This window comes from Amniculibacterium aquaticum (genome assembly GCF_003852705.1).
Lineage (GTDB): Bacteria > Bacteroidota > Bacteroidia > Flavobacteriales > Weeksellaceae > Amniculibacterium > Amniculibacterium aquaticum.
Genome location: NZ_REFA01000015.1, coordinates 1 through 57,671 on the forward strand (window position 1 = coordinate 1; position 57,671 = coordinate 57,671).

Sequence of the window (57,671 nt, forward strand, 5' to 3'; positions counted from 1 at the left end):
ATTGAAAGGGTAATAAATATTTTAAACAACAGACCACGAAAAAGATTTGGTTTTAAAACGCCCAATGAAATTTTCGCTCAAAAATTGAATGAAAACTGTGATGTTGCATTTATAACTTGAATCCACCATATTTTGTTCTTTAAGAAGTTTTAGATACTGTGATTTAGAAATCATTCGTGCGCCAAGACTTTCCAAATGGTCGGTATGAGTCTGACAATCGATCAAGCTGAAACGATTTCTGTTTTCCTGAACAAATTGTATAAAACCGGCCTTAGAAGCATTGCTAACCTTTGCAAACATGCTTTCCCCACAAAAGACATTTCCCATAACAACACCATAAAATCCACCAACCAATTCGTTGTTTTTCCAAACTTCAATACTTTCTGCCCAACCCAATTGGTGAAGTTTCTCAAAACTGTCGATCAATTCTGTGGAAATCCATGTCCCGTCTTGATCTCTTCTGTTGATGGACATACAGGCTTCCATAACTTGTCTGAAACATCGATTGTTTGTAAAAGAAAATTCTTGATTTTTAAGAATTTTCTTCATGGATTTTGAAATTTTCAAGTCATCAGGAAAAAGCACAAATCGAGGATCTGGAGACCACCAAAGGATCTCTTCACCGGGATTGTACCATGGAAAGATACCATTTTCATAGGCCAAAAGTAGCCTTTCCACAGAAAGATCCCCTCCACAAGCGATAATTCCACTGGGCGGGTGATAAAATTCCGGGTCCGGAAAGCTAATTTCGTTGAGATCCAATTCTACCATAATTAAAAAATCCTACTCACAAAGAAGTAGGACTGTATTTTGATTGATGTTCTTAATTAGAAAGGCAAATCATCATCTTCATCCTCTGTAAAAGGATTCCCCTGACTTGCTGGACTTGCAGCTTGTGCAGTATTAGGCGCAGCCTGGGTTGGTTGAGCAGCGGCATTGTCAAATACTTTTTCCAATCTCCATCCTGTGATGCTGTTGAAATATTTAACTTCTCCTTGTGGCGAAGTCCATTCTCTACCTCTAATATTGATTCCGATTTTTACATTTTCACCTTCAACAACATTATCAAGAAGATTAATTTTATCTTGTAAAAATTCAATACTAATCGGTTGTGGGTATTGCTCTTGTGTAAGCAAGATCAATTCTCTCTTTTGAAATCCGCTTGCAAATGTTTGAATTTCAGTTAATTTCTTTACCGTTCCTTGTAGTTCCATATTCTTAATAATTGAGAGTGTAAAAGTAGTAAATAGAATTTTAAAAGCGAAGACAAAAAGGGAATAATGAAAAAAAATATTTTTTTTTGAAAAAAGTTTGCAGTTATCAAATATTGCCCTATATTTGCACTCACAAAAACAGAACAAAAGATCTTTAAATACTAGCGGATGTGGTGTAATTGGTAGCCACGCCAGACTTAGGATCTGGTGCCGTGAGGCGTGGGGGTTCGAGTCCCTTCATCCGCACAATGAGAGATTTCTAATTTATTTAGAAATCTTTTTTGCGAAAATAGCTCAGCTGGTAGAGCACAACCTTGCCAAGGTTGGGGTCGCGGGTTCGAATCCCGTTTTTCGCTCTATTTCTACTCGCCCTGGTGGTGGAATTGGTAGACACGCAGGACTTAAAATCCTGTGTCCGCAAGGACGTACGGGTTCAAGTCCCGTCTGGGGTACTTAAAAGACTGTTAATCATTTGATTTTCAGTCTTTTTTTTATTTTTTCTCGCAAACTCTTTTTGTCAACAATTTACCGGTATAGAATGCATCTTTGAAATGGAGTAGGAGAGGTGAGGATTTTTTAAATTTGCTTTGATCTCATCAAAGTAAAGGCGAGGCACTTTATTTTTTCAAATTTTATAATTTCGAAATAAGAAACCGGATATTCAGGAAGTAAAAACTTCAATAATTCGTGATCATTAGACATAATGCAAAAATAGAGTTTTTATAATTCTCCCCAGGTTTTGTTACTGATCCCTTTTGTTGCTGATTTGGATGATGAAAGTTTTAGAAACAATAAAAAATCTCCCAATTTCTTGAGAGATTTTTGTGGGTCCTGAGGGATTGACTTCGTCGAATCTTCGATTTCGAACCCCCGACCCTCCCGATGTTTAATCGGGATGTTCTGAACCAACTGAGCTAAGAACTGATTAAATTTAAAATCATTTTCTTGCTTTTCCAATTTTTTATTTGAGCTTCTCTTTTCAAAGCGGAAGATTTATCATCAAATTCTTGGGTAAAAACTATTTTCCAATCCTTGGCTTTGCTAGTAAAACCGTCGTGATTTTCCAAATGCTTTTGCATTCGTTTTTCTATATCCGAAGTCATTCCGATATAAAACTTGCCTAAAGTTTGAGAAAATAAAATGTATACCAAAAACATATACAAAATTAAACAAAAAAAATCTCCCAATTTCTTGAGAGATTTTTGTGGGTCCTGAGGGATTCGAACCTTATCTCTTTACCTGTTGATATTTAATATTTTACAGTTTTTTCTGAATTAGGGTATGCCTAAAAGTATGCCTTTTAGTCTGAAATTTCTTCTAGAACATTAGATTTTATTTCTTCTAAAGAAGTTGAGTTGCCATAGATTATGAGAAGTGTGTTAGGCTTCTTTAAAATTAGAAATACTTGTAGTTTTACTGCATGATACTCACATACCACATAATTGGCATGTAGTTCATTGATGAGATAGTGATACTTGTACTTTAGAATATTCTTAATCTCCTCAATGGTTTTCATTTCTATATGAAAGAAAGTTAAGATTACAGCTTCTAGTCTATCCCAATAAAAAATCAGTTCAGTTTTATCTGAATGATAATTAAGAAATTTCTTTACTTCTCCTAAGTACATATAGCTGTCATAATTGGTTATTCTTTCTACATCCATAACTTCTAAATCAAACTCCCAAACTTCATAATACTGCCCTATCTCAAAAGGTAATTTGAAATTTTCCATAATCTTTGGGTATAAAAAAACCACTCATTTCGAGTGGCTTTGAAGTATAATATTTCATTAGTTATTGCTTCTTTTTAGAAACTAAAAACCAACCTAATGCTATAATTGCTAAAGAAAGAATTACATTAAATGTGTTTGCATTTTCTCCTCCTTTACTTATATACAGTAATCTTCCTATGAAGATAAATATTCCAAAAATTAAAAATATGTAACCAAGTATTTTCATTTTATATGTTATTGTATTTATTTTAAATATTTTATGATTCTAACCTTATCAGAATAGTAAGATTTTATAATTTCAACAACACCTACAATTCCATCTTTAGTCATATATATTTGGTAGCCTCTAAAGCCATATGTTTGGAAAATTGGGCTATTGTAATTATTAGGTGTTACATCTGCTTCTAATATTATTATTGCAGGTGTCTCTTGGTCTTTTACATCAGATAATTTCAATGGATAATTTTTTATATTCAATCCATTTGTATGATGAATACTATTATTACCAAAATCAAAGTAAATTGTATTTGAAGTATTATAAGGCTCATCATTTACTTTATAGTGAGTTGAATTAAACACATACTGTGCATTAATTTGCATAAATCCTAAAAGCAGGAATATTGTATAAATATGTTTCATCATTAAAAAATTTGAGGGTTTCTATTAATTCTTTTGTTTAACCTAATGAGGTTAGGTGTTTGTTCTTGTGTCATTCTCTCTAAATCATAATAGAGTTCTAGAAATACACAATCTTGTTCTTTTACAGAGCAACAGCAAGGCAATGGCTTTTCATCTTTGTAAAAATATTTATACCATTTTTTGCAGTTAGTTATGGGTAAGGTTTTATAAAATTCATCTTCATAATTCATCAGCCACCAAATAATATGATTGAGTTCTAGTGGATTTGAAAGGTTTTGAAGTTCTTCTATGTAGGATTGGTATTTCATTTTTTCCTATACCATCTATTGTATGAGTAAATTGCAAAAGCAACTAGAAACAAACCAAAAGTGAATCTTAAATAGTCAATATCCTTTTCACCATCTGTTTCCATTTCGTAAATATTCTCTCCCATAATCAGTGCAAAAATCAGTTTAATTGCAACTAACCCAAATGGTATAAAAGCAAATATTAAGCATCCCTTTGTATCACTATCATTTTCCTCATCTTTTGGAATGCTATTATTTTTAATTTCCTTATCTTCTTCAATTTGAGAATACTTATCATCATTATTTGAAATTTCATTTTCAGGTGATATAGATTTGTGAAAGTACTTATAATAAACTATCTTAAAATCAGAAGTATCTCTACCTATATTACTCCAAGCATATTTTAATCCTTCAAACATTTCATCTACTTTATCATATCCAAACTGTTCAATTTGAGATTTAATAAAGTCTCCAAAGTTTGCTTCTCTACCTAATTTATTATCAAGTCTGTTGGCTGTATTGTAATAAATACTTTTTAACTTTTCTTTATGTTCATCTGTAATATAATAGGCTTTAAACTCTCTACTTGAAAAAATAAAATCATTTTCCATATCAAAATAAACTTGCCATATATGGCATTTAATTAAACAAATATAAGGAGCAACTTTGACTTGTCAAATAAGTCAAGTTGGAAAAATCTGAAATTCTTAAAAAAGTAGGTAAAAGAATTAAAGAAGTGAGAGAATCTAAGGGTTTATCTCAGGTAGAACTTGTTGGCAAAATGCAAGGAGAAATAGACCCCACTAATATTTCTAGAATAGAATCTGGCAGAACCAATCCTACTATCTATACACTCTATAGAATTGCTGAGGCTTTGGAAGTGAAAGTTATTGAACTAATAGATATTGAAAATTAACATTTCGCTATTAGGTAGTTAGCCCTGTAAAATCCTTTGTTCCTTCTAGAACTACAGAATATTATCCTATAAAGTTTCAAAGTAGCTTCCCAAAAATAATTTTCTTCACAATTTGGCTATAATACTATATCTTGAATTTTTATTTCTAATGGAATTTAGGCTATTTTAAGTGGTATAATGGCACTTTCACGCACGCATTACATTTCTTGAAATTTATCCAACTCAACCTCTAAAATGACTACTTCAGTTTTGTGAGTGTAGCAATTATTCTCCTTAGCATATAGATTGGCTAATTCAAAACTACTAAATACCCCTAGAAATACTCTGCTGAACTTGGATTTATACAAATCTGTTTCAAATAAGACATATACATTTTTCATTATTTCAAAGTATTAAAAACTACTACCATAATAGAGTGAAAAAATAAAATCCTTCCAGTCTTGTCTCTACCCTATATAAGAGTAAGTACAAAACTGGAAGGATTGTTAATTTTAGGTAAATGCTTCTTCTAAATCATACTTTCCATTTCTAGAGAAAGTATTTACATCTGCCTCAAAATTCTTTTCTACAGCAGGCTTAGTTGGTGCTTCTGGAACATACATATACCTGTGAGTAAGCAAAATAACCTCTCCTGTATCTTTTACAGTATATTCATATGGTGGGCATTCTACCTTCTTTACACTACCTGCAATTTCACTACCTATTAAGGCTTTGCAGGTTTCTTCATCAAAAGTGGAGGTAATGTAGGCTTTCTTGGCTGTAGCATAGAAACTGCCTGTACTTTGAGATTGTACCATTTCAATACCTCCTGAAATTTCTAGGGCAAAAAATTCTCTTCCATCTTCTGCCATTCTTTTTTTGTAACTGATTATTCGTACCATTGTTTTTGATTTTTTGAGTTAAACTTTTATTATTTGAGATTTACACATACTTACAGCCTATTTCTACAACTATCACCTAGAGAAATAAGGCTATGAACTATCTACAAAGCCCAACACACAGGTGTCTGCGTGCAGTAATAAGTGGGGGTATTTCGTGGGAGTGTGGGGTTAATAAATTACTAAACTTATTAGTGCAATAGAACTAAAACACTAGAAGTTTCCTAAAGTTTCCTTTGAAAGTCTATGAGTTAAAACCTATGCCAAGAAGTAGCAGAACTTTCATAACATTCTGTACCCTTTGTTTAGTTATCATTCCTATAAGGCTAGAAGATAAACCATATCAAACCTAACTCTTCATTTTTATCTGCCTGAAAATAAAAAGTTTTTTCTTCAGTTGGGTGGGGAGTTTGGGATTTCTATATAAAGGTGGGGGTATAATTGAAGGAAGCTCATAAATGCATGATTTAGAGTTGTCTGAAATTTTTTCAAAAATATTTTTCTTAATAAATTTTGTTTTATAAATTTGACAAAATTTGACAAGAAAATTAAATTCTAAAATGGAGTTGAAAGATATTTTAAAAAATGCTAGAGAAAAAAAATCAATGCTTATGAGAGAAGTTGCTGCTTTAATTGAAGTTGATACAGCAATGATAAGCAAATTTGAAAAAGGAGACAGAAACCCTACTAGAAATCAAGTTGAAAAATTAGCAGATATTTTAGAACTAGATAATAATATATTGATGAAAATATGGCTTAGAGATAAGTTGGTGAATGAACTAGAAAATGAAGAATTAGCCCTAGAAGCACTAAAAATGGCAGAGAAAAAAATTAAAGCATTAAATAAGAAACAACAAGGCTAGTATATGACTAATGAAAAACTAAAAAATTGGCTACAATATTATAGAGCATCTTTGATAGATGCATCTAGAGGAAATAAGTATTCATATTTAGGAGACCCTATTGTTAGAGATAATTTTAGTATTGAAGAACTATCTCAAGAAGAAACTAAATTAATATGGGATGAAAAAAATATGTATTCCTTCAAATTTGAGGAATATGTAACTGATATAGACCAATTAGAAACTTTATATGATGAGGAAGAAGAAGGTTTTGAAGTTGTCAATCTAGGTAAAGGAGGTAATGATGTAAATTCTGTTAAATTCAATAAAATAGAAATAGCCCCCATTTTTATTCAAAATTCAAAAGAACATACAGAATTTGAGGGTAATGATGAAATTCATTATCCCTATTGGATTCCAGCATATTTAAGACAAGATGGCAAACTATTTCCCCCAAAACAAGATGAGATACCTGCATTTCTAAGGGAGTATTTAAGCCCCAATCCTAAAGACAGCCCTACTATAGCTGAAATGAGTAAGCTAGATTCTGAATTATCAAATTTTGAATTTAACAAGAATACTTGGAAACAATATTGGAAGGATTGCGAGATTTATTTTACCAAAGTAACAGATAAAAAATACGCTGACTACCAGCAACACATTGTAAAATTAAGAATATGTAAGTACGAAGATATTAATACAACAAAGCATATCCTTAATCTCTACAATGACCTTGTTTTTAAGAATAAGGACTCTAACGCAAGCTACAATGTTCTAGAAAAGCTACTGAATACAAATGCTCCTCAAAAAATAAATGGAAGTAAAGAAATTGAAGATATCCTTATTCCCAATCATTATGGGCATATGGGAGAAGAATTTCCATTGTCTAAATCACAAAGAGAAGCATTTGCTAAATCACAATACAAAAATCACTCTGATATTTTTGCAATAAATGGTCCTCCTGGTACTGGTAAAACAACTATTCTACAAAGTTTTATAGCAAATAGTTTAGTTAATGCTGTACTGAATAATACAACACCTCCATTAATTGTGGGTTGTTCTACCAATAATCAAGCTATTACTAATATTTTGGATAGTATGAAATTAGAAAATAAAACTAATGACATACTACAAGAAAGATGGTTACCTGATGTATCTTCATTTGGATTGTACCTGACAGGAACTTCTAAAAGTGCAGAAGAATTAAAAAATTACCAATATACTACGAGTCCATTTTTTAGTGATGGTTTTGTTTATCAGCTTGATAAAAATTTAGATATTGTAAAATATGAAAACTACATTATTAGTAAATTTTTGGAATATGCAAAAGAACAAAAACTTAACTATGATTTCTCAAAAGAAACCACTATTGATAAAGTAAAATCCTATTTAAAGTACCTTATAGATAATTGTAAAAAAGATATAGACAATTATGTAGATGTAGCACTTTTGGAATATACCATTCCAAGTTTTTTAAAATCACATCATTTTGAAAATGAAAATGATGTAATACAATCGATTGAAAATACAAAGCAGAATATTGAAAAAACAAAACAACTTATTAGTTCTCTAGAAAGGTATAAAGTGCTTTTGGAAGAAAAGCATAAGAGCTTCCCTTTTTATATAAAATACTTCCCTTTTTCTAGCTTCAAAAAGATTAAAGAAAATGCTTTTAAATTAGTGCTTCAAGAGCATTTGGATTTATATACTACACAAACAAAATTTTATCATTATTTTGAAATTCAATCTACCACAGATGAATTGATTTTAAATACTCAAAAACACCTTAATCAACTAAAAAATAAACTTTCGCAATTAGAAAAAATAATAGAAGAGTGTAGGATAAGACATCAAAAATATGCTCATAAATTACAATCATGGCAAAAGGACTATCAATATAAATGGAATAGTTTAATAGAAAAAACTCAAGAAGAGTATCAAAACCTAAATGTAATTGAAGATATTGCTGTAAAACTGGATATTTCTTTAAGACATAAATTATTTTGGCTTTGTGTTCATTATAGAGAAGCTGAGTTTATAAAAGAGCAGTTTGATAAAGAAACTACCAGCAAATATGAAAGAAGTGCAGAAGAATATAGAATAAGACTTGAAAGATTAGCCAAAATAACACCTCTTTTTATTTCCACCTTTCACACTTTACCAAAGTATTGTTCCTACTATTCTTATTCAGAAGGAAATGTATTTTACAGCAACCTTTTTGATTTTATGATTGTGGATGAGGCAGGGCAAGTTTCCCCAGAAGTAGCAGTTCCTTCCTTTGTGTTTACAAAAAAACTCCTTACAGTAGGAGATATACACCAAATAGAACCTATTTGGGGGATTTCAGAATCTGTAGATTATAAAAATGCTGAAAAATACAGTATAATAGATACAGAAGAACATTTTAAATTTCTTAGAGATTGTGGTTACTTAGCTTCTAGTGGGAGTGTAATGAAACTATCTTTATACAAATCTTATTTCACCTATCAATCTAACAATGGAGAGATAAAAGATGGGGTATTGCTTAGAGAACACAGAAGATGTTTAGACCCCATCATTCACTATTCTAACAAGTATGTATATCAAAATAGTTTAATTCTTAAAGGAGGAAAAAAGCATACAAAATCCCATAATCTTCCTAGTGTAGGCTATTTACATATTAATGGATTTTGTGAAAAATACCATTCAAGCAATAGAAATATTGCAGAAGCTAACACTATTATTCAGTGGCTAAAAGACCAAAAGGAAATCTTAGAAAAAGCCTATGATAAGTCTTTGCACGATATAGTGGCTATAGTTACACCCTATTCAGCACAAAAAGATTACTTGAAAAATTTGGTTAAAATCAATTTTTCTCAAGAAATTTCAGATTCTATGACTGTAGGTACTGTACATGCTTTGCAAGGTGCAGAAAGACCAATTATCTTATTTTCTCCAACCAATTCAGACCCTAAAAAGCCTTTGTTTATGAATTATGGGGGTAAAAGCAATATGCTAAATGTAGCAGTTACTAGAGCCAAACATTCCTTTTTAGTATTTGGCAATATGGTTGTTTTTAAACAAGGTCAAAATAATCCATCATCTAATCTAGCAGAACTTTTATATACCTATCCAGATAATACTTTGGATGACACTTTTATTTATTCAAAAAACACTTTGTTTACAGATGATAAAGACAAAGTAAATCATTTAACCACATTAGATGAACATAGAAGTGCCTTAAAGAAATGCTTCAAAATTGCAACCTCTGAAGTAATTATTAGCTCTCCTTTTATTTCTATAAATGCTATTAATGATGATGGTATTTCAGAACTAATTAAAGATGCAATTAATAGAGAAATTAAAGTGACCATACTCACAGATGAAAATCTGGACATGAAAGATGGCGAGCTAAAACCACATTCACTAAAGGGCAGAAAATTATTAGAAGAATCTGGAGCAAAATTGATTACATACAAAGGAATACATAATAAGACTATTTGTGTAGATGACAAATTACTTATTGAAGGTTCTTTTAATTGGCTTTCTGCTTCTAGGAATGAAGAGAGTGAGTTTGCAAGAAAAGAAATATCACTAGTTCTACAAGGAGCTAATGTGCCTTATAAAGTAGATAGAATAAAAGAAATGTTTAATTTGTAAAATTATTTTTATGTGGAAAGATAGTGAAACAGATATTGATTTATTGGATTTTGATTATTTAATTGAAATCACAAAAGATATTGTTGAAAATGACGAATTATCTCCTTGTACGATTGGGGTTTATGGTGATTGGGGAAGTGGAAAATCTAGTCTAGTTGAGATGATATTGAAAGATTATGAGAAAAAGGAAAACTACTTATGTTTAAAATTTAATGGTTGGCTGTTTGAGGATTATGAAGATGCTAAAAATGCTTTGTTAGGAAGTATTCTTGATGAAATAAATAAGAAAAAAGGAATAACTACAAAAGCAAAAAATACAATCAAAAAACTATTTAAGAATATTGACTACATTGATTTGGCAAGTAAAGGGTTAAAGTATGGAACTGATTTTTTATTGACTGGAGGCATAGGGACAATTGCAGATATAACTATTCAAAATGTTTTAAATAAAACAAAATCATTGGGGGATGGAGTAACTTCAGAAGAAATAAAAAAAGTACTTGAGGGAACATTTAAAAAAGAAGAGGTAAGAAAGAATTTAAGAGAATTTCAATCTGATTTTGAAAAATTACTTAAGGAAACTAAAATTGAAAAATTGGTTGTTTTTATTGATGAACTGGATAGGTGTAATCATGATACTATCTTGGAAACATTAGAAGCAATAAGATTATTTCTTTTTACAAAAGGAACGTCATTTATTATTGGTGCTGACGAAAGGCAAGTTATGTATGCTGTTAGAAAAAAATTCCCAGAGGTAAAGGGTAATCAAATGGATATTGGGAAAGAATATTTAGAAAAAATGATACAATATCCTATAAAAATCCCTCAATTAGGAGTTAATGAAGTTGAGTTTTATATTACATGCTTATTCTTTCAAAATGAGTTTAAAGAGAATTATTCTGAAATAATAAAATTTATTAAAACTAAAAGAAAAGAAGATTTTCTAAATTTTGAAATTACTTATGATTTGATTAAAAATGAGTTTGATTATTTAGATGAAAGTAAAATTAGAGAAGTCATATCAATTAGTAAACAAATATCGTCTGTTTTATCCAATAGCTTAAATGGCAATCCCAGACATTGTAAAAGATTTTTAAATTCTTTATCAATGCGTATAAAAATGGCTAGCTTCAAAAATATAATTCTGGATAAAAAAGTATTAGCAAAACTTATGCTGATTGAATATTTTAAAGATGAGGTATTTAAAAAGATAGGTCAATTACAATCAAATGAAAAAGGCAAACCAAATGAGCTTAAATTAATTGAAGATGATGAATGGGAAAATGTCAAAGATTTGAAATTATGGGAAAATGATGAATGGTTTTTAAAATGGGCTAAAACAGAACCTAAACTTTCAGAATATGATTTACAGAAGTATTATTACTTTACAAGAGAAAGTTTAAAAAGTAATTCTTTTAAAACTATTTTGTCTTTAAGTCCAGAAGCTGAAGCTGTTCTAAATAATCTACTATCAAATTCTGATAGTTTTAGAAAAGAAGCAGTAAAAAAAGCTTCAATCATTAATGATTATGAATCACTTGAAATCCTTAAGTCAATTTTTTATTCTATAGAATCTTCATCAGATATTGAAACTAATATGTTTAAATCATTCATGGAATGGGCTTCCACAAAAGAAGTGTTATACACTGATGCAATTTCAAAGTTATCAAGTTTACCAGCAGAAAGTATAAAAATTTCATTTATACCTAATATATTTGAATTTGGCAAAATATCCAATAAAGAAGCAGAAATTAAAGCACTTACAGACAAGTGGAAAGTTGAAAATCCTAAATTAATAACAGCAATTAAAAATAAATAAAATGGGGACATCTAGTATGTATAGTGGTTATTCTAATGGGAGTTCACAAAAAAATCCATTACTACCAAGTGATTTTGATGATGATGTAGGTGCTGGGAATGACAATGATAATAGTGAGGGAAATGAGCAAAATGAAAACCAAAATGCAGATAATCAACAACAGCCCCCTCCATCTATCTCAAACTGGCAGTCTGCTAAGAATTTAATGTCAAAACTAGCATCAGGGACCTCAAAATCAACAAATGCAAGGGGAAGAGCTGTTTCAAAATATATAAAAGCCTATGGAGGTTCAAAATCTGCAACTAAAAATGCAGTATCAGGTATTAATACCACTTATGGATTAGGAAGTTTTATAAATAGTGCTTCAACACAAGGCATAAAAGAAACCCTTGATATTTATAAGATTGAATACCAAAATAAATCTACAAGTGAGGTGCTTTTTGATTTGATTAATTTTTTAGCACCTAATCCTATAACAAAAGAAGATTCTATTGCTAGAAAAGCATTGATTCTTACTATGGAAAAATTATACGAACTTATAGAAAATGAAGGATTAGAAATTGAGTCCATAGAAAAGCTAGATATTAATACTATTAATGTAATTATCCCTCTAAATATAGAAAATTACATTTATGAAAGATTATTAAATGACTTAGGAAGTAGAATTGAAAACAATTCTATTAATTCAACAAGTGCTGTAAAATTGGAAAAAGAATTAAAAGATTATATAAATTCTAAAGTTGAAATAGCCTTTAAAGGCAAGGACCTTTCTGGTGCTAACTTATCTAAACCTGAAATTGAGAGTTTATATAATCAGTGTTACACTGTAATGGAAAATATGATATGAAAAATATAGTTTTTAAATTAAATAAAGGTGATAGTTTTCAAGTTGATAATTCTGACTATGAAATTGATTTTACTAAAAAGAATGATTTTCATTCGACATTTTATAAATTCAAAAGAAGAATTTATAAAATGCCTAATTTTTTTCAGAAAGAGGCTCTGGATTTATATTATATTTCTTTAATGATATATTATGCTGATAGAAAGATTTTAAGAACAGGTACATATGACAACTGGACAAGACAATTTAAGCTATACATTCCTGTTTTAGAATTAGATAAATGGAATAACAACAAATTGCTCTTTACTGACATGATGAATTATTTAAGTGGTGATTTGTGGGAGTTTGAATTTAGACAAAGAGAATTAAACTTAACAGAAGAAAAGTATTTATCAAGCATTAAAAATCATTATGTTAATAAAAAATTAAGTATTGATTATATCTGTATGCTTTCAGGAGGCTTGGATTCTTTTATAGGTGCAATAGACATTCTTTCAAATAATAAAGATGTTGCTTTTGTTGGACATTATGGAGGGGGCAAAGGGGTAAAGCCTTTTCAAGATAAAGTAAGAGAACTTTTAAAAAATAAATTTTCTATTAATGATGAACAATTTTTTAATTTTAATGCAACAGCAATAGGAGGAATTGAAGATAGTACTAGGACTCGTTCATTCTTGTTTTTCTCTCTTGCAATAATTTTAGCATCTTCCTTTGATAAAGAAATACGATTATATATTCCGGAAAATGGGCTTATTTCATTAAATATCCCTTTAACAAATACTAGATTAGGTAGTAGTAGTACAAGAACTACCCACCCTTATTATTTAAGTTTGTTTCAAAAATTACTAGATAATTTAGGGGTTAAGGTAAAATTGTATAATCCATATCAATTTTTTACAAAAGGAGAAATGCTCAAAAACTGTATTGATAATGAATTTATTAAAGAAAATTACATAAGCACAATGTCTTGCTCTCATTCAGACCAAGTTAGATACTCAAAAGGAAAAAAACCAAAACATTGTGGCACTTGTTTACCTTGTACAATTAGAAGAGCATCAATTGTTGAAGCTTTTAATATTGATAATACAGAATATGAAGACCCTAATTATAAGAAACCTAAAGCTAAAAATGAATTAAAATCATTCAAAATAGGAGTTCTTGATTACAAAGCAAATCCAAATAATCAATTTACGATTCAAATTGCAGGAAATTTGAAAACCAATTTTGGAGAGTTTAAAGATTTATACAAAAGAGGGATGAAAGAACTATCAAATTTTTTAGATTCTATAAATGAATAATTTTCTTTATGATACACATTCGCATTTAGATTTAGTTAAAGATTTAGACTCACTAGTTTCAGAAATAGAAAAGAGAAAAATATATACTATTGGAGTAACAAATTTACCTCCTTTATATAAAAAACTAAATGATAGGCTTAAATCAAAGTATATCAAACCTGCTTTAGGTTTTCATCCAGAACTTATAAAGCAGTATCAAAAATATATTCCTGAAATGTGGGAATTATTAACTGATGCAAAATATATAGGAGAAGTTGGGCTAGATTTTAAAGTATCGTTGGAATCTAAATTAATTCAGATTAATTTCTTTGAAGAATTAATAAAAAGATGTAATGAACTAGGGGGTAAAATTCTTACTATACACTCTAGAGGAAGTGCTGAAGATATTGTATCAATTATTGGTGAAAATTTTAATAGTAAATATATTTTACACTGGTATTCTGGAAATTTGAAAACTTTGAATAATGCCTTAAATAATGGAGCATACTTTTCAATTAATTACTCTATGACTAATACTATTTCAGGACAAAAAATAATTGCTAATATTCCCAATGAAAAATTATTATTGGAATCTGATGCCCCTTTTGTTAAGTATAATGGAAATAGAAATTTTAGTACTTTAGATATAGATATTATTGTTAAGAAATTATCAGAAATTAAAAAAATTGAATATCAAGATATGAGAAGTATTCTGTGTAATAATTTTAAAAATCTTTTAGTTGATGTATAATAAAACCACCCCAAATTAATGGGGCAGTTCCTTTTAACTCAAAAACCAATGATAATCTGAATTACCATTGAGAGTTTTTTGAATGCCCTTTGAGAATTCAAAGGCATTCAAATTCCTATCTAGGAAAGTATCTATATACGAAGATTTATTAGCCTGTGTAAAGAGATTGTACACATCCCACAAGTTTATCCTGCCATCTTCTTGCCTACAGAAATTATTGTCCTCGTAATAATCTTTTGCCATAGTGTTGATGTGGCTGTCATTAAAATTAAGTAGAGGAATTTTCTGTTTTTCTGCTTTAGGCAGGTGTTGGTATAATCTTGATTTCCCAATGAGCTGAGCAAATTGATGTTCAGAAAGATAATCTTGGGTAAGTTCCTTCATTTCCATGAGGTGCAGTTCTGCATTATAGTTTTGCATCACTTCTAGGGCTTTAGATTGTAATTCTAGAGCATTAGAAACTCGCATATCTTCTACAAAACCATCACTCCAAACACAGAGATTCATGCATACTTGATTTTGAAAGCCTATAAAGAATTTGAATTTCTCTAAGGTTTTTTTGTTGTATAAATTCTCTTGATTATATGCCCTTACTCCTCCTATGCACAAGGCTAATTCATTTCCATTCACCACTTCTGTAATGCTAGGGATTTTCACTATAAAAGCCATTCTTTCGTAGTAAATGGTTTTCTCATGGTCTAATAGGTCTTTTGCATTTTTGTAAATGGAATCTGGAGTTCTGCCTTTCACAATATGGCTTACTCGTATCTCTGGCTCTGTAATGCTATGATGTGGAAATACCTTTTGGGTAGCATTGAGTACCACTTCTATAAACTCCTGATGTGCTACAGTTCTCTCATTATCTTTGCTAAAGACTGGCACTATGCAATCTTGTTTTAGATGGTGTAAAGGCACTTCTGTAGTATTAGCTATAATAAAAGGATTGGGTTCACTTTCTTTTGGTGCTTTTACAGCAGAAGTAACTACAGAATTAGGCATTAAAAAAGCCTGAACTTCATTTTTAGGTTCAGGCTTGGGTTCTTCATTCATTTTACTAGGATAGAAAATTTCAGCATCTTCTATGCTATCAGAATTATCTAGAAATATATCCCTTATAGGTTTCTTAGCTACATTCCTTAATTCCATTGTACTAGTTTCTTTCCCTATTATGGTAGTAGAATTTGGAATTTCAAAGGCTTGTTCTAAAGTGGCAGGTTTAATGATGTTTTGCGTGTCCATTTTGACTGAAATTTTGAGGGTTGGTTAATTGCATTAAAAGAGATTTCTTAGCTTCAAAGTCAGGTTTTAAATTCTCTTGATAGTGTGGATATTGTTTGTACAATGCCAATAGTTCTGCAATAGAATTACACATTTGTATTTCTTGATATACTTCTTGTTCAGATAATTCTTTAGGACTAGAAGGAACTTCTTGCTTTCCAGAATTACACCAGTCTAGAATTTTCTTACCTGTTTCTGTAGTTATTACAAATTCTGGTTTGTTCATAAATAAGCCAGTCCTATCTTTTGAGGCTTTACAGAGATGATTTTCATTTACTAACTCAAAATTTACTGTAAGCTCATATTCAAATCCTTCTCTGGTAATTTCTTTAGTACCATGCTTAACTACTTGGGTTTTGCCATTGCTTCCAATATCTAAAGAATAATCAATCTTTCTTCTTGTAGTGGTAATGATATGGCAAGGAGATTGAAGGATTTTATTAATAAAGGCTTGATGTCTTGGAGTTACATTTGCCCAATCTTGAAATCTCCCACCTAATTTCTCGTGGATTTCTAAGCATCCACCTATACCATTCCATTCATGACTTGCAGAATCAATGATAATAACTGAAATGTTAGATTCCTCACACAGCTCAATTGCCTGTATGTATCTTTCAGGGCTATAAGGAGCTTGTAAGTCCAATACATTATAGTTCCCTAAATCTGAATACAGGGAAGCAGAGGAGTTTTCTGTATCTATTACAGCAATTTTACTCCAATCATTAGTCATTCCATAGGCTAATAAAAGGGCTGATTTGGTCTTTCCAAATCCACTAGCTCCAGATAATCCTAATCTGAGCTTTACTTGTTTTCTTTCACTTTGTCTTAGTTGCATAATTTTATAAAATTTTTTGGGGTTCAAAAATGATTTCTTTTGTTGAATAAACATAATTTGGCTATTAGCTCTATTGTTGATGAATAGGGCTAAAACACTGGATTTTGTCATTTATTTTTTGTAACTTTGTGTACCAAAAGTTGTTGGAACAAAAACTTACAACAGAGTTGTCCTCCTCTAAATTCGTGCGTTGTTAAATCTTAGATTTTTAAGGATGGGGAGATTTCTAAAGAACCCCTATGAATTGTAAAGTAGCTTACGAAATTTCAGCTAGGTTACCTATGTGTATGGTAGATTGTTAATTGAGGCTAGAAAAATAATAACTTGTAAAAAGTGTGCATTCTTCGTTTTGATAGTATATACCCCTACGAGAAATGCACACTTTCCACAATTTTATAGATTGATATAATCTTGATTTTCCACTAGATTCATTGAGTTGGTAGAAGTAGGAATAATTTTGATAGAATTTATAACCTTACAATATCTTCTGCTAGAGTACAATGTGATATATGGGTCTCTTTCTCTATTTTCAACATCTAGAAAATCTTCTACTAGAATAGAGTAAAATGTTTTTAATTTGGCTTCTAATGTCCTATTGTCCTGAAACCTTCTCTTGAACTCAAATACATTTTCAGAAAGAATAGTGTCTGATTCTAAAAGCACAATAATATCTTGTATTCTAGAAATATCTTCATCATCAAAAAAATCTCTCCAAAGGTTAGTTGGGGTACAAAAATAATGTTCACCCCTCCTATTATACTCATGTAAAGAGTTGATGAGTTTCTCTCTAAAATAATTAATGAGTTGGAAAAGCCTAATCCTATCCTTGTATTTACCATTCTCAATTTCTGACACATCTATGTTCCTAGAATGAGCAATGCATTCTAAAAAATAATCACTTCTCGTGTATTCAATATCTGTATTGCTAGGAATAATTCCCTTGCTCCAAAGGGTATAGACAAAATGGAGCAATTGGATTTCAAATTTTTTAGCAGTTGGGGTGTTGGGTTTAATGTTTTCCCATTTGTTATTGTCTGCTCTTTTCAGTTTTAAAGAATAGTCATTGTACAGGCTATCTCTAATATCTGTGTAAAACAATTTGAAATTACTATACCTCCCTAGAGACTCATAGTGGTCTAGCCCAAAAAAATTCTCATACACAAAGGATAAAACACTTTGGATTTCTCCTTCTGGAAATACAAAGACTGGTTTAAATCTCATTTCTTGTAAAGAGCAATTTATAAACTGGTTGGTTAGGGCTGCATAAGTGAGGTAAGCACTTATATCTTCTCCAAATATGGGGTATTCATTGGCTAAAAATTCTTCTCCATTTTCTAGTTTAAACTCATCATAGGTTGGATAGCTTAATTTAGCTAGATTGAACCTAGATAAATTATTCTCAATAACTTCAATTTCATTCTGAACATTTTTTCTTAGTTTGTTTTCATAAAACTCTCTTAGGAAAAAATCTTGCCTGTTGAGCTTGATATACTTTACTAGTTTTTCAGGGTCTTTATGATAGGTAATGATATTGTAATAATTCTCAAACTCTTCTTTTTGTAGAGAGTTCATCTCTGTGTATTCTAGGGAAGAAAAATCAAACTTATCTGGTTTAGGTAAAACAAGGTGTATTTCTCCTTTATTTCTTTGCCTTGCTAATGCTTGAATAACAGAGTTAATACCTCCTGAAAAAATACCATATTTATTTCTGAACCACATTCTTGTGCTTCTAGGTGGAAGAATAATGATAAATGCATGGTTTTCTTTCTTAATACTTACTCCTGTCTTAAAGTTAGTGCCTATATTGCATTTAGTATTATCAAACTGGTTTTTAGGCTCTTCATTTTCAGGTCTTTGATTGGTTATGAGTTCAGAGGTACAGTCTTTTATTTCTCCATAAGTTTCTATAAGAAGTTTCCCTATTTCATCTTTAGGACTAAGCAGACTTTTTGCTAAGGTTTTAGAATAGCATAAGATGTCTAGTTTCTTTTCCTTAAAGATAAGTTCAGTTATTAGATTTTTAATTTCTAGAGTGCTAGAAGTAAAATTATATGCAGAAGAATAGTGTAGGTGTAAAGAACTTTGTTTTTGAGGAAACCTAATTCTTTCAGATTCAATAATTTGAATTTTAAACTCTGTGAGTTCAGCTAGATATTCTATAACTATCTTAGAAGCCTCATTGTAGGTGGCACTTAGCACAAAATTTTTGTGTATTACATTCCTCCATTTCCAAAGATTAAAAATGTACTCTTGTTTGAAATTATGGAATGAATCATGCAACTCATCATAAATAAAAACTACTTTGATGTTGTTTCTCTCGCAGTATGCAGTTAGGTGATTGAGATATTCTCTTTTGATATCAGAGTTTTTAAAGCCATCTTCCCCAGGGTTTCCAAGTAGTGTATTGGCTGTAATGACTTGTATAGCCCTGCCAACATAGTTTATTTCAGTATTTCTCCCAAGATTGTCATAGTTGTAAATTTGGTTTTCAGGGATTCCTGCTTCTGCTATATCATTGCAATATTGCTTTACTAAACTCACAAATGGACTAGCTACAAAAATGAGATATTGTTGCCCTCCATTTTGCATAGCATCATAATACCTTTTTATGGTCTGTATAATTGCATAAGACTTACCTTGCCCTACTGCTGCATTGATTACTACAGTATTTTTGTGTTCTAGTTCAATGTAGCTTTGCAATTCTTCATTAATATAGCCTTCTTCATTAGGAGAAATAATGATTTTCTCTCCCCCATTTTCTATCTCAAAACTGTTCCTTTCTTCTCTGGTTCCATTAGGATTAAAAATATACTGAAAATCTTCTGGGTTGATTTCTTTGAACTCTATTGGGTAGTTTTTGAAATTAGAATTGTTTATTTCTAGTTGCATAAAGGAGATTTTAACTGCCTTGTAAATTTACTACAAAGCAGTTAAATAGGGAAATTACTTCAGCTTATTATTAAGTCTTTCCATCTGTTCTCCTACTTTCTTCTTCACTACTTTTGCATAGTGATTTTGGGTAATACTCATCTCTGAATGCCCTAACAGTTCTGATACTATTTCCATAGGCACATCATTATACAAAAGTATGGAAGATGCAAAGGTCTTCCTTGCTAGATGGTGTGTTAGATTCTTTTCTATGCCTACAATCTCTGCTATTTCTTTAAGATAAGCATTAAACCTCTGATTAGATATTATAGGTAATTCTCCCTTGTATTTATCCAAGATTTCTTCTGCTTTAGTAAGCAATGGGATTTCATATTTCTTATTGGTCTTTTGTCTAAATACAGTAATCCACTTTTTGCCATCAAACCCTAAGACTAAATCTTTAGGTTTTAAATTCGCCATCTCTTTATAAGCTAATCCAGTGTAACAACAAAACACAAACATATCTGCTACTTGTTGTAACCTTAAAGAAGCATATTTGTGTTTCTCAATCTCTAAAAGTTCTTCTTTGGTAAGGAAGATAACCTGCTTTTTAGGTCTTTTATTCTTGTGGAGTAGAAAAGGGTCTTTAGCAATAAAATCTAATCCTACTGCTAATTTAACCATCTGCTTAAACCTCTGTAAAGTCTTGTGAATTGTATTTTGTTCAAACTTCTTTTCTGCTTTTAGATAATACTCAAATTCTGTTATAAAGGACATTTTCATATCATTAAGCAGATAGTCTGACTTATTAAATTTCCATTTAATGAAATTCTTTACATGGGTTTTAGTTTGGTAGAACTTTCTTACAGATACTCTTGTGGTGGATATACCAATCAATTTCTCTTGCTTGGCTATATGCAGGTTAAATATCTCCATAATGGACTTATCTTCCTTAATGTTTTCCCCTTTGTACTGCCTGTAAATATCATCTACATCAAAGTTCTTTTCCTGAACTTGTAGGAATAAAAAAGCCTGATTAATATTTTGCTTAATCAGGCTGAGTTGGGTATTGATTTGTTGATTTTTGGAATTTGTTGGAAATGCTTTTTGTTTTTCAGAACTCCAATTTTTTGGGTTAATAAATATTCCTGTTGAGAATGGTTTTCTTTCCTTGTCTAGAGTAATTCTGCACTCAATAGGACACTCATTTTTAACATTTATTTTATTCCTCCTTAAAAGAAACAGTATTGACAACTTCATAGAATTAATGGGGGTTTAAATGGGTAACCTAAAATTAGATTGGGTAACCTAATGGGTAACCTAGTTTAACATTTAAAAATTAAAATTTTGAGGATTTTTGAGCAATATTTTCCAATGATTTTGGATTGTTATTAAAAGTGGGTAACCTAGAAAAAAAATGGGTAACCTAAAAATCACCCTTTTTTTATTAATTTTTTACAAATCAACTCTTCCTATTTTTGGCACTGAAAAGCCCTGAAAAACCTCTATAAATAGAGGGGTTGGTATAAACAAAAATCTCACATTGCTGTGAGATTTTCTTTTTAAGTGGGTCCTGAGGGATTCGAACCCCCGACCCTCTGGGTGTAAACCAGATGCTCTGAACCAACTGAGCTAAGAACCCGAATTTTTTTTTAAAGGTTTCGTTTCCTTTCTGTGGGTCCTGAGGGATTCGAACCCCCGACCCTCTGGGTGTAAACCAGATGCTCTGAACCAACTGAGCTAAGAACCCTAAATTCCGAGAATGTCTCTCGTTTTTAGTGGTGCAAATATACAACTTATTTTTTACGCTCCAAATTTTTTTCTAAAAATTCTCCCACAACAAAATTACTTCCTCCTATAAAAATAAGTTCATTGTTTTTAACCGTTTGTTTTGCAGCAATATAACCTTCTTGTACGGATTCGAAAATTTTATACTTAATTCCGGATTCTATCAATAAATTTTCATACTCTTTCGGGGGTCGCCCTCTGTTGATTGCTGGTTTCACAAAGAAAAACTCGGAGTTTCTTGGTAAAATGGTCAGGACTTCATCTATTTTTTTGTCGTTTACAAAACCCAGAACTATTTTTTTATGACAGTCCATGCTGTTAAGTTGTTCAAAAACAAGCTCCAATCCGGCTTGGTTGTGTGCAGTGTCACAGATGATAAGCGGCTTTTCTGAAAACAGATACCAACGGCCGATAAAGCCTGTATTTTTTTGTACATTCTTTAATCCGTTTTCAATGTCTTTTTCGGAAATGGAATACTTGTTTTCAATCAACTCATCAACAATTCCTAAAACAACTTTTATGTTTTTTTGCTGATATTTACCTTTCAGGTCGGTTTCTAAACTGTTTGAAATTGCAGTAGCATCAACAAATTCGGATTGGCACTCTTTAGCTTTTTTCTTGATGACATTTCTAACTTCATCGCGATCGTCGCCACAAATTATTTTTATCCCAGGCTTGATGATTCCTGCTTTTTCCACAGCAATTTTTTCAAGGCTGTCGCCCAAGATGTCCTGATGATCCAGATCGACATTGGTAATTGCCGTCACCAAAGGTTGGATGATGTTGGTAGAATCCAATCGACCGCCCAATCCCACTTCGATAATGGCAAAATCTACCTTTTGTTGGTAGAAATATTCAAACGCCATGATGGTGGTAAATTCAAAAAAAGAGGGTTTTATTTCTGCTGGCAGATTCTTCAGTTTCTGTATGAATTCATAGACGAAATTTTTATCGCAGTTTTTACCGTTAATTTTAATTCTTTCTGTAAAATCGATTAAATGTGGCGAATTGTAGAGGCCAACTTTATAGCCGGCTTCTTGCAACACCGATGCGAGCATGTTGCTGGTTGAGCCTTTGCCATTGGTGCCGCCTACATGTATGGTTTTGAGTTTTTCTTGTGGATTACCGAAAAAATTGCACAATGCTCTAATGTTGTCAAGGCCCGGTTTGTAGGCCTTTTTACCATCAAGTTGATAATTGGGCATTTGTACAAACAGCCAATCCAAAGCTTCAGCGTATTCAGAATTTGTCATGATGCAAAAATATTTCTATTATTTTCAATTTTGTGTTGTTTGGACAAAAAAGTTTAAATTCGCTTATTATGTCATTGAATTTATTAGAAGAGTTTTTCCCGAAAGAAGGCGTTCCGTTTTTTAGAAAATGGATAGAGCACCATGCCATTCATTTTGTAGTTACTCGAGATCGAGCATCAAAATTGGGCGATTATAGAAAATTACCCAACGGTGGTCATAAAATTACGATAAATGCTACACTTTCACCGGACTTGTTTTTCTTCGTGCTCACCCACGAGTTGGCGCATCTTATTGCAAGAGAAACTTATGGAAGGGAGATACTGCCTCACGGCTCCGAATGGAAACATACCTACAGAAATCTTTTGTTGGAAAGCATTTCCGTATATCCAAAAGATTTACAACCTCTAATAGTTCAATTTTCAAAAGCGCCAAAAGCCAACTTTATGGCAAGTACCGATCTGGTTCGGTATTTTTTTAAAGACAAATTGGAAAAAAACGAAGTTTTTTTGTGTGATTTAGATATTGGGCACAGTTTTGTTTATAGAAAACAAGAATTTAAGATTTTTGGTAGAAACAAAAAAACTTATCTTTGTAAAAATCTTGTTAATGAAAGAGTGTATCACTTTCAGCCGTTAGCAAGTGTTCAGAAAATTTGATAAGAATGACGGATTCTAATAGATATTGCGTAATCATGGCAGGAGGTGTCGGAAGTAGATTTTGGCCCATGAGTACGAAGAAATTTCCAAAGCAATTTCAAGACATTTTGGGTGTGGGCAGAACCATGATCCAACAAACTTATGATCGTATTTCACAGATTGTGAGCAAGGAAAATATTTTTGTCATTACCAATTCCGAGTATATTGATCTTACTTGCGAACAATTGCCGGAAGTGCCAACAGATAACATTGTAGGCGAACCCATGGTGAAAAATACTTCGGCATGTAATCTTTACATGGTCAAAAAAATTAGCCAAAAAAATCCAAATGCCAAGATCGTGGTGCTCCCATCGGATCATTTGATTATGAAAGAGCAAGTTTTTTTGGACAAACTGAATATTGCCTTTGATTTGGTTGACAAAAACGACTATCTTGTTACTTTAGGGATCACACCTACCCGTCCGGATACCGGTTACGGATATATTCAATTTGTGGATAAGAAAAATGAAGAATATTTCAAGGTGAAAACCTTTACCGAAAAACCAAATTTGGAATTTGCCAAAACTTTTATTGAAAGTGGAGATTTTCTTTGGAATGCAGGGATCTTTATCTGGAGTGCAACCTCTATTCTTCAGTCGTTTGAAGAGTTTTTGCCCGAAATGATGCAAGAGTTTAACCATTGCGAATACAACAGCGATGGCGAGAAAAAATGCATAGAAACCATCTACCCCAAAGTAGAAAAAATCTCGATCGACAACGGGATTTTGGAAAAAGCAAAAAATGTTTTTGTAATACCGGCCGATTTGGGTTGGAGCGACTTGGGGACTTGGACTTCGGTGTTTGAAAATGCCAAGAAAGATAAGGAAAACAACACCATGAACTCCAAATACATACAAACCTATCATTCCAAAGGAAATATTGTTCGGATTAAAAATAAAAATAAAGCCGTAATTCTTGATGGGTTGAAAAATTATATTGTGGTCGATACGGATAAAGCACTTTTGATTTGTCCAAAAGACAACGACCAGATTATCAAAGATTATGTTAACGATCTTCGTACTTTGAAAAAAGGCGAAAAATTCATGTAATGTTTTTGAAATGAAGAAGTTAAGTCAGTTGTTTTTTATGCTTTCGTTTACGCTTTTTTTTAGTCAAGAAAAAAAGATGATCGATCACACCTACACGGTATTTAAGAATCTTCAACCCAATGAGAAGTTTGATTGTTGGGCAGTTTATTTTTTTGATGGTGACAATTTGCATCAATTAAAACAATACGGCGGGAAAAAGAAGAATGAAGTCTCGGATAAAGGGTTTCTACAATCGCCAATCGACCATTCCTACTATTACATCGTTACCGAAAAAGGAAATACCAAAAATGTAATTACCGATAACGAAGGTTTGAAAAAATTCATTGGGAAAATCGATAATGCCTACGAAGCTGCTGCCATGATGCTGCTAAAAGGTTATTTTATAGATGAAGAATACCAAAGTGTTGCAGGATCCTTTGTGGAGGGCAAAGAGAATTATCAATTAGAAATGGGCTTGGTTTCTTCTGAAAATTGCCCATTTGCCAAGAAAAGCTATACTCTTTTTGTGGACAAAACAACGGGCTTGCTGTTGGATCTCAAGGAAGGGACGGTCTATTTCGAAAAGTACCGAAAAGAATGCAAGAACAACCCGCATCAACAATACAAACTCAACATAAAAAAGCCTTAGCGATAAGGCTTTTTTTCATGATTTTATTTTAAAATTTGCTTGCTGTGGTTTTTGGTATTTACCTTTTCTATAACTTCGGTGCAGATGCCGTTTTCGTCAAATAAAAAAGTGGTTCTAACGATGCCCATAAACTCCCGACCCATAAATTTTTTAAGTTGCCAAACCCCGAAAAGAGTGCATATTTCTCGATTTTCATCGGCAATTAAATCGTAGGGGAAAGAAAATTTATCATGAAATTTTTTCTGATTTTTAATTGGATCTGCGGAGACTCCTAAGATTTCAAATCCTTTGTTTTTTAAAGATAAATAATTTTCGCTCAGATTGCAGGCTTCTGCAGTGCAACCGGGTGTGTTGGCTTTTGGGTAGAAAAAAATCACCAATTTTTTGCCTAAAAATTGCACAGATTTTATTTCAATTCCGTCTTGGTTCAGTCCAGAAAATTCGGGTAATGCATCGTTTACTTTCAACATAATTTTTTGATTTTATTCAAAGTTAGTCCTTTTTCTGTCGAATATAAAATGAGGATTAATAAAGATTGAATATTTTTGTAAAAAGTAGAAATTATGACCAAAAAAGAAAGAGCAAAAATTGTAATGGAAGAATTGGAAAAATGTTTTCCTGTAGTAGGCATACCGTTGGATCATACAAATCCCTATGAATTATTGGTAGCCGTTGCTCTATCTGCGCAAACCACCGATAAAAAGGTTAATGAAGTTACGCCTGAACTTTTTCGCATAGCCGGAACGCCCGAAAAAATGGCGGCTTTAGAAGTCTTTGAAATTAAAGAACTAATCAAAGAAATCGGCTTGTCCAATACCAAAGCCAAAAACCTAAAACTGATGGCCGAACAATTGGTAGAAAGGCACGGTTCCGAAGTTCCACAAAATTTTGAAGACTTAGAAAATCTTGCAGGTGTAGGCCATAAAACAGCGTCTGTTGTCATGAGCCAGGCCTTTGGTATTCCTGCTTTTCCTGTGGACACCCACATCCATCGACTGATGATACAGTGGAAACTGACTGCAGGTAAAAATGTTACTGAAACAGAAAAAGACGCCAAAAAATTGTTTCCAAAATCCTCTTGGAACAAGCTTCATATTCAAATAATACTTTATGGAAGAGAGTACTCTCCGGCTCGTGGAAAAGGAAAAGACTACATTACTCCGCTATTGTTTGGGAGCTAAATAATCTTTTTTATTCAAATGATAGATTTGAACAAAACAAATGATTAAATTCGGAATGATAACCGGCCAATACATTGCCGAAATCTGACCTTCTCCTTTCATGATGCCATAAGTAACAAAAAGTGAACAGCCAATAAAATTGATGATCCTAATTTTTTTTACATCCTTCATCATGAAACTTAGCACCACAAATAACGATGCCCCATACCCCATAAAATCTGAAATTTCTGTGCCCATAAATTGTTTTTTACCATAAATAATCTACTGTAAAATAAAATAATATATTTGAATTACAGAAAGATGCGTGTCAAAAATATGAAAAATTCACTCTGCCAAAAAGTCACCATTGTATTTTGGTAAAGAATTTGTAACTTTGAGAAAGTCGAGGAATTCCTCAACGATAAAATCAAGAGCAAAATTATGGATTATAAATTTTCTGAAGGTTTGGACCAAGTGTTCAAACAAAGTAAAAGCGAAGCAAAACGATTGAGAAGTGAGTTTCTTAATACGGAACATTTGCTGTTAGGAATCATCGAAACAGAAAATTCCGCAAAAGATATTTTGATTTCGTTACAAGCGGATCTTCCTCAGATTCGTCGAAAGATTGAAACCATGAATGCCACCAATCCCAATCCTTTTTCTGGAGCGGTTGCCAATATTTCTTTAACAAAAATGGCAGATCAAGCCGTAAAAAGAGCCGAATTGGAAAGAAGGCAATATCAAGGTGCCGAGATCAATACGGTGCATCTGTTGTTGGGCATTCTTTTTAAACAGGAAGATCCGGTTACCAATATTTTAGGTGCTTACGACATCGATTACGAAAAAGCCACTCAAGAATACAGAACCATGCTAAAAAACCTTGGACAAAGTCCTAAAATGAGCGCCTACGACGACGATGAAGAAAGGGATGAATACGGGCAAATGAGAAAACCTTTGGGCACCATTGCTGCAGGAAAAAGCAAGACCCCAACCTTAGATAATTTTGGTAGGGATCTAACTGCCTTGGCAAGAGATGGAAAATTGGATCCTGTAATTGGTAGAGAAAAAGAAATAGAACGCGTTTCTCAAATTCTTTCCAGAAGAAAGAAAAATAACCCGTTGCTTATCGGTGAACCGGGTGTAGGAAAATCGGCCATTGCTGAAGGTTTGGCTTTAAGAATCCAACAGAAAAAAGTGTCCCGTGTTTTGTACAACAAAAGGGTGATCACTTTGGATTTGGCCAGCCTTGTTGCCGGAACCAAATACCGTGGACAATTCGAGGAAAGAATGAAAGCCATCATGACCGAATTGGAGAAAAATAGAGATGTCATCTTGTTTATCGACGAGTTGCACACCATTGTTGGTGCGGGAAGTTCTACAGGAAGTTTGGATGCTTCCAACATGTTCAAACCGGCATTGGCAAGGGGAGAGGTGCAATGCATTGGAGCAACAACTTTGGACGAATACCGTCAATACATCGAGAAAGATGGCGCTTTGGAAAGACGATTCCAAAAAGTAATGGTAGAACCGACTTCCATTGCAGAAACCATCCTGATTCTAAACCAAATCAAAGACAAATACGAAGAGCATCACAATGTGATATACACACCAGAAGCGATTACGGCTTGTGTCAATCTAACCTCCAGATACATCACCGATCGTTTCCTTCCGGACAAAGCCATCGATGCTTTGGACGAAGCCGGATCCAGAGTGTACATCAAAAACATGAAAGTACCTTCCACCATCATCGAAAATGAGAAAAAAATCGAAGAGATTAAAGATCAAAAACACGATGCGGTAAAAAGACAAGATTATCTTGAGGCCAGAAAGTTGAAAGATGAAGAAGAAAGACTGCAAAGGGAACTTGCCGTAGCTCAAGAAGAATGGGACAAAGAAGTAAAAGAGAAAAAAGAAACCGTAACCGAGGAAAATGTAGCTGAAGTGGTTTCTATGATGAGTGGAGTGCCGGTAACCAAAGTGGGGAAAAACGAGTTGGACAAACTGGCTCAAATGGACAATAAACTGAACGGAAAAGTGATCGGTCAGGAAGACGCTGTGAAAAAAGTGGTGAAAGCCATTCAAAGAAATCGCGCCGGCTTGAAAGATCCCAACCATCCAATTGGTACATTTATTTTCCTAGGAACAACAGGGGTCGGAAAAACCGAATTGGCAAAAGTAATGGCAAAAGAACTGTTCGATTCCGACGATGCTTTGATCCGTATCGATATGTCCGAGTACATGGAAAAATTTGCCGTTTCCCGATTGGTTGGAGCGCCTCCAGGATATGTTGGTTATGAAGAAGGAGGGCAACTGACAGAAGCCGTAAGAAGAAAACCGTATTCTGTAGTTCTTTTGGATGAGATAGAAAAAGCACACCCGGATGTATTCAATATTTTATTGCAAATATTGGATGAAGGTCATGTAACGGACTCTTTGGGTAGAAAAATTGACTTTAGAAATACCATCATCATCCTTACCTCTAACATCGGAACCCGAGATTTAAAAGATTTTGGAGATGGGGTAGGCTTTGGCACAACAGCCAAAAAAACCACTTCGGATGCACGAGCCAGAAGTACCATAGAAAATGCTTTGAAAAAGGCTTTTGCACCGGAATTCCTCAACAGAATTGATGATATTATCATCTTCAACTCGTTGGTACAAGACGATATCAGAAAGATCATCGATTTAGAACTTTCCAAATTGTACAAACGATTAGAAGCTCTTGGGTACCAAGTAGAATTGACGGACGAAGCCAAAGATTTTATCGTAGAAAAAGGCTGGGACAAAGATTTTGGAGCACGACCTCTGAAGAGAGCCATTCAAAAATACATTGAAGATCTTTTGGCCGATTTGTTGGTCAACAAACAAATTGTTGAAGGAGAATCCTTGGTTTTGGAGCTGAATGAAGCTAAAGATGCTCTGCAAAAAAAAGAGAAAAAAAGCAAAAAAACAGAAGGATAGTTAAGATAATTTAGTCCGAAATTAATCACTATCTTTGCAACTTAAAATTGTTATACAGCAAATATTTAGTTTAATTTAATATACAAGTACACTATGTATCCACAAGAACTTGTTTTGCCTATGAAGGCAGAACTTACAGATAAAGGCTTCCAAGACCTTACAACAGCTGAAGCGGTAAATGAAGCTATGAAAAAATCAGGAACCACTTTGGTAATGATAAACTCCGTTTGCGGATGTGCAGCTGGTGCAGCTAGACCGGGAGTTGTGATGTCATTGACCGGCGAGAAAAAACCTGAAAATTTATTGACGGTTTTCGCGGGTTTTGATAACGACGCTGTTGCTGAAGCTAGAAAATTTATGGCACCATTCCCGCCAAGTTCTCCAAGTATTGCTCTTTTCAAAGACGGAGAATTGGTACACATGTTGGAAAGACACCACATCGAAGGGAATCCGGCAGAAGCGATTGCAGCCAATCTTTATGCTGCTTTCGAAGAGTATTGCTAAATCTCACACAACACGAATAAAACCGCAAAGAAATTGCGGTTTTTTTATTTTTACAATCATGGAAAACGACATCATAACCCACCTCAAAATCATTCAAAATCGCATCAATTTGGCATGCGAAAAAGCCAACAGACAACCTTCGGAAGTGCAATTGTTGCTGGCAACAAAAACCGTAAAACCAGATCGTATAAAACAGGCTGTTAATGCCGGTTATCAATTGATCGCTGAAAATAAAATTCAGGAGCTAAAAGAAAAATATGAGGCGTTACAAGAGACTCCTCATCAATCTCATTTTATTGGGCATTTGCAAACCAATAAAATCAAAGAAGTTATACGATACGGCGTAACTTGTATTCAGTCCGTGGATCGATTGGATTTGGCCGAAAAACTACAAGCACGATTGGAAATGGAAGACAAAAATGTGGACATCCTTATCCAAGTGAACACTTCCAATGAAGACAGCAAATTTGGTGCAGCTCCAGAAAATGTCTTAGATCTTACCCAAGCCATTGCCAAGCTGGATCGCATCCACATCAAAGGATTGATGACCATTGGGCTTTTTTCTGATGATGAATCTAAAGTAAGGCCGTGTTTTCAGTTGTTAAAAAAAATTCAACAAGAAATTAATGACGCCAATATCCCAAATGTAGAAATGAAAGAGCTTTCTATGGGAATGTCTGGGGATTTGGAAATCGCCATAGAAGAAGGAGCTACCATTGTTAGAGTGGGAACTGCAATTTTTGGAAAAAGAATTTATCCCGATTCTTATTATTGGAATGAAGGTCAAGGCTAATTTTTCATTTATGAGATTATGATTTTAAGTTTAAAACAAAGTGTGTCAGAGTTTTATATTGCTTTTTATGTTAAATTAAAAAAGTTTAAATTAGGGCACACGAAAGAACTATAATTATGAATTTTGAAGAAATGATGAGACCCGAGTCTCAAATGATGTCCTTAGGATATCAACCCCATTTGTCCGAGGGAGCAATTAAGTGCCCCATTTTCCAAACCTCTACTTTTGTTTTTAAAAATGCAGAAGAAGGAAAGGCTTTTTTCGAATTGGCTTATGGACTTAGAGAGTCCAATCCTAACGAAGAAATGGGATTGATCTATTCTCGATTAAACAATCCCAATTTGGAAATTTTAGAAAACCGCTTGTCTGTATGGGACAAGGCGGATGATTGTGCTACTTTTATTTCCGGAATGGCGGCCATTTCGACCGTACTTTTAGAGTTTCTAAAACCAGGAGACCTTTTGGTGTATAGCGAACCTTTGTACGGCGGGACCGAGCATTATATCACATCGTATTTACCATCAATAGGGGTCGAAGTCCTTCCTTTCCGACCGGGTGAAGAGCTTACTTCCTTGCATGAAAAAATTAAAAACACAGGAAAAGCCGATCGATTGGCCATGATCTACATAGAAACTCCTGCCAACCCAACCAATGTTTTAATCGACATTGCAGCGTGTAGAAAAGTGGCGGACGGTTTTGGAAACGAAAGAAAAGTAATCTTAGCGGTGGACAACACCTATATGGGGCCCATCTGGCAACACCCATTGCAGCACGGTGCCGACTTGTCTATTTATTCGGCAACCAAATATATCGGTGGACATTCCGACCTGATTGCAGGTGCCGTTTGTGCCAATATAGAACTGATCCAAAGGATCAAAGTACAAAGAACTTTCTTAGGAAATATGCTTTCGCCGTTTACCGCTTGGTTGATGCTGAGAAGCTTGGAAACTTTGAAAATAAGAATGGAAAAAGCAGCTGAAAATGCTGAAAAAGTCAATGCTTTTTTATCCAACCATCCCAAAGTGGAGAAAACCTATTATCTGGGAAATTTAAAAAATGGAGATGCTGAATTTGAGACCTATCAAAAGCAATATTCATCGGCTGGAGCCATGATTTCTTTTGATGTCATTGGTGGAGAAAAAGAAGCTTTCATTTTGTTGAACAATTTGAAAATGATAAAATTGGCAGTTAGTCTTGGTGGAACTGAATCTTTGATCGAGCATCCAAAAACCATGACACATTCCAGTTTGCCAAAAGACTTGGCCGATCATCTGCAAATTACCGACAAATTGGTAAGGCTTTCAGTAGGTATTGAGCATTACGAAGACATCATCGCCGATATTTCTCAGGCCTTGGATAAAATATAATTAAAAATAAAGCGGAGATTTCTAGATGAAGTCTCCGCTAATATTTTTATTGAATCGTTTTTACAAATCGAAAGAAGCACCAATGGTAAAGTTGAATTGGTTGTTCAGATTGTGGAACAATTTGTTCTTGTCGCTGTATTTGGCAAAAGGAAACTGTACTTCAGAGAATACGCCAAAACCTTTGTCAAAGAAATAACGAGCACCAATATGTCCTCCAAAATTTTTAAGTCCAAGATCCAAACCTGGGTACACATCAATATTAGAAGGCAATTTCAATACAGAACCTAAGTTGGCATTGAATCTTACTTTTGCATCAATTCGGTCTCCGAAATCAGGTTTTACACCGGCAATTTCATCAACACCAAGCAAGTAGCTCATTTGTGCTCCGATGGAGAAGCTTTCTCCCAAACCATAATCCACACCGGCCAAAACTCCAGTTCCACCTTTTTGGAAATTAGCGGCCAATTGTCCTTTTACATCTCCTTTGCCTTTGTACGCTACGGTCTGTGCATTGGATAATCCAAATATTGCCAATGCAGCTACAAAAAATACTTTTTTCATAATTTATATTAAAAATTTTACGGCACAAAGATACATATTTGAATGATGAAATAAAAAAGGTTAAAATGAAGTATCAACTTATTGCTTAATTTTGCAAAATGAAGTTCCAACTGCAATCCGAATTTTCTCCAACCGGAGATCAACCTCAAGCCATAGAAAAGTTAACTCAAGGTATTGAGCAAGGCGAAAAATTCCAAACTTTATTGGGAGTAACCGGTTCTGGAAAAACCTTTACCATAGCTAATGTCGTACAGAATATACAGAGACCAACTATTGTTTTGGCGCACAATAAAACTTTGGCGGCACAGTTGTTCATGGAGTTCAAAGAATTTTTTCCCAACAATGCTGTGGAATATTTTGTATCCTACTACGACTATTATCAACCAGAAGCGTATATAGCCAGTACGGGAACTTATATTGAAAAAGACCTGAGCATCAATGAAGAGGTGGAAAAACTAAGACTTTCGGCCACAGCGAGTTTGCTTTCCGGAAGGAGAGATGTTTTGATTGTGGCATCTGTTTCTTGCATTTACGGTATCGGAAATCCTACGGAGTTCCATAAGTCGTTGATCTCTATTGAAAAAGGAGAGAGCATGACCAGAACTCAGTTTCTTCATGCTTTGGTCAATGCGCTTTATGCCAGGACTTTGAATGAATTTCAAAGAGGGACTTTTCGTGTAAAAGGAGATGTGATCGATGTTTTCCCTGCCTATGCCGATAACGCTATTCGTGTGCAATTTTTTGGAAATGAAATTGAAAAAATTCAAACTTTTGATCCGGTTAATGGTAGTGTAGAAGAGAATTTTGAACAAATTCAAATCTATCCGGCCAATTTATTTGTGACCACCAAAGAAACCATGAACCATGCCATCAGAGACATACAAGATGATCTGGTAAAACAGGTTGATTTTTTTGCCAATACCGAAAGGCCTTTAGAAGCTAAACGATTGCAAGAAAGAACGGAGCTGGATCTGGAAATGATTAAGGAATTGGGGTATTGCAGTGGTATAGAAAATTATTCGAGATACATGGATGGGAGAGAGCCCGGAACGCGACCGTTCTGCCTGTTGGATTATTTTCCGAAAGATTACCTTATGGTGATCGACGAAAGTCATGTGACCATACCGCAAGTTCATGCCATGTACGGAGGCGACAGAAGCCGAAAGGAATCTTTGGTAGAATTTGGCTTTAGATTGCCGGCTGCGATGGACAATAGACCCTTGAAATTTCAAGAATTTGAAGCCATACAAAATCAAGTCATCTATGTTTCTGCAACACCGGCAGATTATGAACTTCAAATGACCGAAGGCGAATATATTGAGCAGATTATCCGTCCTACAGGACTTCTAGATCCCATTATCGAAGTAAGGCCAAGCGTGAACCAAATTGATGATTTGATAGAAGAAATCCAGAAAAGAGCAGAAGTGGATGAAAGGGTTTTGGTGACCACTCTCACCAAAAAAATGGCTGAAGAACTGACCAAATATTTCACGAAATTCGGAATTCGTTGCCGGTACATTCATTCTGATGTTGAAACTTTGGAAAGAATACAGATCATGCAGGATCTTCGTTTGGGCTTGTTCGATGTTTTGATAGGGGTCAATCTCCTTCGTGAAGGACTTGATTTGCCAGAAGTATCATTGGTTGCTATTTTGGATGCCGACAAAGAAGGGATGCTGAGATCCAGACGATCGATGATACAAACGGTTGGTAGGGCTGCGAGAAACATCAACGGTAAAGCAATTATGTATGCGGATAAGATGACCAAAAGCATGCAGGCTACTTTGGACGAAACCAGCTACAGAAGGGAAAAGCAGATGAGGTACAACGAAATAAATGGATTGAAACCCATGCCGCTCAATAAGAAAATTTCTGAAAATCTGGTGGGCCGATCCAAAGATTTCCCGGATACCCGATATACCCAAAAAGAAATCATACAAAAAGTTGCCGAGGTCAAAGAAAGCTATGACCAAGAAGGTTTGGCTGAACTTATTAATCAAAAACAAAAAGAAATGGAAACGGCTGCAAAAAATTTAGACTTCATTACAGCTGCCAAACTAAGGGACGAAATAGCAGCGTTGAAATCGTAAAAACGAACAAATACAGAAAATGATATCTATTGCATCCTTTCGTACTAAAAAAAGAAAAACCGCAAAGTCCTGATAGACAATGCAGTTTGAAATAAATCTAATAAAAAGTAAAAATGAAAGGCGACAAAGGTATATTTTATTTTGTTATCATCCAAAAGAAAAGATTGTTTTTTTACATTGTAGCATTCTTTAGCGAAAGAGTAGGGATCAATTTTTGGTGTTAAAATGATTTTTAGCGAATAACTTTCACGGAACTTGTTATTGTTCATTATAAAGTTTTTCCTATTTTAGCTTTATGTTTATAAAAGACTATATCTCCAAGGATTACCCCATTTTTAGTTTCAACGATACCATTGAAGAAGCCTATGAGACCGCAAAAGATTTCGGTTATACCCATGTTTTTGTAAAGAAAAAAGGAACTTATTTCGGTGCACTTTCCGTATCTTTTTTAGAAGATGCGGCAGAAGGAAATTTAGGAAGTCTTGAAATGCATTTTGAAAAATTTGCCATTTTAGCCGACGGAAATTTGTTGGATACGGTCAAGTTGTTTCATATTTTCAATTCGAATGTAGTTCCTGTCATCGGATCAACAGAAAAATATTTGGGCTATATTTCCAGTGACGATGTTTTTAGTGAGTTTTCAAAATTTCCATTGTTTTCAGAAAACGGTGCGGTGCTCACCATACAAACGGCAACAAAAAACTATTCGTTCACAGAAATTTCCAATATTGTAGAGTCCAACAATGCCAAGATTTACGGATGTTACATCAGCCAGATTAATGAAGATAATTTTTGGATTACCCTGAAATTATCCAGTGAAAATCTGAGTTCCATAGATGAAACTTTCGAGAGATACGGTTATTTGGTGGTTCACAAACATTATGACGACTCTAGGGACGCATTGATGAAAGACCGATTTGGATTTTTTCAGAAATATTTAGAATTCTAACTCATGAAGGCAGCGATTTATACTCAGAAAACCGATTTGGATACTTTTTTGTATCTCAGCAAATTTATATCAGAACTCGATAAAAGAGGAGTTGAAGTGACTCTGCATAAAGATATGGCCGAAGCCATGCAGTTTTCTAAAGATTTTGATACTTTCGATTCTAAAAAAGAACTTCAAGAAAAAGAAGTCAATTTGTTTTTTACATTTGGCGGCGATGGGACCATCGTAAGTTCTCTACTTTTTATAGAAAATTTGGAAATTCCCATCGTTGGAGTCAACACCGGAAGACTGGGTTTTCTTTCCAGTTTTACCAAAGCCGAGGTGTTCAACCGTCTGGACGACATTATTGAAGGGAACATCGCTATCAGCAAACGATCGGTAATCGAGGTCGTTTCGCCAAAAAAAGAAGGCGTTTTTCCGTATGCTTTGAACGATGTTACCATTTCCAGAACCGAGACGACTTCCATGATCACCATAGATTCTTATGTGGATGGCGAGTTTCTCAATGTTTTCTGGGGTGATGGATTGATTGTTTCTACACCAACGGGATCTACAGCATATTCACTCAGTTGCGGCGGCCCCATCATTTCGCCCAATAACAATAATTTGGCATTAACACCCATTGCTCCTCACAACCTGAATGTTCGACCGTTAATCGTAAATGACGATGTCGAAATAAAATTAAACATCGAAAGTCGCGCTGCCCAGTTTTCACTTTCTTTGGACTCCAGACTTATCCATTTTAATGTGGATGAAGAAGTTATACTTAGAAAAGCAAAGTTTCAGATCTTATTGTTGCATCCAAAAGATTTGAGTTTTTATGAAACCATCAGGCAAAAACTACTCTGGGGAAAAGACAAAAGAAATTAAAGTTAATTGTTGTAAATCAGAGATTAACAGAATCCATAGAGACCTGTTTTTTTTTCAGTATTAATTTGTATTTTTACGCGGTAAAAAAATCCCATAAAAAAACTAAAAAATTATGAGCAAAATGTTTCCGGCAGGAGTTGCCACAGGACAAACGGTTACGGATATTTTCCAATATGCAAAAGAAAATAAATTTGCACTTCCGGCAGTTAATGTGATCGGATCCAGCAATGTGAACGCAACCATGGAAGCTGCGGCAAAGTTAAATGCACCTGTTATCATCCAGTTCTCCAACGGCGGAGCAGCTTATAACGCTGGGAAATCGTTGAGTACAGAAGGTCAAAAATCGGCCATTTTGGGTGGGATTGCCGGTGCAAAACACATCCATACCTTGGCTGAAGCTTACGGAGCAACGGTAATTTTGCATACCGATCATGCTGCAAAAAAACTATTGCCTTGGATTGATGGTTTGTTGGATGCCAGCGAAGAATTTTACAAGCAAACCGGAAAATCGCTCTACTCTTCTCATATGTTGGATCTTTCTGAAGAGTCTTTGGAAGAAAACCTAGACATTTCTTGCAAATATTTTGAAAGAATGGCAAAAATGGGAATGACTTTGGAAATCGAATTGGGAATTACAGGTGGTGAAGAAGACGGCGTGGACAATACCGATGTCGACTCTTCAAAACTGTACACACAACCCGATGAAGTAGCGTATGCTTATGAAAGATTGAAAGCCATTTCTCCGAATTTTACCATTGCAGCCGCCTTCGGAAATGTACACGGAGTGTATAAGCCAGGAAATGTAAAATTAACTCCGAAAATTTTAGACAACTCACAGAAATTTGTTCAGGAAAAATTCGGAACCGGCGAAAAACCGGTGAATTTTGTATTCCACGGAGGATCGGGATCTACTTTGGCAGAAATTAGAGAAGCTATCGATTACGGTGTGATAAAAATGAACATCGATACCGATTTGCAATTCGCATACAACGAGGGAGTTAGAGATTATATCGTGAATCACATCGATTATTTGAAAACCCAAATAGGCAATCCAGAAGGAGAAGAAAAACCGAATAAAAAATACTACGACCCAAGAGCTTTCCTTAGAAAAGGAGAAGAAACTTTCGTAAAAAGGCTAATCACAGCTTTTGAAGACCTAAACAATGTTGATACATTGAGATAATAAAAAATCAAAGTTCCTTAGTCGATAAGGAACTTTTTAACCTTATACCCTAAAAGAATAGACTATGGCATTCGATTGGTTTAAAAGAAAAACGCAAAATATTACAACCTCTACAGAGGACAAAAAAGATGTTCCTAAAGGATTGTGGCACCAAACGCCTTCCGGAAAAGTGGTGGAACACGAAGAGCTAAAGAAAAATAATTTCGTATCTCCTGAAGACGGCTTCCATGTGAGAATTGGAAGTAACGAATTTTTCGACATCTTGTTCGATGCCAATTTCAAAGAATTGGACAAAGATGTGGAGAGTGTGGACATGCTGAACTTTAAAGATACCAAGGCCTACACCGATAGATTAAAAGAAGTTACCGCAAAAACCAAGTTGAAAGATTCCATCAGAAATGCGGTGGGTAAAGTAAACGGTACTGAAATGGTCATTTCTTGTATGGATTTTGCTTTTATTGGAGGATCTTTGGGTTCTGTTATGGGCGAAAAAATCCGTAGAGCAATTGATTATTGCATGGAAAACAAACTTCCTTACATGATCATTTGTCAGTCCGGTGGTGCTAGAATGCAAGAGGCCACTTATTCCCTAATGCAATTGGCAAAAGTTCAGAGTAAATTGGCTCAGCTGTCAGAAGCAGGACTGCCGTACATTGCTTATCTATGCGACCCTACTTTTGGAGGTATTACAGCATCTTTCGCCATGACTGCCGATGTAATTATGGCGGAACCAGGAGCTTTAATCGGATTTGCTGGACCAAGAGTGATCCGTGAAACGATAGGGAAAGATTTGCCTGAAGGTTTTCAAACTTCTGAATTTTTACAAGATAAAGGATTTGTCGATTTCATTGTAAAAAGAACAGATGCGAAGGAGGTTATTTCCAAAACATTATGCTTGTTAATGAACAAATAGACATTCTCATTAAAAAAAAACATTTATGAAATTAAAAAAAAACATTATCGGTACTTTTACCGTATTAATGATGTCTTTTTCTGTAGTATCTTGTGTTGGTGTAAATGCAAATACAATTACCGTGGAGTCAGGTGAAATCCCACCGGATATGGCTACCGATGCATCTACTCTTATTGCGGTGATAAAAGATAGATCGAGTTATGATAAATATGTAAAATCTGCTTTTGAAAATTATTCAGGAAAATACATTCTTGCCACAGAACAAGAGGTTAAAACTAAATATAGTGATGTTAATGTGTATCGTTATGTTATGGATTATGAACGAGAGTCCGGTTCGGTAAGCGAAATAGGGACTGGAAAATCATATAGTGTACCTGGGAAAAGATTTTTTATTATTGATAGAAAGACCGATAAAATATATAAAAGAAAATCATGGTCTAGCTTTTATGGTAAAGAATTAAAAGCGTATGTATCAGCAATTAATAAGCTTTAAAACAAAGTAATCGTAATAGAAACGAAGAGGTTAATTTTTAGCCTCTTCGTTTTTTTTATAACATTTCTCTTTTATGTAGATTGAATGAATTGAAGTAAACAACCCATTGTCCTAATCCCAATCTGCAGCTACAAATTTCATGGTGTTGCCTTTTTCGTCAGACAATGTCAGAAAGTGTCCTTCTATTTTATAACGGGACATCGTCTGTAGTGACGCGATAAATTTTCTTTCCAAGTCCATATTTCCTTCACAAAACTGCATGGTAACGCCAGTTACTTCTAATTTTATTTTGGAATTGCCCTTCACCTCACCACTCACCATCATTTGGTTGCACCCCATGTAGGCAGAAAACTGAGGGTTTTCAGGATCTGATTGGGACAAGTTTAGTTCTGCCTTATTTTTCATCAAAAAATCTTTTGAATAGTCCTGAAAAGAAACAAGCATCCATTGCCTTTGGTAACGGGACTTTGTATTTTTTTTAACCTGACAAGACCATGCCAAAAAAAGGGACAATGCCAGTAAAAAGGTGGTTTTTTTGAAATTCATGTCTAAAATTTGAAGCTAAATAACCAATTTTATGCCGTTTTAACTATTTTTTGTAGTATAAATTAGTAAATTAGCCGAAAAATTTATTTTTTATAAAATGAAAAGAATATTTCTAGCACTCACTTTCTTGTTGAGTTTCCTGCAAATGCGTGCAGATGAAGGGATGTGGCTTATGATGCTCATCAAAAGACTGAACGGAGTAGATATGCAAAAAGAAGGTTTGCACCTCACTCCTGAAGAAATTTACTCGGTTAACCAATCCAGTATGAAAGATGCCATCGTAAGTTTTGGAGGCTTCTGTACCGGTGAGATCGTTTCCGAAAAAGGGATGATATTTACCAACCACCACTGTGGTTACGGAGCAATTGCCGCAGCTTCTACTCCAGAAAAAAACCACTTGAAAAACGGATTCTGGGCACAAAGACAAAACGACGAAATCCACGCGAAAGATCTTTATGTTCGTTTCTTGGTAAGAATGGATGATGCAACACAAAGAATCAATTCTAAACTAAACAATAAAATGTCTGCCGATGAGAGAAAAAACATCATCGAAGCAGAATTTAAAGCCATCGAAAAAGAAAACTCCGAAAACGGAAAATATACGGTAGTTACCAAGTCGTTCTTTAACGGAAATGAATTCTATTATTTCGTATATCAAGATTATAAAGATGTTCGTTTGATAGGGACTCCGCCTGCTTCTTTAGGTAAATACGGAGGCGATACAGACAACTGGGAATGGCCTAGACATACAGCCGACTTCTCTGTTTTCCGTGTTTACGCTGACGAAAAAGGAAACCCAGCAGAATACTCTCCTAAGAATGTTCCGTTGAAACCTAAACATTTCCTACCAATTTCTTTGAAAGGTGTTAAAAAAGGAGATTTTGCCATGATCGCAGGATATCCTGGGACTACCAACAGATATCTTACTTCTTTCGGAATTCAGCAAATGGTAACCAAAGACTATCCGGCTTGGGTAGAGGCTTCTAAAGTTGCCATGGATGTAATGAAAAAATACATGGACAAAGATGTTGCTACAAAACTGAATTATGCATCTCAATATGCATCGGTGGCTAACTATTGGAAAAACAGACAAGGTACCATTGATGCTGTTAACAAAAACGGTACAATTGGTGACAAGCAAGCATTGGAACAAAAATACATTTCTTGGTCTTTGCAACCGGGCAACCAAGAGTACGAAGATATTTTGGACAACATCAACATGTACTACAAGCAAGCTTCTAACAGAAATGTAGAGAAAATGTACATGGGGCAATTGCTTAGAAATGCAAAATACATTCAAGTTTCTGCGCAATTAAGTTCATTGTTCAAAACTTATGCAGAACAAGATATGCAAGGTAGAATTGCCATGAAACCTAAAGTTATGGAAGCGGTAATGAAGGTGTACGACAAATTCAATGTAGAATTGGAAGGCGAAATGCTAAACTCTATGGCCAATTTGTATAAAACAAAAGTTGATAAAGAAGTAGCAGCAATACACTTGACCAATATCGATGTGAAGTCCCTTTCTTTGGTTGCTCAATCTTCAATTTTTGCAAGCAAAATGTCTGCTGTTAACTTTGTAAACAACCCGGATAAACTGAAATTGGATGCAGACAACTTGAGAAAATTTGCTCTTGGTGTATTGGACGACAACAGATTGCAAGGTGAAAAATTCAAATTGATCGATGAGGCATTTGCTAAAAACACAAGAATTTTCATCAACGGATTGATGAAATCCATGCCGGAGAAAAAATTCTATCCGGATGCCAACTCTACCATGAGATTAACCTACGGTACGGTAGAAGACTTACCAATGAGATCGGATAGAGAGTATTACGGTGTTACCGATAACTACTATACCGATATGGCAGGTATGATTGCTAAGTACAAAAAAGACGATGAAGAGTTCGATTTGCCACAAAGAGTTATCGACCTTTACAATGCTAAAGATTTTGGTCAATATGCAGATGCTGCTGGTCACATGCCTATCAACTTCCTGTCCAACAACGACATTACAGGAGGTAACTCCGGATCGCCTATTATCGATGCGGACGGTAACTTAATCGGATTGGCTTTTGACGGAAACAGCGAAGCACTAAGTGGAGATATCGTTTTTGAAAAAGAATGGCAAAGAACCATCAACTTGGATGTAAGATATGCACTATGGATTATGGACAAATTTGCTGGAGCGAATAAACTAATCAAAGAAATGAAATTGGTTAGAGACGAAAACACTCCAAAAAATACAAAAACGGTAATGCCAACCGACAAAAAGAAAAAGAAATAATTTTTTCTGTTGTATACAATTTAGCCACCTGTTTAGGTGGCTTTTTTGTTGATGAATGATTTGATGAATGATTGGCTTATAAAAGCTGAAAAGAATCCCTGTCGTTCAAGAATTGAAATTTTTCTCTAAATTGTTGAAGGTTATTTTTGTTAAATTCAGCAAAAATAAGAGCTCCCTTCTTGGTGGAAATCAAAGTTCCATCCGCAAAAAAACAAGAACTGCTTTCGGTATAATGCAAGCGGTTGCCATCGGTGCCAATTCGGTTAACCCCAAAAACATAAGCCTGATTTTCTATCGCTCTGGCTTTTAGCAAATGATTCCACGCATCGACTCTTGGTGTAGGCCAATTGGCGACATACAACACCGCGTCGTAATCGTTGTTGTTTCTGGAAAAAACAGGAAATCTCAGGTCGTAGCACACTTGCAAAAGGATGCTAAATCCTTTGTAATCGATAACCTTTCTTTCCGTTCCCGGACTGTACACTTTGTCTTCGCCTGAGTAAGAAAACAAATGGGCTTTATCGTAATATTCGTAGGATCCATCGGGCTTTACAAAGTAAAAACGGTTGTAGAATTTGTTGTTTTCAAACACGGAAACAGAACCGCAAATGGCGGTATTTTTTTGTTGAGCAAAGGATTGCATCCAGGTCAGTGTTTCGCCGTCTTGATCGGCAATTTCTTGGGCATCCATACAAAAGCCGGTGGCAAACATTTCGGGCAATATGAAGAGGTCTGCAATAATTCCGTCAAAATTTCGTTCAATAGTAGAAAAGTTATTCTTTTTGGATTTCCATTCGATGTCCAAATTCAAACCCACAATTTTTAAAACATCCATTGATTTCAGATTTTACACAAAGATACTTGAAATAAATGTAGAAGTTTTTCTATGGGTTTAATTTCTTTTTTTGAGCTATTTTTGTACAATCTAAAATTAATATTTTACATTATGAAAAAACTATTTTTAGCCCTTTCATTGGCATTAATGGGAGGTTTGGTTTCTGCACAAGCATACACAGGAAAAGGAGATAAGAAATTGTCCGTTGGCTTCAACGGTTGGGGTTATGGTACCGGTTTGGTAGGTACTTTTGACTACGGTTTGTCCAAAATTATCTCCATCGGAGCGGGTGCTAATGTTTATTTCTCTGGGTATAAAGACAACAACCACGACAACAATGTTTTCCTTTTTGGAAGGGTAAATGCACACTTGCAACAACCCCTTAACTTACCAAAAGAATGGGACATCTATCCAGGATTGGATTTGGGCGTTTTGCACGACGATTTTGGTATTGGTGCTCACATCGGTGTTCGTTATTTCTTCAACAACAATGTTGGTATCTATGGAGAATTCGGAAACAACGGATCTCTAGGTCTTTCTTTCAACTTCTAAGACCGATTACGAATATATTAAAAGCCGGACCATCGAGTTCGGCTTTTTGTATTTGACCCAACCGTTATTCGTAAAAATCCATCGTTTTTCTTGTCTTTTCCACTTTGGCATGGATTTGATAATTAGTACATTTGCAAATCTTTAATTCAATTTAAAATAAATTCATGACATTAGTACAGTTATTTCAATTTATTCTTAGCATTTCCATTTTGGTTATTCTACACGAATTGGGACATTTTATCCCAGCAAAACTTTTCAAAACCAAAGTAGAAAAATTCTATCTTTTCTTTGATCCATGGTTTTCCATTGCCAAAAAGAAAATCGGTGATACCGAATACGGAATTGGGTGGTTGCCTTTTGGCGGTTATGTAAAAATTGCCGGTATGGTCGATGAAAGTATGGATACCGAACAATTGAAAAAACCTGCCGAACCTTGGGAGTTTCGTAGCAAACCCGCTTGGCAAAGACTCATCATCATGTTGGGAGGGGTTACGGTTAACTTTTTCTTGGCTTGGTTAATTTATGGATGTCTAAGCTTTTTCAAAGGAGAAACCTATCACGATAACAGCAAATTCGAATACGGAATTGCGGTAACTCCGGCTGCAGAGAAAATGGGTCTGAAAAATGGTGATAAAATTCTGAAAATTGATGATAAAGAAGCTCCAAAGTTTGAAACTTCGGCAATCAACATGTTATTTGCCAACACTGTTACCGTAGATCGAGGCGGCAAAGAAGTGACTTTCCCGGTGAATGAAGACGGTGTAGCAGAAATATTGAAATCCAACGAAGCCAAGGCGTATTTCCTGGCCAGAACACAAGCTGTAGTAGATACGGTTGTGGCAAACAGTCCTGCACAGAAAGCCGGCCTTTTGATTGGGGACAAAATTACGGCCATCAACGGAAATCCCATTCAGTTTTATGATGAGGTGGGTACATCCATTCAGAATTTTAAAAACAAACCTGTAGAATTTTCTGTACTAAGAAACAATACAACACAGACGCTTACCGTAACTCCGGATAAAGAAGGGAAAATAGGTTTTTCTAATTTTAAAACTTTAGGAAAGGTTTTCAACGCATCGGAGGTCAATCAACAATTTGGATTTTTTGAAGCCCTTGGTAGAGGTTTAGAAAGGACCATAGATGTTTTGGTGATGCAGGTGAAACAGTTTAAAATCGTTTTTAACACCAAGACCGAAGGATACAAGAAAGTTTCTGGTCCCATAGGAATTATTAAGCAAATGCCGGAGACGGTAAATTGGGAGTTTTTCTGGGGCTTTACCGCCATGTTTTCGGTGTGGTTGGCATTCCTTAACCTTATCCCAATCCCAGGTTTGGACGGTGGACATGTGTTGTTCACCCTTTGGGAAATGATTACCGGGAAACCGGTGCCTCAAAAAGTATTGGAAAATGCCCAAATGATCGGTGTTATTTTCTTAATGGGACTTATGGTTCTCATATTTGGAAGTGATATTTTTAAATTGATTTTCAAATAGTAAAGAAATTTTAGTTTAAATATTAAAAAAAATATTTGCAAGATATGTAAAGTGTTCCTATATTTGCACCACCTAAAACAAGGGACATTCCTCCTTAGCTCAGTTGGTTAGAGCATCTGACTGTTAATCAGAGGGTCGCTGGTTCGAGCCCAGCAGGAGGAGCAAGACTCAAATCGTAAGGTTTGAGTCTTCTTTTTAAAGTTTTAGGCAAAAAAAGGACATTCCTCCTTAGCTCAGTTGGTTAGAGCATCTGACTGTTAATCAGAGGGTCGCTGGTTCGAGCCCAGCAGGAGGAGCCAACAGCAATCCAGTAAGTCAATGATTTACTGGATTTTTTGTTTTTATTCGGTTTTTTACCCACAACTTTTGTCATTGATCTTTGGTTGCCGTCATCATTATCAATAAGAATACTGTATTTTAGCATTTTCTAAATAACAACATGTTCACACAAGAATTACAATCCAAGATAGACCAAGTTTGGTTGGCGTTTCACAGTGGTGGTTTGTCCAATCCGCTTTCTGTTATCGAGCAGATTACTTTTTTACTCTTCATCAAGCAGTTGGACGAGCTCCAAAATAGGGCGCAACAAGAAGCCCTTATCACCGGCGACCCATCCGGATTTATCTACACCACAGAAAATCAGGACTTGAGATGGAGCAATTTCAAAAATATTTCGCCCGAAGAAATGTTCAGGTTGTTTCAAAAAGAAAACGGTGTGTTTGATTTTATGAAAAACTTTGGCGGAAAAAGCACCGCCTTCTCCAAGTTTATGAAAAATGCCGCATTTATGATTCCCACGCCCAGACTTCTGGCGCAGGTGGTAGAAATGTTGGACAACATAGACATGAAAGACAAAGACACCAAAGGCGACCTTTACGAATACATGTTGAGCAAACTCTCTACTGCCGGCAGCAACGGACAGTTTAGAACGCCAAGACACATCATCAAAATGATGGTAGAACTCATGAAGCCCACCACAGAAGATGTGGTGTGCGATCCCTCCGCCGGGAGTTGCGGCTTTTTGGTAGGTGCGGCAGAATACATCAATACCCATTATAAACAAGAATTGCTAAAACCTGCGGTGCAAAATCATTATCAGAACAGCCTGTTCCAAGGGATGGAGTTTGACCCGACCATGATCCGGATTGGTGCTATGAACCTCATTTTGCACGGTATAGAAAACCCACAGCTGAAAGATGTAGATTCTCTGTCCCAAGCCAATGCCGATTTTGAAGACAAGGTATCTTTGATACTTGCTAATCCGCCTTTCAAAGGGAGTTTGGACAAAGATGCGGTGGACGAAAAAGTAATTGCTATGGTAGATTCCAAAAAAACAGAACTCTTGTTTTTGGGATTGATGCTGAAAGGTCTAAAAATAGGTGGTAGATGTGCGGTGATTATCCCAGACGGTGTCTTGTTTGGCTCTTCTACTGCCCACAAAAAAATTAGAAAAGAACTGGTAGAAAACCAGGCGCTGCAAGCGGTAATCTCTATGCCTTCCGGGGTTTTTAAGCCTTATGCCGGAGTATCTACCGCCATCCTTATTTTTACCAAAACCAATGCCGGAGGTACAGACCAAGTTTGGTTTTACGATATGAAAGCCGATGGCTACAGCTTGGACGACAAGAGAAACCCTGTGAAAGAAAACGATATCCCAGATGTGGTTGCACGCTACCACAACCGAGAAAACGAAACCCATAGAGCCAGAACAGAACAAAGTTTCTTTGTACCCAAACAAGAAATTGCAGACAATGGATATGATCTTAGCATTAACAAATACAAAGAAGTAGTCTATGAGCAAAAAATATACGCCAAACCTGTAGAGATTATTGCCAATATCCAAAAACTAGATGAGGAGAGGAGAGAGTTGATGGTTGAACTTTTAAATCTAAATTAATGTATAAAAAAGTTGAGCTTGGAGAGGTACTTCAATATGAGCAACCAACAAATTACATTGTTGATAGTGATTTGTATAATGATGAATTTGAAATTCCAGTATTAACAGCAGGTAAATCTTTTATTCTTGGTTATACAAATGAAAATCACAATATATACACTAAATTACCTGTAATAATATTTGATGATTTTACAACAGCTACAAAATTTGTAGATTTTCCTTTTAAAGTAAAATCTTCAGCAATGAAAATTTTGAGTTGTAATGAAAATGTTGCTGATATTAGGTTTTTGTTTTATTTAATTCAGACTATCAAAATAAATTCAGAACAACATCAAAGATATTGGATTTCTAAATTTTCTAAAATCCAAATCCCACTTCCCTCTCTTTCTACGCAAAAAGCGATTGCGGAGAAGTTGGACAAAGCCGATGCTTTAAGGAAAAAAGACCAAGAACTCCTTGCACAATATGATGAATTGGCACAGTCTATTTTTATAGAAATGTTTGGCGACCCGGTGAAAAATGAAATGGGGTGGGAGAAAGTGATAGTAGATAAAATTACATTACCAATAAAAAATTTAGGTAAAATAACAGAACCTGATTATATTGAATATGTAGATATATCATCTGTGGATAATATAAGAAAGAAAATTGTTAGTACAACTTCGTATAAGATTGATGAAAGACCTTCAAGGGCTCAACAAATCCTAAAAGCTGGAGATGTATTATTATCAACAGTTCGTCCAAATTTAAAAAATATTGCAGTAAATAATTGTGATGGATTTATTGGGTCAACAGGATTTTATGTTTTTAGGTGTAAAAATGAATTAATAGATGAAAATTTTCTATTTGAATTCTTAAATTCAGATTCTGTAACTAGTAAGTTTGAAGGAATGGTATCTGGTGCTAATTACCCTGCTTTAAAAGCATCAGATATTAGAAATTTTCATGTAATTATCCCACCTCTCGCTCTCCAAACCGCATTTGCAGAGAAGATAAAGAACATAGAGTTACAGAAGGCATTGGTAAAAAGGCAGGCAGAGCAGTCAGAAGATTTGTTTCAGGCATTGTTGCAAGAGAGTTTTTCTTTTTAGTCAAAATAGCAAATGTTAGTTGTGCTATTCCGCAAATGTTGCAACAGGGTTTTGGCAAATAACCGTACAAGCCACACTATACTCATGTGAAAGCAAAGCTTCTATTCCTACTTCTGTTGATTGTTGACACAACCTATGTTTCTATGTGGTAAAAATGTTAAACCACTTAGAAACATAGAACAATTGGTGTTAAAGAATCCATAGAACCTAAAGGTTTTCACATAGTTTTTAGATGAGATAGCAAATGTTAGTTGTGCTATTCCGCAAATGTTGCAACAGGGTTTTGGCAAATAACCGGAAAAGGAACAACGCTGTAAAACACTATTAATGAATACTTTTTCTGTTTTTTTTGCAAATAATTATTTTTTTAGTGGCAAATAATTATTTACTTTGTAGCAAATAATTGTCTATGACAGCAAAGTTTAATCCATACGAGCTAACTTTATTACAACCAGATTTTGATTCGCCTCTAACAGATCTAATTATAGAGCTGGAGCATCTTCGTAAAAAAGAATTAGGAGGCTCTACCCATCCTGAAGTTTTTTTTCAGTTAAAAACTATTTTTCATTGGTTAGAAAGTATGGGTTCTGCTAGAATAGAAGGGAATAACACGACCATTGCAGAGTATGTAGAAACCAAGATTGAAGACGAACCTAAAAAACAAAATTTTAAGCTTTTAGAAATTGATAATATAGATGAAGCTATGGCGTTTATTGAGGATAGTGTTGTAGAATATCCTATAAATAAAATAATGATTAGCGAACTGCATAAAATTGCGGTCAACAATCTACCTCCTCCACCAAATGGAGAAGGAGATTTAACCCCCGGAAAATACAGAAGTCACAATATCAAAATTAATAATTCTGCCCATTTACCTCCAGATTCTTATTTAATAGAGTCTTATATGGATGAATTGTTTCGTTTTATCAATACCGAACACTCTACAAAATATGACTTATTAAAAGCTGCTATTGCACACCATAGGTTTGTGTGGATTCACCCTTTTGGAAACGGAAACGGTAGAGCTGTAAGGCTTTTTACTTATGCCATGCTGGTAAAAAGTGGTTTGAATTTAAATGCAGGAAGAATTATAAACCCAACAGCCGTATTTTGCAGCAATAGAAATACCTATTACGATATGCTTTCTAAAGCGGATACAGGCACTAGAGAAGGGATTTTAGAATGGTGTGAATATGTATTGAGAGGATTAAAAGAGGAAATTGAAAAAATTGATAAGTTGTCGGACTATAATTTCCTGAAATCGTATATCTTAATTCCTGCTATTAATTATTCATTTGAAAGAAAATTTATTACAGATATAGAAGCAAAAATACTTAGAAAAACGATAGAAGAACAAATCATTAAAAATGATGATTTAAAGGAAATTTTCTCTTCTAAAAACACTTCACAAATCTCTAGAGAAATTAAGAAATTGGTCGATAAAAAAATGTTGATTCCGGAAGAATTGGGAGCTAGGAGATATATTCTCAATTTCCAGAACAACCATCTTCTAAGAGGAGTTATCAAAATTCTAGGAGACGAAGGATTTTTACCTGTAAATGATAATTAAACCCAACCCACTGTGAGCAATTTTTACAACTATCCCCAAAAGTTTGAAAGCATCATGTATTCTGCCAAAGAAGCAGAAAAATACATTCATGAAAACCTAGATGTTGCCGGGCTTTTCCTAAGAAAGACCTTAGAAAATTGGGTTCATTACATCTACGAAAGCGAACCCAGCCTAAGGCTGCCTTACGACACCTCTATCTATTCTTTGATGAAAGATCCTGCTTTTATAGAAGTTTTGGGAAATACCACTTTGCTCAATATGATGCACGGCATACGACAGATTGGGAACAAAACGGTACACAACACGGGCAGAACCAAGATCTCCACAGAACAAGCCATACACAGCTTGCAACTTCTACAGACGGTAAGTTATTATCTGATGTCTCTGTACAACGGAGATCATGTAACCAAACCGGTCTTTGACGAAAACCTGATTCCGGCTTCTTTCTCTAGCCGAGTAGAAGCCCAACAAAGAAAAATTAAAGAATTACAAACCGAACTGCAAACCAAAACCGAACTGGAGAAAAAATCTGCAGAAGAACAAAAAACACTAGAACACAACAGAAAAGACAGCCAGAAAACCTTACTCCCACCGGTAGATCCTAATGAGGCCAAAACCAGAGAGCTGCTGATAGATTATATGTTGGAAGAAATGGGTTGGGACTTGTCACAATCTCATGTTAAAGAATTCCGGGTAGAAGGCATGCCCAACACCAAAGACGAGGGTTTTGCAGACTATGTACTTTGGGGCGACGATGGCAAACCACTGGCGGTGGTAGAAGCGAAAAGAACTTCTAAAAGCCAACATTCCGGAAGACACCAAGCCGAACTCTATGCAAAATGTTTGGAGAAAACCTACGGACAGTTGCCCAATATTTTCCTGACCAACGGTTACGAAATCTCTTTCTACGATTGGCATTACCCGATAAGAAATGTCAACGGTTATTACACCAAAGACGAACTGCAGCTGAACATCCAAAGAAGAACTTCTAAACACCACCTGAACGATATCACCATAAACGAAGACATCACCAACAGGTATTATCAGATAGAAGGGATAAAAGCAGTAGCCGAAAGATTTGAGAGCAGACACAGAGGAGCATTGCTGGTGATGGCAACCGGAACCGGAAAAACCAGAACTGCGGCTTCGCTAATCGACCTGTTGTCCAAAGCCAATTGGGCAAAAAAAATATTGTTTCTGGCAGACCGAACGGCATTGGTTACCCAAGCCAAAAACAACCTGAATGATTATCTCCCCAACTTGCCTTCTGTAGATCTAAGAGAAGAGAAAGAAGATGTGGGCAGCAGAATTGTGTTCTCTACTTACCAAACCCTCATCAACATTATAGATACCGAGAAAGATGGAGAAGCCAGAGCCTACGGCGTAGGACATTTTGATGTAATCATCTTTGACGAAATCCACAGATCCATCTACAACAAGTACAGAGCGATATTCAACTATTTTGATGGGTTGAAAATAGGACTTACCGCTACGCCTGTAGATTTTGAATCTGAGAAAAATACCTACGAACTTTTTGGCTTGCAAAGTGGTAATCCTACCTACAATTATGATTTAGAAAAAGCTATTGGAGATGGTTATCTTGTGCCGTACAAATCGTATTCTGTTCAAACTAAATTTCACAGAGAAGGGATAAAATATGCCGACCTTTCACTAGAAGATCAAAAAGAATACGAAGAGAAATTCGGGGATCCCATTACAGGAGAGTTTCCAGATGAGATAGAAGCGAGCGCTCTAGACCAATGGATCTACAACACCCATACTGCAGACGCCATTGTACACTATCTGATGGAAAACGGTATAAAGGTTGAGGGCGGCAGCAAACTGGGTAAGACCATTATTTTTGCCAAGAAAAATAAACACGCAGAATTTATAAAAGAAAGATTTGATGCGACCTATCCGGAATTGGGAGGTTCTTTTCTAAAAGTGATTGATTATACCATTTCGTACAGACATGACCTTTTGAATGATTTTAAACTGAAACACAAATCTCCTCAGATTGCATGTTCTGTAGATATGTTGGACACCGGGATCGATGTTCCGGAAGTGGTAAACCTGGTTTTTCTGAAACCCGTAAAAAGTAGAGTGAAGTTTTGGCAAATGATCGGTAGAGGCACCAGATTGTGCCAGCACCTTTTTGGACATGAAGATCATAAAAAAGAATTCTTAATTCTGGACTTCTGCGAAAACTTTGAATTTTTCAAAGAAAACCCAAAAGGTGTTGAACCCAACAAGCAAATGTCTTTAGCCGAAAGCCTTTTCAGAATAAAATTAGAATTAAGTCAAATTCTTCTTATTCAGCAAGATACCGAGCAAAAACAATTGGGTGAAGATCTTTTGACCTTCTTGCATGAACAGGTATCACAAATGCACAGAGAAAAGAAAACTTCATTTGTAGTAAGACCACACCTAAAAGCGGTAGAACATTATTTGGAAAAATCTAATTGGTACAACATCACAACAGCTTCATTACAAGAAATATACAACGAAATTGCCCCTTTGGTATTTGAAAACACTCAGGACAATGCCGCATTAACATTTGACTTGTTAATGTATGATTTCATGGTTTCTAACTTAAAAGGTACAAAAAAGCAAGTGGGGCTTACCCAAAGGGTGATAAAGATGAGCACTGCGCTACAAAAACAAAACAGCATACCGCAAGTTATTGCAAAAATGCCTATCATAAAGAAAATTGCCTCAGCTTCTTATTGGGAAGATGCTTCTATAAATAAATTGGAGTACATAAGAACAGAGCTTAGGGAGCTTATCAAATTTCTTTCTCAACCGCCTATTCCTATTGTTGAAACCGGCTTTACCGACCAGATAGAAGGAGTGAGAGAATCGCCGGCAATCTATGAAATCCACAGTTTTGATAAAGAAGCTTATAAATTGAAATTAGAACAATTTGTAAAGGAAAATAAACTCAATCTAACGATCGATAAGATTAGGAAAAACATTAAAATTACCCAAAGTGATTTGGATTATCTTGAGCAATTTTTATTTGACCAAGGATCTTTAGGTTCTAAAGAAGTTTTCAAAGAAGCCTATGGCGAAAAACCTTTGGGCGAATTTATCCGATCTGTGGTAGGAATTGAAAAGGTAGAAGCAAAAAATGCGTTCTCCAAGATTGTGAATTTTGCCAGTTTAAATTCTCAGCAAATCCAATTTATGGATCTTGTCATAGAATACTTTGCGGTAAATGGAGTGATGGATGTAAAGCAACTCTTTAATCCGCCCTTTTCAAATATCTATGCCGGTGGAATGATTGAACTCTTTGACCAAGGCATCGCGATGAATATTGCCCATGCCATAAAGGAAATCAATGAAAACTGTGTGGCGTAAAAAGAAACCGAAATCTTAGTGGAAAAACGGTAGGGTTAGATTCATAAAATCATTAATAAGAAGAAATGGAGGAAAGTGTATATAAATTTCAAAACTTAGTTTCTTACCTGGAAAAGTTCAATTACGATTTTGTTGTGGAAAATAACAAGGTCAGAATATTTTTAAAATTCAAACTGATCGTTGTGGTTGAGCTGATGGACAATTCATCGTTCAAAATATCCCATGTCATCCGTCGCGGAAGTTTGCTTATGGGGTTCCGGGAAGGGACTTTGTTTAGCTCATTGGTTTTGCAATCCATATTTTATCCCTTAGCCTTACTTGTAAGTTTTACAATAAAACGATTGGATCCATCATTGGAACTTGGCTGGTACGAAATGCTGCTGCCGATATTAATGGGTTTGTGCATAATTTGGGATTTTTATTATCTCTCCACCTACTACCACACGAAAAAATTGCTTGAAGAAAAATTGGATTCTTAATTTCAAATTTATTGTGAGCTTTAGAATTTAAACATTTCAGTATGTGGGATACCATCTTCCACATACCTTTTTTTGGTACTTACGAAACCTAAGGATTCGTAAAAAGTCAATAGATAATCTTGGGCAGATATTCTTATGGCTGTCGTATTGTAAAGTTTTTCAATGGTTGAGATTGCTTTTTGCATCAACATTCGCCCATGGTTTTTGCCTCGAAAATTGGGATGGCAAACCACCCTGCCGATGGAGGCTTCTTTATATTTTATTTCGGGTGGGAAAATCCTGCAATAGGCCAAGGGTTCTCCGTTGTTTTCCAACCAGATATGCGTGGCTTTTTGGTCGTCGTTGTCCAATTCCGGATAGGGACAGTTTTGTTCAACAACAAATACATCAACTCTCAATTTTAGGATGTTGTAGAGCTCTTGTGTGTTGAGTTCTTCAAAAGATTTTATGTGCCACTGGATGTTATTTAACATCGTCAAATTTCACTTTGTTTTTCACCAAAAATTCATTGGTGGTTTGGATCAACGATAAGATTTCATCGCCGCCTTCTTTTTTCTCTGCAGAGGTAATGAAGGATTGTGGCAATTCATCCCAAAATTTCAACATTTCCTCATGGTATTTCTCGACATTGGCTTTCACGGCACCCGGTTTTAGCTTGTCGGCTTTGGTAAATACGATGGAGAACGGCACGCTACTTTCCCCGCACCATTCCATAAATTCCAGGTCTATTTTCTGAGGACTATGACGAATGTCCACCAGCACAAAAAGGTTTACCAAATTTTTTCTGTTAAGGATGTAGTTGGTAATAAGTTTTTCAAAATCTTTCCTTTGCACTTTGGATACTTTGGCATATCCATATCCGGGAAGGTCGGTTAGGAACCACTCGTCATTCACAATAAAATGGTTGATGAGCTGGGTTTTTCCCGGTGTTTGTGATGTTTTAGCCAGGTCTTTTCTATTCATCATCGCATTGATGAGGGAGGATTTTCCCACATTGGATCTGCCGATAAAGGCATATTCTGCAAGTGTTGGTTCTGGACAATTTTGCCATTTTTCCGAACTTTTTACAAATTCTACCGTTTTGATGATCATGATGTATCGTTTAAAAAAAAATACCTCCACAGAGGTATTGGGTTGTTGGATTATTTTTGTTTCTCTACAAAATTATAGAGCAATTCATTAAATTTTTGCGGTTGTTCCATCATGGCAGCATGTCCACATTGGTCTATCCAGTGCAATTCCGAATTTGGAATCAGCCGATCCATTTCTATAGCCACTTCTGGTGGGGTTACATTGTCTTGTTTGCCCCAAATGATGCAAGTAGGAACGGCGATTTTGTGCAAATCTTTTTCCATATTGTGTTTTATGGCACTTCTGGCGAGCATCACGGTTTTTATTCCTTTGCCTCTGTCGTTTACCACAGAAAAGACCTCGTCCACCAATTCTTCAGTAGCTACTTTAGGATCAAAAAAAACTTCTTCGGCTTTTTTACGAATATAGTCCCTGTCATTTTTTCTTGGAAAAGAGTCACCGAAACTTCTTTCGTAAAGGCCAGAACTTCCTGTAAGAACCAGACTTTTTACCAATTCGGGTCTGGATAGAGTTAGGATTAGTCCAATATGGCCACCCATGGAGTTTCCTACAACTATTGCGGGTTGTTGTACTTCTTCTTCAATAAATTTTGCAACATGTTTAGCAAGGCTGGACAGATTGGTGTTCAGGATGGGCAAGTCATAAATCGGAAGATCCGGGAAATAAACTTTATATCCTTTGGTAGAGAAATAATCGATCAGTTGGGTGAAGTTACTGAGTCCACCCATCAAGCCTTGGAGCAAAACGATAGGTTGTCCTTCGCCTTCCTCTATGAACTGAAATGTTTTTCTTTTTTTAGCTTTAAATAACATGTAGAATAATGTCGTACCCGCAAAATTACAAATTACTAGGCATATAGATTGATAAAATTGATAAAATAATCTATTTTATACATTCATTTTTTTCTTTTTTCCTAAAAATCACTTTTAAAAAGTAAGTTTTACATGAAATATCGGGGATGCAAGGTTAATTTATTTTTCTATTTTTTTTGAAAAAGATAAATTAATGATCTTGAAAATTAATGAGTTAAATGTTTTAACATAAATAATTTAAGTAAAAAAGTACTTCAATACTTTTATATAGAAAAAATGTTTATCTTTGCAATGTAAAAATGATTCAACAAACTGTATCAACCTCAAAAAAAAGAACTCTTATGCAAGCAACAGACGAAATCATCATTAATGTTCAGGAAATTGAACCTCGATTTAGACATCAAACCATATTCGAAACTTTCAGTCAATTATTGGATGGCGAAAGTTTAATCATCCACAACAACCACGATCCACTTCCGGTATATTATCAATTGTTGGATATGTGGGGCGAGATTTTCACATGGGAATATCTACAACAAGGTCCTGAATGGTGGGATATTCGTGTGACAAAAACGCTTCATGCACACGACGATCATGAAGGACAAGAAGCCATTTTGATCAATGTGCCGGCCATAGAGCCAAGTCAGAAACATGCAACTATTTTCCAGGTATTTGATGAACTCCAACCGGGGGAATCACTAATTATTCATAACGACCACGATCCAAAACCGGTTTACTTTCAATTATTGGGCGAGAGGGGAGACATCTTTACCTGGGAATATTTAGAACAAGGTCCTGAATTTTGGGACATTCTAGTGACAAAAAATGTATTAGAAACTGAAAAATCAAATCAAGAAATGACAACATCAGAAAACAACACTCAAGTAATTGTAAATGTGCCAAGCCTAGAACCAAGACTGAAGCACCCAACCATTTTCCAAACTTTTGACGATACCCTACCCGGAGAATCGTTTATTATTCATAACGATCATGATCCAAAGCCGGTTTACTATCAATTGTTAGGCGAAAGAGGAGATGTCTTTACTTGGGAATATCTGCAACAAGGACCGGATTTGTGGGATATTCTTGTCACCAAAAGAGGCGAAGACCAGCAAGAAACCATAGGTCAAATTGCAGCTAAAGATCTTAGAAAAGCAGAAGTTTTCAAAAAATACGGCATCGATTTTTGCTGCGGCGGAAAGAAAACGGTAAGAGAGGCTTGTGCTGAAAAAGGGATCGATGCAAGCATTGTCGAGCAAGAACTGCAACAACCCGTAGCCAATGTGACCAATGCCAATATGAATTTTACTGAATGGAACATCGATTTCTTGGCCGATTATGTGGTGAATACGCATCACAATTATGTTAGAAAATATTTACCGGAAATCACTGCTTATTCTAGTAAAGTAGCAAAAGTACACGGTGCGCACCACCCAGAACTTGCGCAAATTGATGACTTGGTAGGAAAAGTGAATGCCGAACTTTCTGCGCACATGGTGGACGAAGAAACCATTCTGTTTCCAAGAGTAAAAGAAATTGTGAATGCTCAGAAAAATAACAGTCCATATTCCATCGAGGGAAGAGAAGCGTTGGAAGCCCTGATCGACGAGACGGAAAAAGAACACGACAGCGTGGGAAGAGCCATGGAAAAAATTAGAGAACTGAGTGACAACTATGCCATCCCTTCCGATGCATGTGCCAGCTACAAATTGTTATTCAAAATGTTAGTAGAATTTGAGTCGGATTTATTCATTCATATCCATTTGGAAAACAACATCATGTTTCCAAAAGCGATCGAAATAGAAAAAACTCTTTCTTAGTTTTTAATGTTCCATCCTGTAGCGAAAGTTACAGGGTGGATTTTTTATTTTATTTAGTTTATATTTCTTTTATTAAAAGTAATTCCGTACTTTTATTCTTTGAAAATTCACATCCATATCAATTCCTATTTTCATGCTTATAAACGAACAAACCAAAATCGCAGCCTTGCTCAAGCATCATCCGGATGCATTGGAAACCATCATTAGCATCAGTCCGGATTTTAAAAAACTTAGAAATCCCATTCTTCGAAAACTGATGGCGGGAAGGACGAGCATTGCCATGGCATCAAAAATTGGAGGGTGCACTCCTGAAGATTTTTTTAAAGCATTGAAGCCTTTGGGTTTTGAAGTCGATGCACAAGCCGTAGCGGTTGAAGCTGAAGAAGAAAGAAAGCCCATTCCACAAGAACTGAAAGCTATTGGAGCCGATAAAATTATAGATTTTGATGTTCGGGAAATGTTGGCAAGTGGTAGCGATCCCTTGAAACAAATTCAGCAAAAAGTGAAAGATTTGAAAGCCGACGAAGCCTTGAAAATTGTAAACACTTTCGAACCGGTACCCCTGATAAAATTGTTGGAAAAACAAGGATTTCAGTATTTTGTAGATCGTGTATCGGCCGATAAAATCGATACTTATTTTTACTCCAAAAAAGAACAAAATACCGTACAAGATGCCGTTGTGGAAGGACAGGATAGTGGAGATTGGGAAATTTTGTTAAAAAAATATGAAAATAATTTGGTAGAGGTCGATGTAAGACAAA

51 protein-coding genes, 7 tRNA genes and 2 pseudogenes (1 of these 60 running past the window's edge) are annotated in these 57,671 nt (G+C 35.0%); 37 read left to right on the forward strand and 23 right to left on the reverse strand.

Features of this window, described 5'->3' with window-relative positions; translation table 11 throughout:
- A pseudogene (locus tag EIY84_RS11995) lies at positions 1 to 120 on the forward strand (IS30 family transposase); the annotation flags it as partial.
- Positions 121 to 135: 15 nt separating this feature from the next.
- Here the strand turns inward: EIY84_RS11995 and aat are convergent.
- Both aat and EIY84_RS07730 read right to left on the reverse strand, forming a co-directional pair.
- A pseudogene (gene aat / locus EIY84_RS07725) lies at positions 136 to 771 on the reverse strand (leucyl/phenylalanyl-tRNA--protein transferase); the annotation flags it as partial.
- A 56-nt stretch (positions 772 to 827) separates the two neighbouring features.
- Positions 828 to 1,214, reverse strand: coding sequence for a DUF3127 domain-containing protein (locus EIY84_RS07730; RefSeq protein ID WP_124641905.1), 387 nt, complete (start codon positions 1,212 to 1,214; stop codon positions 828 to 830).
- 164 nt (positions 1,215 to 1,378) lie between these two features.
- Between EIY84_RS07730 and EIY84_RS07735 the strand changes: the two genes are divergently transcribed.
- The 3 genes from EIY84_RS07735 (at position 1,379) to EIY84_RS07745 (ending at position 1,666) form a co-directional block, all read left to right on the forward strand.
- Positions 1,379 to 1,460, forward strand: a tRNA-Leu gene (locus tag EIY84_RS07735).
- 37 nt (positions 1,461 to 1,497) lie between these two features.
- Positions 1,498 to 1,570, forward strand: a tRNA-Gly gene (locus EIY84_RS07740).
- A gap of 12 nt (positions 1,571 to 1,582) precedes the next feature.
- A tRNA-Leu gene (locus EIY84_RS07745) sits at positions 1,583 to 1,666 on the forward strand.
- Between the two features lie 462 nt (positions 1,667 to 2,128).
- Here the strand turns inward: EIY84_RS07745 and EIY84_RS07750 are convergent.
- The 5 genes from EIY84_RS07750 to EIY84_RS07775 form a co-directional block, all read right to left on the reverse strand.
- Positions 2,129 to 2,371, reverse strand: a complete 243-nt coding sequence (locus tag EIY84_RS07750) for a GIY-YIG nuclease family protein (RefSeq protein ID WP_124641907.1) — start codon at positions 2,369 to 2,371, stop codon at positions 2,129 to 2,131.
- 143 nt (positions 2,372 to 2,514) lie between these two features.
- A complete protein-coding gene (locus EIY84_RS07755; RefSeq protein WP_124641909.1) occupies positions 2,515 to 2,946 on the reverse strand; it encodes a hypothetical protein in 432 nt (143 codons plus the stop codon).
- Between the two features lie 243 nt (positions 2,947 to 3,189).
- The gene (locus tag EIY84_RS07765; protein ID WP_124641913.1) at positions 3,190 to 3,588 is read right to left on the reverse strand and encodes a hypothetical protein; all 399 of its coding nucleotides are present in this window, start codon (positions 3,586 to 3,588) and stop codon (positions 3,190 to 3,192) included.
- Positions 3,588 to 3,893, reverse strand: coding sequence for a hypothetical protein (locus EIY84_RS07770; RefSeq protein WP_124641915.1), 306 nt, complete (start codon positions 3,891 to 3,893; stop codon positions 3,588 to 3,590). The genes EIY84_RS07765 and EIY84_RS07770 overlap by 1 nt, the downstream gene beginning before the upstream one ends.
- Positions 3,890 to 4,483 (reverse strand): hypothetical protein, encoded by a 594-nt coding sequence (locus EIY84_RS07775; protein ID WP_124641918.1) that lies wholly within the window; start codon positions 4,481 to 4,483, stop codon positions 3,890 to 3,892. The genes EIY84_RS07770 and EIY84_RS07775 overlap by 4 nt, the downstream gene beginning before the upstream one ends.
- Before the next feature lie 77 nt (positions 4,484 to 4,560).
- Here EIY84_RS07775 and EIY84_RS07780 point away from each other — a divergent pair, with 77 nt between their 5' ends.
- Positions 4,561 to 4,788 carry a helix-turn-helix domain-containing protein gene (locus EIY84_RS07780; RefSeq protein WP_124641920.1) on the forward strand — a complete coding sequence of 76 codons (228 nt, stop codon included), beginning with the start codon at positions 4,561 to 4,563 and terminating at the stop codon, positions 4,786 to 4,788.
- A gap of 491 nt (positions 4,789 to 5,279) precedes the next feature.
- On the opposite strand, the gene EIY84_RS07790 is transcribed toward EIY84_RS07780, so the two are convergent.
- Positions 5,280 to 5,669, reverse strand: a complete 390-nt coding sequence (locus EIY84_RS07790; RefSeq protein WP_124641924.1) for a hypothetical protein — start codon at positions 5,667 to 5,669, stop codon at positions 5,280 to 5,282.
- 533 nt (positions 5,670 to 6,202) lie between these two features.
- Between EIY84_RS07790 and EIY84_RS07795 the strand changes: the two genes are divergently transcribed.
- The 6 genes from EIY84_RS07795 to EIY84_RS07820 are packed head-to-tail and all read left to right on the forward strand — an operon-like array spanning position 6,203 to position 14,838.
- On the forward strand, positions 6,203 to 6,529 hold the full coding sequence (locus EIY84_RS07795; RefSeq protein WP_241154755.1) for a helix-turn-helix domain-containing protein: 327 nt from the start codon (positions 6,203 to 6,205) through the stop codon (positions 6,527 to 6,529).
- Positions 6,530 to 6,532: 3 nt separating this feature from the next.
- Positions 6,533 to 10,147, forward strand: coding sequence for an AAA domain-containing protein (locus EIY84_RS07800; protein WP_124641926.1), 3,615 nt, complete (start codon positions 6,533 to 6,535; stop codon positions 10,145 to 10,147).
- 10 nt (positions 10,148 to 10,157) lie between these two features.
- Complete coding sequence (locus EIY84_RS07805) at positions 10,158 to 11,966, forward strand: KAP family P-loop NTPase fold protein (protein ID WP_124641928.1); 1,809 nt, start codon at positions 10,158 to 10,160, stop codon at positions 11,964 to 11,966.
- A gap of 1 nt (position 11,967) precedes the next feature.
- Positions 11,968 to 12,813 (forward strand): Qat anti-phage system associated protein QatB, encoded by an 846-nt coding sequence (gene qatB / locus EIY84_RS07810; RefSeq protein ID WP_124641930.1) that lies wholly within the window; start codon positions 11,968 to 11,970, stop codon positions 12,811 to 12,813.
- On the forward strand, positions 12,810 to 14,108 hold the full coding sequence (gene qatC / locus EIY84_RS07815) for a Qat anti-phage system QueC-like protein QatC (RefSeq protein ID WP_124641932.1): 1,299 nt from the start codon (positions 12,810 to 12,812) through the stop codon (positions 14,106 to 14,108). Before qatB ends, qatC begins: the two co-directional genes overlap by 4 nt.
- Complete coding sequence (locus EIY84_RS07820) at positions 14,101 to 14,838, forward strand: TatD family hydrolase (protein ID WP_124641934.1); 738 nt, start codon at positions 14,101 to 14,103, stop codon at positions 14,836 to 14,838. The genes qatC and EIY84_RS07820 overlap by 8 nt, the downstream gene beginning before the upstream one ends.
- A 33-nt stretch (positions 14,839 to 14,871) precedes the next feature.
- Here the strand turns inward: EIY84_RS07820 and EIY84_RS07825 are convergent, their stop codons facing one another.
- The 7 genes from EIY84_RS07825 to EIY84_RS07855 form a co-directional block, all read right to left on the reverse strand.
- Positions 14,872 to 16,077, reverse strand: coding sequence for a DUF3871 family protein (locus EIY84_RS07825; protein ID WP_124641935.1), 1,206 nt, complete (start codon positions 16,075 to 16,077; stop codon positions 14,872 to 14,874).
- Positions 16,055 to 16,951 carry an AAA family ATPase gene (locus tag EIY84_RS07830; protein ID WP_124642032.1) on the reverse strand — a complete coding sequence of 299 codons (897 nt, stop codon included), beginning with the start codon at positions 16,949 to 16,951 and terminating at the stop codon, positions 16,055 to 16,057. Before EIY84_RS07830 ends, EIY84_RS07825 begins: the two co-directional genes overlap by 23 nt.
- Positions 16,952 to 17,344: 393 nt before the next feature.
- Positions 17,345 to 19,840, reverse strand: a complete 2,496-nt coding sequence (locus EIY84_RS07835) for a DEAD/DEAH box helicase family protein (protein ID WP_124641937.1) — start codon at positions 19,838 to 19,840, stop codon at positions 17,345 to 17,347.
- A gap of 54 nt (positions 19,841 to 19,894) precedes the next feature.
- Positions 19,895 to 21,079 (reverse strand): site-specific integrase, encoded by a 1,185-nt coding sequence (locus EIY84_RS07840; protein ID WP_317124607.1) that lies wholly within the window; start codon positions 21,077 to 21,079, stop codon positions 19,895 to 19,897.
- A gap of 307 nt (positions 21,080 to 21,386) precedes the next feature.
- Positions 21,387 to 21,461: transfer RNA gene (locus EIY84_RS07845), tRNA-Val, on the reverse strand.
- 33 nt (positions 21,462 to 21,494) lie between these two features.
- Positions 21,495 to 21,569: transfer RNA gene (locus EIY84_RS07850), tRNA-Val, on the reverse strand.
- 46 nt (positions 21,570 to 21,615) lie between these two features.
- Positions 21,616 to 22,860 (reverse strand): bifunctional folylpolyglutamate synthase/dihydrofolate synthase, encoded by a 1,245-nt coding sequence (locus tag EIY84_RS07855; protein WP_124641941.1) that lies wholly within the window; start codon positions 22,858 to 22,860, stop codon positions 21,616 to 21,618.
- 68 nt (positions 22,861 to 22,928) lie between these two features.
- Here EIY84_RS07855 and EIY84_RS07860 point away from each other — a divergent pair, with 68 nt between their 5' ends.
- Genes EIY84_RS07860 through EIY84_RS07870 form a run of 3 tightly spaced genes read left to right on the forward strand, consistent with a single transcriptional unit; the run spans position 22,929 to position 25,232 of the window.
- Complete coding sequence (locus tag EIY84_RS07860; RefSeq protein ID WP_124641943.1) at positions 22,929 to 23,516, forward strand: transcription elongation protein SprT; 588 nt, start codon at positions 22,929 to 22,931, stop codon at positions 23,514 to 23,516.
- 5 nt (positions 23,517 to 23,521) lie between these two features.
- Positions 23,522 to 24,604 (forward strand): mannose-1-phosphate guanylyltransferase, encoded by a 1,083-nt coding sequence (locus EIY84_RS07865; protein ID WP_241154756.1) that lies wholly within the window; start codon positions 23,522 to 23,524, stop codon positions 24,602 to 24,604.
- 10 nt (positions 24,605 to 24,614) lie between these two features.
- Positions 24,615 to 25,232: a hypothetical protein gene (locus tag EIY84_RS07870; RefSeq protein WP_124641944.1), complete on the forward strand. Its 618-nt coding sequence runs from the start codon at positions 24,615 to 24,617 to the stop codon at positions 25,230 to 25,232.
- A 23-nt stretch (positions 25,233 to 25,255) separates the two neighbouring features.
- Here the strand turns inward: EIY84_RS07870 and bcp are convergent, their stop codons facing one another.
- Positions 25,256 to 25,702, reverse strand: a complete 447-nt coding sequence (bcp, locus tag EIY84_RS07875; protein WP_124641946.1) for a thioredoxin-dependent thiol peroxidase — start codon at positions 25,700 to 25,702, stop codon at positions 25,256 to 25,258.
- A gap of 93 nt (positions 25,703 to 25,795) precedes the next feature.
- On the opposite strand from bcp, the gene EIY84_RS07880 reads away from it, so the two are divergent.
- Positions 25,796 to 26,413 carry an endonuclease III domain-containing protein gene (locus EIY84_RS07880; RefSeq protein ID WP_124641948.1) on the forward strand — a complete coding sequence of 206 codons (618 nt, stop codon included), beginning with the start codon at positions 25,796 to 25,798 and terminating at the stop codon, positions 26,411 to 26,413.
- On the opposite strand, the gene EIY84_RS07885 is transcribed toward EIY84_RS07880, so the two are convergent.
- A complete protein-coding gene (locus tag EIY84_RS07885; RefSeq protein ID WP_124641950.1) occupies positions 26,396 to 26,650 on the reverse strand; it encodes a uroporphyrinogen decarboxylase in 255 nt (84 codons plus the stop codon). The genes EIY84_RS07880 and EIY84_RS07885 overlap by 18 nt on opposite strands.
- Before the next feature lie 183 nt (positions 26,651 to 26,833).
- Between EIY84_RS07885 and EIY84_RS07890 the strand changes: the two genes are divergently transcribed.
- From EIY84_RS07890 to EIY84_RS07905, 4 genes are all read left to right on the forward strand, one after another.
- Entirely contained in the window at positions 26,834 to 29,353 is a 2,520-nt protein-coding gene (locus tag EIY84_RS07890) for an ATP-dependent Clp protease ATP-binding subunit (RefSeq protein ID WP_124641952.1), read from the forward strand.
- 93 nt (positions 29,354 to 29,446) lie between these two features.
- Positions 29,447 to 29,857: a BrxA/BrxB family bacilliredoxin gene (locus EIY84_RS07895; RefSeq protein WP_124641954.1), complete on the forward strand. Its 411-nt coding sequence runs from the start codon at positions 29,447 to 29,449 to the stop codon at positions 29,855 to 29,857.
- Positions 29,858 to 29,915: 58 nt separating this feature from the next.
- Entirely contained in the window at positions 29,916 to 30,650 is a 735-nt protein-coding gene (locus EIY84_RS07900) for a YggS family pyridoxal phosphate-dependent enzyme (protein WP_124641956.1), read from the forward strand.
- Positions 30,651 to 30,766: 116 nt separating this feature from the next.
- Positions 30,767 to 32,017: a cystathionine gamma-synthase family protein gene (locus EIY84_RS07905; protein WP_241154757.1), complete on the forward strand. Its 1,251-nt coding sequence runs from the start codon at positions 30,767 to 30,769 to the stop codon at positions 32,015 to 32,017.
- Positions 32,018 to 32,077: 60 nt separating this feature from the next.
- Here the strand turns inward: EIY84_RS07905 and EIY84_RS07910 are convergent, their stop codons facing one another.
- A complete protein-coding gene (locus EIY84_RS07910; RefSeq protein WP_124641958.1) occupies positions 32,078 to 32,578 on the reverse strand; it encodes a DUF6646 family protein in 501 nt (166 codons plus the stop codon).
- Positions 32,579 to 32,676: 98 nt separating this feature from the next.
- Between EIY84_RS07910 and uvrB the strand changes: the two genes are divergently transcribed.
- From uvrB to EIY84_RS07940, 6 genes are all read left to right on the forward strand, one after another.
- A complete protein-coding gene (gene uvrB / locus EIY84_RS07915; RefSeq protein ID WP_124641960.1) occupies positions 32,677 to 34,668 on the forward strand; it encodes an excinuclease ABC subunit UvrB in 1,992 nt (663 codons plus the stop codon).
- A 295-nt stretch (positions 34,669 to 34,963) separates the two neighbouring features.
- Positions 34,964 to 35,617, forward strand: a complete 654-nt coding sequence (locus tag EIY84_RS07920) for a CBS domain-containing protein (protein ID WP_124641962.1) — start codon at positions 34,964 to 34,966, stop codon at positions 35,615 to 35,617.
- A gap of 3 nt (positions 35,618 to 35,620) precedes the next feature.
- Positions 35,621 to 36,487 carry an NAD kinase gene (locus tag EIY84_RS07925; RefSeq protein WP_124641964.1) on the forward strand — a complete coding sequence of 289 codons (867 nt, stop codon included), beginning with the start codon at positions 35,621 to 35,623 and terminating at the stop codon, positions 36,485 to 36,487.
- A 112-nt stretch (positions 36,488 to 36,599) separates the two neighbouring features.
- Complete coding sequence (fbaA, locus tag EIY84_RS07930; RefSeq protein ID WP_124641966.1) at positions 36,600 to 37,670, forward strand: class II fructose-bisphosphate aldolase; 1,071 nt, start codon at positions 36,600 to 36,602, stop codon at positions 37,668 to 37,670.
- A 64-nt stretch (positions 37,671 to 37,734) separates the two neighbouring features.
- Complete coding sequence (accD, locus tag EIY84_RS07935; RefSeq protein ID WP_124641968.1) at positions 37,735 to 38,583, forward strand: acetyl-CoA carboxylase, carboxyltransferase subunit beta; 849 nt, start codon at positions 37,735 to 37,737, stop codon at positions 38,581 to 38,583.
- 25 nt (positions 38,584 to 38,608) lie between these two features.
- Positions 38,609 to 39,076, forward strand: a complete 468-nt coding sequence (locus EIY84_RS07940; RefSeq protein WP_124641970.1) for a hypothetical protein — start codon at positions 38,609 to 38,611, stop codon at positions 39,074 to 39,076.
- Positions 39,077 to 39,187: 111 nt separating this feature from the next.
- Here the strand turns inward: EIY84_RS07940 and EIY84_RS07945 are convergent, their stop codons facing one another.
- Positions 39,188 to 39,622, reverse strand: a complete 435-nt coding sequence (locus EIY84_RS07945; RefSeq protein WP_241154758.1) for an META domain-containing protein — start codon at positions 39,620 to 39,622, stop codon at positions 39,188 to 39,190.
- Between the two features lie 97 nt (positions 39,623 to 39,719).
- Here EIY84_RS07945 and EIY84_RS07950 point away from each other — a divergent pair, with 97 nt between their 5' ends.
- Complete coding sequence (locus EIY84_RS07950) at positions 39,720 to 41,909, forward strand: S46 family peptidase (RefSeq protein WP_124641972.1); 2,190 nt, start codon at positions 39,720 to 39,722, stop codon at positions 41,907 to 41,909.
- 76 nt (positions 41,910 to 41,985) lie between these two features.
- Here EIY84_RS07950 and EIY84_RS07955 read toward each other — a convergent pair whose 3' ends face one another.
- Entirely contained in the window at positions 41,986 to 42,744 is a 759-nt protein-coding gene (locus tag EIY84_RS07955) for an amidohydrolase (RefSeq protein ID WP_124641974.1), read from the reverse strand.
- A 111-nt stretch (positions 42,745 to 42,855) separates the two neighbouring features.
- On the opposite strand from EIY84_RS07955, the gene EIY84_RS07960 reads away from it, so the two are divergent.
- The 9 genes from EIY84_RS07960 to EIY84_RS08000 all read left to right on the forward strand — a co-directional run bounded on the left by EIY84_RS07960 (position 42,856) and on the right by EIY84_RS08000 (position 53,186).
- A complete protein-coding gene (locus EIY84_RS07960; protein ID WP_124641976.1) occupies positions 42,856 to 43,296 on the forward strand; it encodes a DUF6646 family protein in 441 nt (146 codons plus the stop codon).
- Positions 43,297 to 43,460: 164 nt separating this feature from the next.
- On the forward strand, positions 43,461 to 44,789 hold the full coding sequence (gene rseP, locus EIY84_RS07965; protein WP_124641978.1) for an RIP metalloprotease RseP: 1,329 nt from the start codon (positions 43,461 to 43,463) through the stop codon (positions 44,787 to 44,789).
- A gap of 88 nt (positions 44,790 to 44,877) precedes the next feature.
- Positions 44,878 to 44,951: transfer RNA gene (locus EIY84_RS07970), tRNA-Asn, on the forward strand.
- Positions 44,952 to 45,011: 60 nt separating this feature from the next.
- Positions 45,012 to 45,088 (forward strand) — tRNA-Asn (locus EIY84_RS07975).
- A 140-nt stretch (positions 45,089 to 45,228) separates the two neighbouring features.
- Positions 45,229 to 46,686 (forward strand): type I restriction-modification system subunit M, encoded by a 1,458-nt coding sequence (locus tag EIY84_RS07980; RefSeq protein WP_124641980.1) that lies wholly within the window; start codon positions 45,229 to 45,231, stop codon positions 46,684 to 46,686.
- Positions 46,686 to 47,777: a restriction endonuclease subunit S gene (locus EIY84_RS07985; protein ID WP_124641982.1), complete on the forward strand. Its 1,092-nt coding sequence runs from the start codon at positions 46,686 to 46,688 to the stop codon at positions 47,775 to 47,777. Before EIY84_RS07980 ends, EIY84_RS07985 begins: the two co-directional genes overlap by 1 nt.
- A 409-nt stretch (positions 47,778 to 48,186) precedes the next feature.
- Positions 48,187 to 49,347 (forward strand): Fic family protein, encoded by a 1,161-nt coding sequence (locus tag EIY84_RS07990; RefSeq protein ID WP_124641984.1) that lies wholly within the window; start codon positions 48,187 to 48,189, stop codon positions 49,345 to 49,347.
- A 12-nt stretch (positions 49,348 to 49,359) separates the two neighbouring features.
- Complete coding sequence (locus EIY84_RS07995) at positions 49,360 to 52,707, forward strand: type I restriction endonuclease subunit R (RefSeq protein WP_124641986.1); 3,348 nt, start codon at positions 49,360 to 49,362, stop codon at positions 52,705 to 52,707.
- Positions 52,708 to 52,772: 65 nt separating this feature from the next.
- Positions 52,773 to 53,186, forward strand: coding sequence for a hypothetical protein (locus tag EIY84_RS08000; RefSeq protein ID WP_124641988.1), 414 nt, complete (start codon positions 52,773 to 52,775; stop codon positions 53,184 to 53,186).
- Positions 53,187 to 53,206: 20 nt separating this feature from the next.
- Here EIY84_RS08000 and EIY84_RS08005 read toward each other — a convergent pair whose 3' ends face one another.
- The 3 genes from EIY84_RS08005 to EIY84_RS08015 are packed head-to-tail and all read right to left on the reverse strand — an operon-like array spanning position 53,207 to position 55,090.
- Complete coding sequence (locus EIY84_RS08005) at positions 53,207 to 53,659, reverse strand: GNAT family N-acetyltransferase (protein ID WP_124641990.1); 453 nt, start codon at positions 53,657 to 53,659, stop codon at positions 53,207 to 53,209.
- Positions 53,649 to 54,278 (reverse strand): ribosome biogenesis GTP-binding protein YihA/YsxC, encoded by a 630-nt coding sequence (yihA, locus tag EIY84_RS08010; RefSeq protein ID WP_124641992.1) that lies wholly within the window; start codon positions 54,276 to 54,278, stop codon positions 53,649 to 53,651. The genes EIY84_RS08005 and yihA overlap by 11 nt, the downstream gene beginning before the upstream one ends.
- Positions 54,279 to 54,328: 50 nt before the next feature.
- Positions 54,329 to 55,090 carry an alpha/beta fold hydrolase gene (locus EIY84_RS08015; RefSeq protein WP_124641994.1) on the reverse strand — a complete coding sequence of 254 codons (762 nt, stop codon included), beginning with the start codon at positions 55,088 to 55,090 and terminating at the stop codon, positions 54,329 to 54,331.
- Between the two features lie 341 nt (positions 55,091 to 55,431).
- Between EIY84_RS08015 and ric the strand changes: the two genes are divergently transcribed.
- Together ric and EIY84_RS08030 are read left to right on the forward strand one after the other, a co-directional pair.
- Positions 55,432 to 56,910, forward strand: coding sequence for an iron-sulfur cluster repair di-iron protein (gene ric, locus EIY84_RS08025; protein WP_206428199.1), 1,479 nt, complete (start codon positions 55,432 to 55,434; stop codon positions 56,908 to 56,910).
- Between the two features lie 133 nt (positions 56,911 to 57,043).
- A protein-coding gene (locus tag EIY84_RS08030; protein WP_124641996.1) for a DUF2249 domain-containing protein crosses the window boundary here: on the forward strand, positions 57,044 to 57,671 show its 5' portion. Its footprint extends 188 nt past the window's final position; only the first 628 of its 816 coding nucleotides appear in the window; it begins with the start codon at positions 57,044 to 57,046; its stop codon lies off the right edge, out of view.

What these genes read in the sequence shown, in the direction of transcription:
- EIY84_RS07730 (WP_124641905.1), bottom strand. Translation starts at nt 1,214, where the DNA reads ATGGAACTACAAGGAACGGTAAAGAAATTAACTGAAATTCAAACATTT.
- EIY84_RS07750 (WP_124641907.1), bottom strand. Translation starts at nt 2,371, where the DNA reads ATGTTTTTGGTATACATTTTATTTTCTCAAACTTTAGGCAAGTTTTAT.
- EIY84_RS07755 (WP_124641909.1), bottom strand. Translation starts at nt 2,946, where the DNA reads ATGGAAAATTTCAAATTACCTTTTGAGATAGGGCAGTATTATGAAGTT.
- EIY84_RS07765 (WP_124641913.1), bottom strand. Translation starts at nt 3,588, where the DNA reads ATGATGAAACATATTTATACAATATTCCTGCTTTTAGGATTTATGCAA.
- EIY84_RS07770 (WP_124641915.1), bottom strand. Translation starts at nt 3,893, where the DNA reads ATGAAATACCAATCCTACATAGAAGAACTTCAAAACCTTTCAAATCCA.
- EIY84_RS07775 (WP_124641918.1), bottom strand. Translation starts at nt 4,483, where the DNA reads ATGGAAAATGATTTTATTTTTTCAAGTAGAGAGTTTAAAGCCTATTAT.
- EIY84_RS07790 (WP_124641924.1), bottom strand. Translation starts at nt 5,669, where the DNA reads ATGGTACGAATAATCAGTTACAAAAAAAGAATGGCAGAAGATGGAAGA.
- EIY84_RS07800 (WP_124641926.1), top strand. Translation starts at nt 6,533, where the DNA reads ATGACTAATGAAAAACTAAAAAATTGGCTACAATATTATAGAGCATCT.
- EIY84_RS07805 (WP_124641928.1), top strand. Translation starts at nt 10,158, where the DNA reads ATGTGGAAAGATAGTGAAACAGATATTGATTTATTGGATTTTGATTAT.
- qatB (WP_124641930.1), top strand. Translation starts at nt 11,968, where the DNA reads ATGGGGACATCTAGTATGTATAGTGGTTATTCTAATGGGAGTTCACAA.
- qatC (WP_124641932.1), top strand. Translation starts at nt 12,810, where the DNA reads ATGAAAAATATAGTTTTTAAATTAAATAAAGGTGATAGTTTTCAAGTT.
- EIY84_RS07820 (WP_124641934.1), top strand. Translation starts at nt 14,101, where the DNA reads ATGAATAATTTTCTTTATGATACACATTCGCATTTAGATTTAGTTAAA.
- EIY84_RS07825 (WP_124641935.1), bottom strand. Translation starts at nt 16,077, where the DNA reads ATGGACACGCAAAACATCATTAAACCTGCCACTTTAGAACAAGCCTTT.
- EIY84_RS07830 (WP_124642032.1), bottom strand. Translation starts at nt 16,951, where the DNA reads ATGCAACTAAGACAAAGTGAAAGAAAACAAGTAAAGCTCAGATTAGGA.
- EIY84_RS07835 (WP_124641937.1), bottom strand. Translation starts at nt 19,840, where the DNA reads ATGCAACTAGAAATAAACAATTCTAATTTCAAAAACTACCCAATAGAG.
- EIY84_RS07840 (WP_317124607.1), bottom strand. Translation starts at nt 21,079, where the DNA reads ATGAAGTTGTCAATACTGTTTCTTTTAAGGAGGAATAAAATAAATGTT.
- EIY84_RS07855 (WP_124641941.1), bottom strand. Translation starts at nt 22,860, where the DNA reads ATGACAAATTCTGAATACGCTGAAGCTTTGGATTGGCTGTTTGTACAA.
- EIY84_RS07860 (WP_124641943.1), top strand. Translation starts at nt 22,929, where the DNA reads ATGTCATTGAATTTATTAGAAGAGTTTTTCCCGAAAGAAGGCGTTCCG.
- EIY84_RS07865 (WP_241154756.1), top strand. Translation starts at nt 23,522, where the DNA reads ATGACGGATTCTAATAGATATTGCGTAATCATGGCAGGAGGTGTCGGA.
- EIY84_RS07870 (WP_124641944.1), top strand. Translation starts at nt 24,615, where the DNA reads ATGAAGAAGTTAAGTCAGTTGTTTTTTATGCTTTCGTTTACGCTTTTT.
- bcp (WP_124641946.1), bottom strand. Translation starts at nt 25,702, where the DNA reads ATGTTGAAAGTAAACGATGCATTACCCGAATTTTCTGGACTGAACCAA.
- EIY84_RS07880 (WP_124641948.1), top strand. Translation starts at nt 25,796, where the DNA reads ATGACCAAAAAAGAAAGAGCAAAAATTGTAATGGAAGAATTGGAAAAA.
- EIY84_RS07885 (WP_124641950.1), bottom strand. Translation starts at nt 26,650, where the DNA reads ATGGGCACAGAAATTTCAGATTTTATGGGGTATGGGGCATCGTTATTT.
- EIY84_RS07890 (WP_124641952.1), top strand. Translation starts at nt 26,834, where the DNA reads ATGGATTATAAATTTTCTGAAGGTTTGGACCAAGTGTTCAAACAAAGT.
- EIY84_RS07895 (WP_124641954.1), top strand. Translation starts at nt 29,447, where the DNA reads ATGTATCCACAAGAACTTGTTTTGCCTATGAAGGCAGAACTTACAGAT.
- EIY84_RS07900 (WP_124641956.1), top strand. Translation starts at nt 29,916, where the DNA reads ATGGAAAACGACATCATAACCCACCTCAAAATCATTCAAAATCGCATC.
- EIY84_RS07905 (WP_241154757.1), top strand. Translation starts at nt 30,767, where the DNA reads ATGAATTTTGAAGAAATGATGAGACCCGAGTCTCAAATGATGTCCTTA.
- EIY84_RS07910 (WP_124641958.1), bottom strand. Translation starts at nt 32,578, where the DNA reads ATGAAAAAAGTATTTTTTGTAGCTGCATTGGCAATATTTGGATTATCC.
- uvrB (WP_124641960.1), top strand. Translation starts at nt 32,677, where the DNA reads ATGAAGTTCCAACTGCAATCCGAATTTTCTCCAACCGGAGATCAACCT.
- EIY84_RS07920 (WP_124641962.1), top strand. Translation starts at nt 34,964, where the DNA reads ATGTTTATAAAAGACTATATCTCCAAGGATTACCCCATTTTTAGTTTC.
- EIY84_RS07925 (WP_124641964.1), top strand. Translation starts at nt 35,621, where the DNA reads ATGAAGGCAGCGATTTATACTCAGAAAACCGATTTGGATACTTTTTTG.
- fbaA (WP_124641966.1), top strand. Translation starts at nt 36,600, where the DNA reads ATGAGCAAAATGTTTCCGGCAGGAGTTGCCACAGGACAAACGGTTACG.
- accD (WP_124641968.1), top strand. Translation starts at nt 37,735, where the DNA reads ATGGCATTCGATTGGTTTAAAAGAAAAACGCAAAATATTACAACCTCT.
- EIY84_RS07940 (WP_124641970.1), top strand. Translation starts at nt 38,609, where the DNA reads ATGAAATTAAAAAAAAACATTATCGGTACTTTTACCGTATTAATGATG.
- EIY84_RS07945 (WP_241154758.1), bottom strand. Translation starts at nt 39,622, where the DNA reads ATGAATTTCAAAAAAACCACCTTTTTACTGGCATTGTCCCTTTTTTTG.
- EIY84_RS07950 (WP_124641972.1), top strand. Translation starts at nt 39,720, where the DNA reads ATGAAAAGAATATTTCTAGCACTCACTTTCTTGTTGAGTTTCCTGCAA.
- EIY84_RS07955 (WP_124641974.1), bottom strand. Translation starts at nt 42,744, where the DNA reads ATGGATGTTTTAAAAATTGTGGGTTTGAATTTGGACATCGAATGGAAA.
- EIY84_RS07960 (WP_124641976.1), top strand. Translation starts at nt 42,856, where the DNA reads ATGAAAAAACTATTTTTAGCCCTTTCATTGGCATTAATGGGAGGTTTG.
- rseP (WP_124641978.1), top strand. Translation starts at nt 43,461, where the DNA reads ATGACATTAGTACAGTTATTTCAATTTATTCTTAGCATTTCCATTTTG.
- EIY84_RS07980 (WP_124641980.1), top strand. Translation starts at nt 45,229, where the DNA reads ATGTTCACACAAGAATTACAATCCAAGATAGACCAAGTTTGGTTGGCG.
- EIY84_RS07985 (WP_124641982.1), top strand. Translation starts at nt 46,686, where the DNA reads ATGTATAAAAAAGTTGAGCTTGGAGAGGTACTTCAATATGAGCAACCA.
- EIY84_RS07990 (WP_124641984.1), top strand. Translation starts at nt 48,187, where the DNA reads ATGACAGCAAAGTTTAATCCATACGAGCTAACTTTATTACAACCAGAT.
- EIY84_RS08000 (WP_124641988.1), top strand. Translation starts at nt 52,773, where the DNA reads ATGGAGGAAAGTGTATATAAATTTCAAAACTTAGTTTCTTACCTGGAA.
- EIY84_RS08005 (WP_124641990.1), bottom strand. Translation starts at nt 53,659, where the DNA reads ATGTTAAATAACATCCAGTGGCACATAAAATCTTTTGAAGAACTCAAC.
- yihA (WP_124641992.1), bottom strand. Translation starts at nt 54,278, where the DNA reads ATGATCATCAAAACGGTAGAATTTGTAAAAAGTTCGGAAAAATGGCAA.
- EIY84_RS08015 (WP_124641994.1), bottom strand. Translation starts at nt 55,090, where the DNA reads ATGTTATTTAAAGCTAAAAAAAGAAAAACATTTCAGTTCATAGAGGAA.
- ric (WP_206428199.1), top strand. Translation starts at nt 55,432, where the DNA reads ATGCAAGCAACAGACGAAATCATCATTAATGTTCAGGAAATTGAACCT.